Genomic DNA, 42,289 nt, shown 5'->3' with positions numbered 1-42,289 from the left:
CCACCCGGTCCAGGCGCCGCACGGCACCCGCCCGGGGCGGGCCGACGCGGACGGCGCCGGCCCCCTCCGGTGTCATGAGGCCGGGAGCGGTCATGACGGCTCGCCCTGCTCGGTCGGGTAACCGCCCCGCTTCCAGTACTCGAACCCGCCGATCATCTCCTTCACGCGGAAGCCGAGCGCCGACAGCTTGGCGGCGGCGCGGGTGCCGCCGTTGCAGGCGGGGCCCCAGCCGTAGGTGACGTAGAGCGGATCGGGGTCCAGCGTGCGCACCGTCTCGGGAGAGATGTCCTGGTGGGGGAGGCTGCGGGCGCCGCGCACGTGCTCGGTGGCGTAGGCGACGGGCCGCCGGACGTCCAGGACCACCACCTCGCGCACGCCCTCCGCCAGGTCGTGGTGGACGTCGTAGGGGTCGGTCTCGCAGGCCAGCCTCAGGTCGTGGAAGTAGCTGTAGGCGTTCTCGGGCGCGGCCGGCGCGATGCCGAGGACCCGGCTCGGGGCGGCGTACCGGATGGGCCGGTAGTCGGCGAGGCGGCGGAAGTCGCGGTAGGCGGCCTCGTAGTCCTTGTTGGAGACCAGGAAGGTGCCGCCGTTGGCGAGCAGGGAGTTGCTGCTCTCGATCTCCTCGCCGACCTCGACCTTCCAGGTCATCTCGACGTGGCTCTCCAGCTCGGGCTCGACCAGTTCCCGCACGACGCCCTGCGCCTTGGGGACCACGCCGTCGAAGCAGTAGATCTGCTCGCCGTCGTAGGGCAGGCTCTTGACGCCGGACTCGATCTCGAAGGCCAGGTTGACGAAGGCGACGCCGTAGTTGCGCTGCATGGCGGCGAGGCCCGCCATGCCCTTGAAGCGGGCGCCGACCTCCAGGAAGACGAGTTCGTCGTCCGCGGTGTGGAACAGCTCCAGGTGGGAGCCGCCGTCCGGGCGGCCGAGCGCGTCCAGGGCGCGTTCGGCGAACGCCACCATGCGGGCGACACGGGGGTCGGAGTCGATCAGGTTGATGTCGGCGTTGACCTTGCCGCCCGGCACCTCGAGCGAGTTGACCAGGTACTCGGTGACGCCGCCGAAGACCGTGCGGCCCGCGTCCGAGACGATGTTGACGCTGTACATCGTCCCGTCGACGAACTCCTCGTACTCGTAGGCCCGGCCCAGGTCGGACGGCAGGGCGACGAACTCGTCCCGGTCGGCGATCTTCAGGACGCCCTCGGAGGCGGCCGCGTCGGTCGGCTTGAGGATGAAGGGCAGGCCGACCTCGGCGACCACGGTCCGGAAGTAGGCCTCCGGGTCCGCCGCGTAGGCCTCGGCGTCGAAGTGGCCGAAGAGCGGCACACGCACACCGGCGTCCAGGAGCCGCTGCTTCATCAGGCACTTGTCGCGGAACGGCAGGATGTCGGCGACCTCGGGCCCCCGGAGGCCGAAGTGGGTGCGCAGTTCGGCGGCGACCATCATGTTCTGCTCGTCGTAGCAGTGCACGGTGAGGTCGGCCGGGGCGGTGTCGGCCAGCAGGCCGGCGACCGCCTCGCGGGCGGCCTCCAGGTCGACGAGCGAGTACAGCATCGGCGTCGGGTCGGCCAGTCCGCACGGCACGACGTGGATCCGCTCGAACCAGGCCCGCTGCTCGGCGGTGAGGTTGTCCACGTCCCGGTCGGCGAAGACGCCGACGAGGCGCACCTCGGTGGGGTCGACGAGCAGGTCGTGCCGGAACACGCCGAAGCCCCGGGTGGAGATGATGACGGCGGTCTTCATGCGGCTGCCTCGCTGACGGGGTTGGCGGTGAGCTCCGTCAGGGCGTCGACGAGCGTCTGCAGGCCCGCCGAGAGGTTGACCTGGCTGACGGTGAGCGGCGGAAGGATCTTGAGGACCTCGTCGCGGCGGCCGCAGGTCTCGACGATCAGCCCGTTGTCGAAGCAGCGCCGCGACACGGCGGCGGCCTCCACGCCGGGTACGCCGGTGAGGTCCACGGCCTGCATCAGGCCGATGCCGCGGACGCCGGCGCCGAAGGGCTGGGCGATGCGGCGCTGGAGGAAGTCGGTGACGAGGTCGGCCTTGGTGCGGATCTGCCGGACGAAGGCGTCGTCGGACCAGTAGTGGCGCAGGGCGGCGGCGGCCGCGACGAAGGCGAGCTGGTGCCCGCGGAAGGTGCCGTTGTGCTGGCCGGGCCGCCAGATGTCGTACTCCGGCTTGATCAGCACGATCGCCATGGGCAGGCCGTAGCCGCCGATGGCCTTGGAGAGGGTGACCAGGTCGGGGGTGATGCCGGCCCGCTCGAAGGAGAAGAAGGTGCCGGTGCGGCCGCAGCCGGCCTGGATGTCGTCGACGACCAGCAGGATGCCGTGCCGGTCGCACAGCTCGCGCAGTTCCTGCAGGAACGGCACCGGCGCCACCCACACACCGCCCTCGCCCTGGACCGTCTCCAGCAGCACGGCGGCCGGCTTGTCGACGCCGGAGCTCGGGTCGTCCAGCAGCCGGCGCAGCAGCCCCAGGCTGTCGAAGTCGCCCAGCGGGGAGACCGGGTAGGGGATGTGGGTGACCTGGGGGAGCGTGGCCTCCAGGCCCTCCCGGTAGTAGGTCGAGCCGGTGGCCGCGAGGGAGCCGGTGCTGACGCCGTGGAACCCGCCGCCGAAGGCGACGACGTTGGTGCGGCCGGTGGCCAGCCGGGCCACCTTCAGCGCGGCCTCGACCGCGTTGGTGCCGGACGGGCTGGTGAACTGCACCTTGTAGTCGAGGCCCCGCGGCTCGAGGACGAGCGTCCTGAGGGCCTCCAGGAAGCCGGCCTTGGCCGAGGTCGACAGGTCCAGGCCGTGCACGAGCCCGTCGGTACGCAGGTACTCGATGAGCTCGTCCTTGACCGGGTCCGGGTTGTGCCCGTAGTTGAGGGTGCCGGCTCCGGCGAGGAAGTCGATGTAGCGGGTGCCGTCCTGCCCCACGAGCACGTCGCCCTTGGCGCTGGTGAACACCGCGGGGAACGCGCGCGAGTAGGACCGTACGGCCGACTCACCGGTCTCGAAGACCGAGGGGGCCGTCGTGGTGGTGTCGAGCGTGAGCGTGGTCATGAGGGGTTACCTTCCGGTTTCCACGACGGCCGGCTCGGCGCCGGCGGGCAGCTGGGAGCCGGCCTCGAAGGCGGCCGCGATGTCGGTGCGGTGACGCATGCCGGGGAACGAGATGGCGCCGATGCGCCGGTAGGCCTGGGCCCGCGCCTCGGTGAGGGTGCGGCCGGCGCCGACCACGTGCAGCACCCGGCCGCCGCTGGTGACCGGGCGGCCGTCCGCGCCCGCGCGCAGGTTGGCGTAGAACAGGCGGGCGCTGTCCCGCGGGAACCGGGCGAGGCCGAGCACCGGCTGCCCGGTGGTGAAGGGGCCGAACGGCCAGCCGGGTGCAGCCGCCGGGTCGGTGGGGTCGACGCAGCCCTGGGTGAGGGCCACGCTGCAGCGCACCAGGCCGTCCGTGACGAGCAGGCTCTTGCCGAGGTCGCGGCGCAGCACCGCCCGGCACAGCTCGGTGAAGTCGCTGTGCACGCCGGGCAGCACGGCCTCCGCCTCCGAGTCGCCGAACCGGGTGTTGATCTCGATGACCCTGAGGCCCGTGGCCGTGATCATCGCCCCGATGTAGACGAAGCCCGTGTACGACAGCCCCTCGGCGGCGATGCCGCGCAGGAACGGCTCGACGAGGTCCCGGCGGATCTGCTCGAGCAGGGCCGGCGAGGACTCGGGGTGCGGGGCGAGGGAGCCCATGCCGTCGCAGTTCTTGCCGGCGTCCCCCTCCAGCGTCCGCTTGAAGTCCAGCGCGGTCGGGAAGAGCAGGTAGTCCTCGCCGTCCAGCAGCGCGAAGACCGAGATCTCCCGGCCGTAGAGCCGCTCCTCCACGACGAGCCGCAGGTCCTCGCCCTGTACGGCGGCGAACGCGTCCACGGCCGCCTCCGCCTCGGCCGCGGTCTCGCACACCACCGCCCCGTCCCCGTCGGGGGTGAGGCCGTCGGTCTTGACGACGCAGGCGTACGGGCGCTGCCGGACGTACGCGCGTGCCGCGGCCGCGTCGGTGAACGCGGCGTACTCGGCGGTGGGCAGCCCGTGCTGCGCGCAGAAACGCTTGCCCCGCTCCTTGCTGGCCTCCAGGGCGGCCGCCGCCCGGGACGGGCCGATCACCCGGTGGCCGTGCGCGGACAGCACGTCGGTGTAGCCGGCGCACAGCGCGTCGATGTGGGAGACGAAGACGAACTCCACCGGGTGGGTGGCGAGGAACTCCAGCGCCGTCCGCGGGTCGTCGACCCGGATCGCGGGCACCGGGACGATCCGCTCGTCCGTCAGGGCGTCGCACCCGGGGCCGTAGTAGACGGTCACCGAGGGGTCCGTGCGGACGAACAGGTCACAGATCGCGTGGCCGCGCCCCGTGCCGTCGATCACCAGTACGTGGGTCACAACTGCCCCTTCACTGTGCGGCCGTCGGGGGTCACGGCCCCGGTGACGACCGGTATGGATTGCGTCCACGGAGTGGGGGCGACGTCCTCCGGCAGCCCCGTCTGGTCGCCGCCTACCTGGCCCGCGGCCTGCAGGTGGTCGGCGAGCGAGCCCCACACCTCGGTGTAGCGCTCGGGCCGGTTGTCCTGGTCGTCCGCCCGGATCCAGGGCGAGTTGGCCCAGTCGCAGGCCGGCATGACGTGGTGCAGGTCGTGCTGCACGGTGTCGCCGACGAGCACGAACATCCGGTACGAGGAGTGCACCACCAGCATCCGGAACGTCCACCTGGCCCAGGCGGCCGCCCTGCGGGCCCCCGTGAGGGAGGCGTCCGGCACGGCCTCGCCGCAGAAGCGGCCGAAGGTGAGCAGGTCCCGCTTGTCCCGGCTGAGCCGCTCCTGGTTGCCGAACAGCCACCAGCGGTGCTCGGTCATCGTGTACAGGTACGTGCACGACTGGAAGAACACCGACGCCGGCACCAGCCACAGCACCAGCCACTCCCGCCACCAGCCGGTCAGGGCGACGAAGGCGACCGTGGCGGCCAGGTACACCAGCGACATCACCAGCCGGTAGCGCGGCTGCACCCCGACGAAGTTGGACCGCACCCGGCCGAAGAAGAACCGGCCGTGGTGGCGCGGCGAGAACAGCGTCGCCCACAGGTAGCGGCGGAACTCCGTCCGGGTCATCCCCGGGCGCATCCCCGTCGACAGCAGGTAGCGGGTGTCGCCGTCCTTCATCGAGCAGGGGTAGGCGTGGTGGGTCAGGTGCTCCTTGCGGTTCTCGTCGTACGGCGTCCGCCAGAACACCGTCGTGACGAGCTCGCCGACCAGGCGGTTGCTCCACGCCTTCTTCGTGAACATCCGGTGCAGGGTCTGGTGGACCACCACGACGTCCAGGCGCCGCATGCCGCCGCTGGTCAGCAGCCAGCAGAGCACCAGCAGCACCGGCGAGACGGCGGTGAACGGGTGCATCGCGTACGCGCCCAGCGCGATACCGCCGGCCATCTGCGCCAGGCCCAGCACACCGGCCTTGGCGGGGCTCCACGGGATCAGCTGCCGGCCGCCCTTGAGCGGGACACCGGTGATCCAGGTCAGGTACGGCTGGACGAAGCCCGGCAGGATCCGCATGGACTCCCGGGGCTCGCCCGCCGTCAGCAGGTGCTCCTCGATGTGCTGCGGGCTACTCACCGGTGCCCCCGAACAGCGCGTCGTTGGTCTCGTGGGTGATCTCGCGGTCGAGGTCCGCGCCGTTCGCCCAGGTCATGTTGACGATCGTGCGGGTCGTCTCGCCGCGGATCGGATAGACCCGGTGCATCGTGGTGTCGGTCTTCACCACGTAGGCGTCACCGGCCTCGAAGGCGTACGAGCGGACCTGGCTCTTCAGCAGCGCCCCGTGCACGTCCGGGTTCTGCTTGTCCCAGGAGGTGTGCGGCACGGCCTGCACGAAGCCGCCGTCCCGGTAGTCGGGGGCCTGCAGCACCAGGATGAAGCCGTAGGTGTAGTCGTCCCAGTGCCAGCCGTGGGTGTCGCCGCTCTTGCCGAGGCGGCTGATCACGTAGTGCTCGCCGGCGTACGGGCAGGTGAACACCTCCTCGCCGACCACCTGCGACAGCAGCCGCTTGACCGCCGGGGAGAAGTAGGTGGCGTGGATGAGCGGGCCGTGGTCCCTGATGACGGGCTGGCCGACCGTCGTCATCTGGCGGGGCGTGCCGTCGGTGATGTCGAAGCTGAACTTGCGGGCCACCCCGTGCTCGTCCATGATCTCGAACGCCTCCTGCTGGAGTGCGCCGAGCAGCTCGGGCGGGCAGAAGCCGCGCAGCGGCACGATGTGCTCGTCGCGGAAGCTCTGCTGCAGGCCGGTCAGGGTGTCCCCGGTGAAGCGGGCGGCGAAGTGCCGCTCGAAGAGGCGCTCGGGGTCGGTGCCCGTGCCGTGCTCCGGACGGGAGCCGGTCTCGGTGGTGACGGTCATGTGCGGTTGTCTCCTTGGCGGATCAGGCGGGTGTCGCGGTGAACAGGTAGTGGCGCGGCGACACGACCCGGTTGTTCGGGTGGTCGCCGAGCGGCCGGCCGTTGAAGACGGTGGTCCGGCGGACCTCCAGGGCCCGCTGGTGCAGCTCCTCGGCCGTGTCCGCGGTGACGACGGCCATGGCGACCACGTCGAGCTGGTCGGCGCGCCCGCTCAGGGGCTGCCCGAAGGGCTTGGTCGCCCGGCCGTACTCGGTCCCCGCCGGGAAGGCCAGGTCCGTCATCACGGTCGCGCCGGGCGGCGGCAGGAGCAGCAGGTCGGCCGAGTGGCGCGGGGTGCGCCCGAGGAAGGCGAGGTCCGGGCGCCGGCCGCAGGCGAGGTCGGTGAGCGGGACGGCGTACTCGACGCCGAAGGCGTTGCCGATGCAGACGGCCATCGCCACACCGGCGGTGCGCAGGTTGAAGTCGATCAGCTCCACGGGGCCCTCGTCGGGCACCATGACCTCGAGGTGGGTCGGCCCGTGCGTGATGCCGAGGCTGCGGTGGAACTCCACCGCGCGCGCCACGATCTCCTCGTGGCGCGGATGCCGGTACGGGAAGCAGACGCCCAGCTCGACGACCGGGTCGAGCGCGCAGACGTAGCGGCCGGTGAGCCCGACGACGTGCACCTCGCCCCCGTGCACCAGCGACTCCACCGACAGCAGCTCGCCCGCGGCCCGCTCCTCCAGGACGAACTCGCCGTGCGCCCGGATGTACTCCGCCATCAGCGTGTTCCCGACCGTGACGGCGGCGATCTCCCCGGCCGCCGCGCGGAGTTCGGCGAGCGAGCCGACCGTGAAGCACAGGGCGCTGCCGGTGCCGTTCGCCGGCTTGAGCACCGCCGGCCCTTCGAAGCGCCACTGCTGCCAGGTCAGCGCCTCGGCCAGGGTGGTCGAGCGGAGCGCGGTGAGGCCCGCGGCGTACAGGTCCGAGCGCACCAGGGCCTTGTCCAGGACCCGGGTGACGGTGGCGACGCCGCTGGTGGGCAGCCCGGCCAGCTCCCGCAGGCGGGCCTCGGGCCGCAGGGCGCCCTCGAAGGCGGCGTAGGTGCCGGTCACCTCGTAGCGGGTGAGCAGGTCGTCGACCAGGTCGTCGACCTCCCCGGCGGCGCTCCAGGAGGCGACCGGGACGACCTCGTCGACGACGCCGTCCGGCACGGCGAACGGGCCCTCGGTGAGCAGCGGGCCGTTGTTGAGGGCGATCACCCTCAGCCCGCGCCGCTTGGCCTCGCGGGCGATCAGGACCATGTGGTTGAGCAGTTCCAGCAGGACGAACGCCTGCGGCTTGGCCGGTTGCATGGGTGGGCGTCTCTCTTCCGGTTGCGTCAGTTGGCGGTCCGGACGTCTTCCGGCACCGGGAGGGAAGGGGCGGGGTGCGCGGAGTCGCGCCGGCGCAGGCGGCCCCGCAGCAGCAGCTCCCAGCCGCCGACGAGGAGCACGACGAGGGCGATGTCGGCGTAGACGGACGGGGCGACGCCGATGCCGTCCATGCCCCGGGCGAAGACGAAGGCGAAGACGGCCATCAGGCTGTAGCCGATCGCCGTCTGCACGCCGACCACGGAGGAGACCTGTGCGTCCGGGGTGTGGGCGATCATCAGCTTGAACTGGTGCACCCACACGACCTCGCCGCACAGCACCACGACGGAGAACAGGGCGACGCAGAGGTAGAGGTTCCCCCGCGCGGCCGGCATCGCCAGGTAGCAGAGTGTGGCGGCCGTCACGGCGCCCAGGTTCACGGCGTTCCCGTTCGCAGCCGTGATGAGTTCGCGGCGGCTGAAGAACTGGTACAGGAAAATTCCGGCCATGATGCTGACGGATTCGAAGGTGAAGAACAGGGCCGTGCCGGATTCACCCCAGTGGAACCAGACCTGGGGAATCACGGTGATGAGGGATTCGTAGGTGGCCTGGAAAGCCGTGACGGACAGCACGATGTAGAAGACGGCCGTACCGATGGTCTCTTTCCGGGCCATGAGGGCGAGCGCGTCCCGTGCCCCGGACAGACTGCCGCGCCGGCCGGCGGCCCGGGAAGCGGCCAGGGAATCCTCCAGGCGCGCCGAGTGGGGCTGCACGAAAACCGTCAGAACGGCCGCCACCACAAAGGCGGAGGCGTCGATCCACACCACCGCGGTGAAACCGACGAACTTCAGGATGAACACGCCGGCCGCCCCCGCGAGCGCCAGTGCCAGCGGCAGACTGGAGTTGAAGACCGGCGAGTACAGGTCGGTCTCCCGCTCGTCGAAGAACTGCACCAACGCCTTCACCCGGGCGTTGCTGACGGCGCTCTTGAGCAGGGAGCGCACGAAGACGAGGATCACCGCGCCGACGAACATGCCAGGGGTCAGAAAGGCCAGGAAGAGCAGCGTGATCAGGGCGGCCGCGACATTCAGCTTGATGAGCAGTGTCTTCGCGTTCTGCCGGTCGATGTACTGCGCCGCGAAGATGCCGACGAACAGGTTTGCGATCCAGTCGGCCGCGAACACGATCGCCGAAAGGGTGGCGCTGCCGCTTTCCTTGAACACGTAGGCGGCATAGGAGATCATCAGCAGTTTGGAGCCGAACAGGGAAATGAAGGATGCCAGGAAGCTGAGCAGGAAGTTTCGGCGCAGGTAGACACTCATATCAGGCTTGCTCTTTCTGGCAAGGGCTGTGGGGGCTTTACCGAGGATTGTTCGGGTGAGTGGTACCGGCCGTGTTCCGAACGGGTACCGCTGCGCCCGGCAGCCGCCTAAGATCCTTTGCGCAGGCCTCACGATCTGGGGCCGGGCGGTGACAAGGGGGAGCACAGCACGATGACGCGATCCGTCGAAGGCGCGGTGCGGTTCAACATCCTCGGCGCTCTGGAATGCTGGGAAGGGCAGCGCCGGGTGAGGCTCGGCGGGCCGATTCAGGAGCGGGTGCTGACCGTGCTCCTGCTGGAGGCCCACCACGTGGTGACGGTCTCCCGGCTGATCGAGGCGGTGTGGGGCGACGAGCCGCCCGCGACCGCGGTGCGGCAGATCCGCAAGACGGTCGCCGAGCTCAGACGGCGCATCCCGGACGGCGCCTGCCTGGTCGTCACCGAGGCCGCCGGATACCGTGCCGTCGTCGCGGACGGCCAGCTGGACCTGCACGACTTCGAGCGCGACACCCAGGCGGCCGCCGCCGAGGTGGCCGCGGGCCGGCCCGCGGACGCCGCCGGGAAGCTCGCGGCGGCACTGGCGCTGTGGCGCGGCACGGTGATGTGCGGCCAGGGCGGGCCCGTGATCGAGGCCGCCGCCACCGCGCTGGAGGAGCACCGCCTCGCCGCCGTTGAGCAGTTGTTCGAACTCCGGCTGCAGGCGGGCGAGAACGGCGAACTGGTCGGCGACCTGCGCCGGGCCGTCGACGCCCACCCGCTCCGGGAGCGGCTGCGCGGCCGGCTGATGCTCGCGCTGTACCGCTCGGGCCAGCAGGCCGAGGCCCTCGCCGAGTACGGCAGGCTGCGCGACCTGCTCGCCGAGGAGCTCGGCATCGACCCCGGCGCGGAGCTGTGCCGGCTCCACGAGGACATCCTGCGCGGCAGCCCGGAACTGGCCGCCCCGCCCCGCGAACGCCCCGCGGCCGCCCCGCCGCAGGAGCCCCCGGTGAGCTCCTGCCCGCCCGCCCGGCCGCCGTGCACCCTGCCCTACGACCTGGCGGACTTCACCGGCCGGGACCGGGAGCTGGCCCTGCTGCTGGAGATGGGCGCGGGCCCCCGGCGCACCGGGCTCGTGGGCATCGACGGCATGGGCGGCACCGGCAAGTCGACGCTCGCCGTGCACGCCGCCTACCGGCTGGCGGACGCCTACCCCGACGGCCGGCTCTACTTCGACCTGCGCGGCTTCACCCCCGGCGAACGGCCGCTCCAGCCCGACTTCGTGGCCGCCGCGCTGCTGCGCGAACTCGGCGCGCCGGACGCGCAGATCCCCGACGACCCGCAGGGACGCTTCGCGCTGCTGCGGTCCTGGACGGCGGACCGGCGCCTGCTGCTGATCCTGGACAACGCGGCCGACACCGCGCAGGTGCGGCCCCTGCTGTCCGGCATGACGAAAGGATTCGTCATCGTGACCGGCCGGGTCCGGCTGGTCGACCTCGACAGCGCCCAGTGGCTGACCCTCGGCAGCCTGCAACCCGAGCAGAGCGCGCTGATGCTGACCCGGACGCTCGGCGAACAGCGCGTGGCCGCCGAACCCAAGGCCGCCCGGGTGCTGGCCGACCTGTGCGGCCACCTGCCGCTCGCCCTGCGCATCGCCGCCGCCCGGCTGTGCAACCGCCCGCACTGGACCCTGCAGTACCTGGTGGGGCGGCTGCACGACGAGTCCCGGCTGCTCAAGGAGCTGTGCTCCAACGAGCGCAGCGTCGCCACCACCATCCAGCTCTCCTACCAGGTGCTGGACCCCGACCAGCAGCGCGCCTTCCGCCTCCTGGGCCTGCACCCCGGCACCGACATCGACGTGTACGGGGCGGCCGCCCTGCTCGGCACGTCACCGCTGGACGCCGAGGACCTGCTGGAAGGGCTGCTCGACGTCCACCTGCTGCGCCAGCCCGGCGTCGGCCTGTACTCCTTCCACGACCTCGTCCGCAGCTTCGCCCGCGGGCTCGGGGAGACGGCGAACGAGACGGAGCGGGCCGAGGGACGCGCCGCGCTCGGCGGCCTGCTCGACTACTACGTGGCGGCGACCGACGAGGCCTGCCGGGCGCTGTTCCCGGCCCGGGCCCAGTACCGGATCGCCCCCACCGGGAAGGTCCCCGAGCTGCCGCCGCTGTGCGGCAGGCCCGAGGCGCAGCGCTGGTTCGACCGGGAGCAGCGGGCGCTGCAGGCGACCGTGGCCGTCGGCCACGAGCGGGGCTTCGACCTGCAGGCCGCCTACATCGCCCGCAACACCCTGTTCCAGCTGCACCGGCGCGGGGACATCAAGGGCTACCGGGAGGTCGCCGCGGTCGGTGTCGCCGCCGCCCGGCGCGACCAGGACCCGCTCGCCCTCCAGTTCAGCCTGCGCAACATGGTCGCGGGCCACTCCATGCTGGGCGACTTCCGGGCCGCGATGGACGTCGCCGAGGAGGGGCTGCGGCTGGCCCGGTCCCAGCAGGACCGGATCAGCGAGGGCTACTACCTGGGCGAACTGGGCTGGGCCTGCTGCGCCCTGGGGCGGCTGGCCGAGGGACGCGGGCTGCTGGAGCAGGCGATCGACGCGTTCCGGGAGGCGTCGGTCGAGCAGGAGGAGAACTTCGCCCTGTGCAACCTCAGTTCGGTCTACGCCTGGCTGGGCCGGACCGAGGAGGCGGTGGCCGCCGCCCGGCGGGCCGTGCTGCTCCAGCGGCGGATCGGTGAGCACCTGCACCAGGTCGCCGCGCTGAACGACCTGGCCATCGCCCACCTGTTCGGCGGCGACCACGAACCGGCGCGCGCGGCGCTCGAGCAGGCCCTCGACCTGTGCGACGAGTTCGCGATGCCCCGGTGCGTGGCCCTCACCAACGTCCTCATGGCCGACGTCTGCCAGCGTGACGGACGCGGTGCCGAGGCCCCGGCCTTCGTGGAGCGCGCCCTCACCCTCGTCACGCCGCTCGGGGCGAAGCCGTGGCAGGCCCAGATCGAGAACATCGCCGGTCTCGTCCACCGGCGGCGCGGCGAGTACGACCGGGCGCTCGAACTGCACCGCACCGCCTTCGAGCACGCCTCCGCCAGTGAGTACCGCATCGAGACCGCCTGGGCCCTGGACGGCATGGCCCACGCGCTGGAGGGCGCCGGCGACCAGCGGGGCGCGGTGGAGTACCGCCGGGCCGCGGCCGGGCACTTCGACACCATGGGCCTGCCGGCGGCCAGCCGGCGCCGCGGCTGACACGCCGCGGCGCTCCCTGCCCGCACCGACTGCGGGAGGGAGCGCCGCGGAAGCCTCTGTGGCCGGTCAGCCGGTACGGCTCAGGTGCCGGCGAACTTCGGTCCGCGGTCGTCGGCCATGACCTGGTGCCCGGTGCTCTTGCCGGTCCCGGCGGGCCCGTGGCCCGTCACCCCGGCTCCGAGCGCCAGCGCCACCGCGAGTATCCCCACCAGGCCGGCCAGCTTGCGTCGCATTCGTTCCCCCTGTTACAGCGTGTGTCTTCTTCGGCATGCGCCTTGCGCGGAACCGATCATCGGGGAAGGAGACCCCGAATGGAATCCTTTCCGGTACCGAACGACTACCTTGAGTCAGCGATCGGCCGGTTACGGCCCCCGGGGACCGGGACCGAGTCGATCAGCACCGCCAGCCCCGCCGCTGCCGCCGGCACCGCGAAGGCGCCCGCGGGGGAGAGGTGCTCCGCCGCCCAGCCGCCCACCGCCGAGCCGCAGGCGATGCCGGTGAGCAGGCCGGTGACGACGAGGCTCATCCCCTCGTTCAGCCGGTCGGCCGGGGTGCGCCGCTGCACCAGCGTCATCGCGGTGACCATCGTCGGCGCGGTCGCCATGCCCGCGAGCAGCAGTGCCCCCGCCAGGACCGTGAGCGAACCGGCCGCGGCGGCCGCGAGCCACGGCAGGCACATCAGCGCGGCCATCGCCCGCAGGCACTGCGCCAGCCGGAGCCCGGCCGGCTTCATCGCCCCGTACAGCAGCCCCGCCGCGCACGAGCCGGCCGCCTGCAGCGCGAGGACCACGCCCGCCGCCGCGCGGTGCCCCAGGGCGTCGGCGTAGGCGATCGTGACGACCTCCATGGAGCCGAACACCGCGCCGGTCGCCACGAAGCAGGCCAGCAGCGGCGGTATCCCGGGGCTCCGCAGCGGCGACGGACCCTTCGAACGTGCCTGCACCGGCGGCTCGGTGGCACGCTGCGCGGTGAACAGCAGCACCCCGGCCAGCAGCAGGCAGGCCCCGGTGAGCGTGCCCGCCTCCGGGAAGAAGGTGCCGGTCAGGAAGGACGCCAGCACCGGTCCGAGCATGAAGCACAGCTCGTCGGCGGCCTGTTCGAAGGAGTGCGCGGTGTGCAGGGCGGCGGGGTCGTCGCGCAGCAGGTGGGCCCAGCGGGCGCGGGAGAGGCCACCGACGTTGGGCGTGGCCGCCGTGGCGGCGTACGCGGCGAACAGCGTCCAGTCCGGGGCGCCTTCGTGCACGCACAGCAGCAGCGCGAGGCTGCCGAGCACAGCCGTGAGCGTGGCCGGTACGGCCACCCGGGCCTGGCCGTACCGGTCGACGAGCCGCGCGATCCAGGGCCCGGCCACCCCGGTGGCCACGAGCCCGGTGGCGGTGACGGAACCGGCGAGGGCGTACGAACCCCGCGACCCCGCGATCATCACGACGGCGCTCACCGAGAACATGCCCATGGGCAGGCGGGCGACGAGGTTGCCGGCGGTGAAGGCGCGGGTGCCGGGCAGGGAGAAGAGACGGCGGTATGCCAGGGTCTGCTGAGCCATGGCTCCACGGTCACCTCGAGTGGATCACCGGGTCCAACACCTTCTCGGCGCCCATTCACGCACCTGTGTTGTGAGTCCGGTAGGTTCGCCGCCATGCCCGCCCCCCTCTCCCTGGACCCGCGTCTCCTGCGCGCCTTCGTCACCGTCGCCGAGGAACTGCACTTCACCCGGGCCGCGGCCCGCCTGTACGTCGCCCAGCAGGCGCTGAGCCGGGACGTGCGGCGGCTGGAGCGGGAGCTGGGCGCCGAGCTGTTCGTGCGGACCACCCGGCAGGTGACGCTGACGCCGGACGGCGAGCGGCTGCTGCCGTACGCCCGTCGCGTCCTCGCCGCCCAGGACGACCTGCTCGCCGCCTTCAGCCAGCCCCGGCCGCTCCTGGTCGACCTCAACTCGGCCGGCCTGGCCACCGCCCGGCGCGTGCTGCACCGGGCCCGGGAACTCGCCCCGGACTGCGAGCTGATGGCCCGCTACGAGAGCGGCCTGACCGGGGCCGCGGCCGAGTTGCTCGCCGGCCGGCTGGACGCCTCCTTCGGCCGCTTCGCCGGCCTGGAGCCGGCCCTGCGGTCCGGCCTGGCCCAGCAGCCCGTGCGCTGGGAGCCCATGGCCGTCGTCCTGCCCGACGACCATCCCCTGGCCGCCCTGCCCGAGGTCCCGCTGGCCGCGCTGGCCGGCGAGACGGTGTACGCCGGCGCCGGCAACCCGCGTACTCGGGAGTGGACCGACCTGGCCCTGAGCCTCTTCGAGGGCCGCGGCATAGACCCGGCGCCCCCGCTTCCGCCGGCGGTCGGGGACGAGGAGTTCCAGCGGATCATGGCCAAGACTCGTGCCCCGGTGCTGGCCGTGGTGGACTTCCCCGCCCTGCCCGGCACGGTTCTGCGCCCGCTCGTCGACCCGGTTCCGCTGTCGCCGGTCTCGCTCGTGTGGCGGAAGGGGCTGGCTCACCCCGGCCTGGACGCCCTCCGGCGGGCCGCGAGCGAGCTCGCGCGGGCCGAAGGGTGGCTCCGACAGCCCGTCAACCGTTGGATTCCGGCCAGGGATTATGATGTGATGTGCGCCCCTAACTGACACGTGACCATCACGGAACCTTCACATGCGCTACATTCGTGACCCCAGTGCGGTGGGGTGAAGTGGGAGCTCGAACCGGACGGGGGCTTGGTCCGGTCGACGGGTGCTCGGCGTCGTATCGCCTCTGGAACGGTCCCGTGGGGGGATGTGCGCGCGTGAAAGAGTGGCGAGAAGACGCCCAACCGGAGTGGTCGGGGAATGCATCCGCGACCTCGGCCGTCCCCATGCCCGGCGAACACACCCAGTGGTTCCAGGAGACCAGCACGTTTCCGGCCAACACCGGGGCCCGTGCCGCGGGTGACCCCCTCCCCGGCCGCGGAACCCTGCCGGGCGCCGGCCCGTCCCCCGCCGGACCCGGCGCCGCGGACACCGGGACACCCCGGGTCGGCCGCGCCGTCCCGGCCGGACCCGAGGACACCGTCGCCCTCCGGCGCATCCCCAGGCAGCCCGGCCCCGCCGACCTCCGCCGCTCCCCGGCGGCCCGGCCGGCACCGGACGCCCGCCCGGTGGGGCGGACCGACGCGGCCCCGGACCCCGGGCACACCGCCGTCCGCACCCCCCAGGGCGCCCCGCACACCTCCTGGAGCGCCCCGGAGACCTCCGCCGGGGACCCCAGGCACGACCCGCACGAGGTGACGGTCCAGATGGACGCCGTCCAGCTCGGCGGCATCCGGCTGAGCCCGGCCGCGGGCACCCCGCGCCCCGCCGGCCGCGACGACGGCCCGGTCTTCGTCGACGAGTCGGGCCGCCGCAGCCGCCGCTTCCGCCGCCTCGGCATGCTCCTCGGCCTCGCCTGCGCCGTCTACGCCGTCGTGATCCTGGCGACCCTGCTGTCCGGCAGCTCGGACGCGCCCTGGATCCCGGTGCCGCGGAACGAGGAGGAGCCGGCGGGGCGGGTGGACGTGCCGCCGGTGCCCGCCGAGTCCGCCCCGTCGTCGGCCGGCCCGAGCGGCTCGCCGGCCGCCCGCCCGTCCGCCGGCGGCGGCACCGCCCCGGCACCGGGCACCGGCGCCCACACCCCCGGCAGCCCGGCCGGCACCCGGCCGGCTGCCTCCGGGACCTCTTCCGGCTCGGCCGTCACCGGCGGTTCGTCCCCCGCCACCAGGCCCGCCACCCCGTCCGGCGGCACCGGCACGTCCCCGAGCAGCCCGGCCGGCGGAGCCTCCAGCCCCTCCGCGTCCCCGGTCGGCGGCCTGCACCCGTCCTTGCCGCCCATCGCGTTCGAGGCGCCCGTCAACGGCGCCCCCGCCCCCGACCCGTCCCCGGAGCCCGACCACTGATGGCATCCCGCACCCGCCGTCACGCCGCCGCACCCGCCCGTGACGGCCTCCGGCGCCGCCGCCTGCCCCTGCGCCTGACGCTGCCGCTGCTCCTCCTCGTCGCCCTCGTCGCGATGCTGATGCTGCGCGGCTACGTCCACAGCGAGATCCTCGCCGACCACCGGATCCAGCCGGAGGCCGCCACCGGCAAGGTCCCGGAGAAGATCCTCGACGGCGGCCCGGTCATCGACACCCGCGGCGGCCGCACCACCAGCCTGGGCGTCCCCGACCACCGCCTGGTCCTCACCTTCGACGACGGCCCGGACCCCACCTGGACCCCCAAGGTGCTCGACGTGCTGAAGAAACACCACGCGCACGCCGTCTTCTTCGTCACCGGCACCATGACCTCCCGCTACCCGGAACTGGTCAAGCGCATGGTCGACGAGGGCCACGAGGTCGGGCTGCACACCTTCAACCACCCCGACCTCTCCTACCAGTCCGAGAAGCGCATCGACTGGGAGCTGTCCACCAACCAGCTCGCCATCACCGGCGCCGCCGGCATCCGCACCTCCCTCTTCCGGCCGCCGTACTCCTCCTTCGCCGACGCCATGGACGACAAGTCCTGGCCGGTCACCGAGTACATCGGCACCCGCGGCTACATCACGGTCGTCAACAACACCGACAGCGAGGACTGGAAGAAGCCGGGCGTCGACGAGATCATCCGCCGGGCCACCCCGCACGGCGGCAAGGGCGCGATCGTGCTCATGCACGACTCCGGCGGCGACCGCCACCAGACCGTGCAGGCGCTCGACAGGTTCCTGCCGACGCTCCAGCGGCAGGGCTACACCTTCGACAACCTCACCGAGGCCCTGGGCGCGCCCAGCGCCTCCACCCGGGTCACCGGGGTCGAGCTGTGGAAGGGCAGGGCGTGGATCTTCCTGGTCTCCGCCTCGGACGGCATCACCGGCGCGCTGGTCGTCGGCCTCGCGGTGATCGGCGCGCTCGTCATCTCCCGCTTCGTCCTCATGCTGCTGCTCTCCGGCGCCCACGCCCGCCGCGTGCGCCGCACGGGGTTCACCTGGGGGCCGCCGGTGACCGAACCGGTGTCGGTCCTGGTCCCGGCGTACAACGAGGCCAAGTGCATCGAGAACACCGTGCGTTCCCTGACGGCGAGCGAGCACCCCATCGAGGTGATCGTCGTCGACGACGGCTCCACGGACGGCACCGCGCGCATCGTGGAGTCGCTGGGACTGCCGGGCGTCCGCGTGGTGCGCCAGCTCAACGCGGGCAAGCCCGCCGCCCTCAACCGGGGCCTGGCGAACGCCCGGTACGACCTGGTCGTGATGATGGACGGGGACACGGTCTTCGAACCGTCCACGGTCCGCGAACTGGTCCAGCCCTTCGGCGACCCCCGGGTGGGCGCCGTCGCCGGCAACGCCAAGGTCGGCAACCGCGACTCGCTCATCGGCGCCTGGCAGCACATCGAGTACGTGATGGGCTTCAACCTCGACCGCCGCATGTACGACATCCTGCGCTGCATGCCGACGATCCCCGGCGCCGTCGGGGCCTTCCGCCGCTCGGCCCTGGAACGGGTCGGCGGCATGAGCGACGACACCCTCGCCGAGGACACCGACATCACCATGGCGATCCACCGCGACGGCTGGCGCGTGGTGTACGCCGAGCGGGCCCGGGCCTGGACCGAGGCCCCGGAGTCCGTGCAGCAGCTGTGGTCCCAGCGCTACCGCTGGTCGTACGGCACCATGCAGGCGATCTGGAAGCACCGGCGCGCCGTGCTGGAGCGGGGCCCCTCGGGCCGCTTCGGCCGCGTGGGCCTGCCGCTGGTCTCCCTGTTCATGGTGCTGGCCCCGCTGCTGGCCCCGCTGATCGACGTGTTCCTGCTCTACGGCGTCGTGTTCGGCCCGACCCAGAGGACGATCGCGGCCTGGCTCGGGGTCCTCGCCCTCCAGCTGGTCTGCGCCGCCTACGCCTTCCGCCTGGACCGGGAGCGCATGACCCATCTGATCTCGCTGCCGCTGCAGCAGATCCTCTACCGCCAACTCATGTACGTCGTGCTGCTGCAGTCCTGGATCACTGCACTCACCGGCGGTCGGCTGCGCTGGCAGAAGCTGCGGCGCACGGGTGTCGTCGAGGCGCCCGGCGGCCCGGTGCCGACCCAGCGCAGCCGCCGCAGCAGCAGTGATCGGAGGCCCGTGGCATGACCCACGGATACACGGCCAGTACCCCGGAGCCGGTACCGTCGTACGGCCTGCCGCAGCAGGCGGTCGCGGAGCCCGGGCCCGGGCCCGCCCCGGCGCCGAGGAAGCCGGGCCGCGACCGCTACCTGGACCTGCTGCGCTCCATCGCCCTGGTCCGGGTCGTGGTGTACCACCTCTTCGGCTGGGCCTGGCTGACGGTGCTGTTCCCCTCGATGGGCGTCATGTTCGCGCTGGCGGGCTCGCTGATGGCGCGTTCCCTGAGCCGCCCGCCGCTGAGCGTGATCAGGAGCCGCGTCCGCCGGCTGCTGCCGCCGCTGTGGGCGTTCAGCGCGGTGGTGCTGGCGCTGATGTTCGCGGCCGGCTGGAACCCGGTGAAGGACCCGGACAACGGCGGTACGTGGGGCCTGGCCAAGCTGGTCGACTACGTCGTACCGGTCGGCGCGCCGCCGTTCCCCTGGCACCTCGGCGCCAAGTCGGGCCTGCTGGAGGACACCTGGGCGGTGCAGGCCGCCGGGCCGCTGTGGTACCTCCGCGCCTACCTCTGGTTCGTGATCGCCTCCCCGCTGCTGCTGTGGGCCTTCCGCCGCTTTCCGTGGCCGACCCTGCTCGCCCCGCTGGGCCTGACGGCGGTCGTCGGCACGGGGCTCGTGACGATCCCCGGCGAGACGGGCAACGCGGTGTCGGACTTCGCGGTCTACGGCGGCTGCTGGGTCCTGGGCTTCGCCCACCACGAGGGCATGCTGGCGAGGATCCCCCGCTACGCCGCCATCTCCGCCTCGGCCCTGCTGATGGCCTTCGGCCTGTGGTGGGCCTCGGGCCACCTCGGCCCCGACGGCTGGGACCTCAACGACATCCCGCTGGCCCAGGCCTGCTGGTCCTTCGGGTTCGTCGTCATCCTGCTCCAGTACTCCCCGTCCTGGCAGGAACTGCCCGGCCGGCTGGCCCGCTGGGACAAGCTGGTCACGCTGTCCAACAACCGCGCCGTGACGATCTACCTGTGGCACAACATGCTGATCATGGCCACCGTTCCGATCATCGACCAGGCGTACGACCTGCCCTTCATGCAGAGCCCCGGTGCGGAGGCGGCGCTCGACTCCAGCTACATGCTGTGGATGTTCCTCCTGGTCTGGCCGCTGATCGGCCTGACGATCCTGGCCTTCGGCTGGATCGAGGACATCGCCGCCAGGCGCCGCCCCCGGCTGTGGCCGAACGGGGCGAACCGGGGTGGGGCGCGGCGCGGGGCCTGAGACGGCCGGGTCGCCGAAGGCCTCACCGCCGCCGGGGACGCCGCGTGAGAGCAACGTTCCCTTCCGGTCACCCACAGCCACAGCACGGAAACCCGGCCTCCCTACCTTCGGGCTCAGTCCCCGTTGGAAGACCGAGCCCGGAGCACCGTGGAGGCGTCATGACAGCCCCAGCCCCAACCCGACGCAGTGGCCGCTGGATCGAGCGCTGGGATCCCGAGGACGAGCGGTTCTGGGAGGAGACCGGACGGCGGACCGCCAACCGGAACCTCTGGTTCTCCGTCCTCTCCGAGCACATCGGGTTCTCGGTGTGGACCCTGTGGTCCGTCCTGGTCCTGTTCATGGGCCCCGAGTACGGGCTCACCCCGGCCGACAAGTTCCTGCTGACCTCCGTGGTCACGCTCGTCGGGGCCGTCGCCCGGGTGCCGTACACCTTCGCCGTGGCCGTCTTCGGCGGGCGGAACTGGACGGTCGTCTCGGCGAGCCTGCTGCTCGTCCCGACGACCGCCGCCTTCGTGGTGATGGAGCCGGGGACCTCCTTCTCCACCTTCCTGCTGGTGGGCCTGCTGGCCGGCATCGGCGGCGGCAACTTCGCCTCGTCCATGACCAACATCAACGCCTTCTTCCCGCTCAGGAAGAAGGGGTGGGCCCTCGGGCTGAACGCCGGCGGCGGCAACGTCGGCGTGGCGGCGATCCAGCTGGTGGCGCTCGCCGTCATCGGTGCCGGCGGCGGGCCCCGGGTGCTGCTCGGGATCTACATCCCGCTCATCGTCGTCGCCGCGGTCCTCGCCGCGTTCTTCATGGACAACATCGAGAACGTCAGGAACGACACCGGCGCCGCCAAGGACGCCGCGAAGGACGTCCACACCTGGATCATGTCCGTGCTCTACATCGGCACGTTCGGGTCCTTCATCGGCTACAGCTTCGCCTTCGGGCAGGTGCTGACCAACCAGTTCGGCCGCACCCCGCTGCAGGCCACCTACCTCACCTTCATGGGCCCGCTGCTCGGCTCCCTGATCCGGCCCGTCGGCGGCCGGCTCGCCGACCGGTACGGCGGCGCGCGGATCACCCTCTGCACCTACGTCGCCATGGCCGCCGCCACCGCCGTCCTGGTCGTCGCCGGCATGCAGAAGTCGCTGCCCCTGTTCGTGGCCGCCTTCGTCGTCCTGTTCTCGCTGACCGGCATCGGCAACGGCTCCACGTTCAAGATGATCCCCGGCATCTTCCAGGCCAGGGCCCTGGCCGAGGGACTGGAGGGCGAGGAGGCGGTCCGGTACGGGCGCCGGCTCTCCGGTGCCTCCATGGGCCTCATCGGCGCGGTCGGCGCGCTCGGCGGTGTCGGCATCAACCTCGCCTTCCGCCAGTCCTTCCTGTCCTACGGCTCCGGCACCGGCGCCTTCGTCGCCTTCCTCGCCTACTACGCCGTCTGCTTCGCGCTCACCTGGGCCGTATACCTTCGCCGTACGGCCCCCGCGACCCGGGCCACGGCCTCCGCCGAGGCAAAGCCCCAGCTCAGCTACGTTGAGGTGTGACGTAACACCGCGGACATCGCGCCGAACCGAGCCTGTCACGCGCCGTTGACAGGCTCGTTCGGCATGCGGGTCAGCTAGGAGAGCCATGTACGACGAACAGCAGCACCCCGAACAAGGACCCCTCGCCGGGTTCACCGTGGGCGTCACCGCCGCGCGCCGTGCCGAGGAACTGGGCGCGCTGCTGCAGCGGCGCGGTGCCGCCGTCCTGCACGCACCCACCCTGCGCATCGTCCCGCTCGCCGACGACGGCGAACTGCTCGTCGCCACCAAGGAGCTCATCGACCAGGTGCCGGACGTGGTGGTGGCCACCACCGCCATCGGGTTCCGGGGCTGGATCGAGGCCGCCGAGGGCTGGGGCCTGGGGGAACCGCTCCTCGCCCGCCTGCGCGGGGTGGAACTGCTGGCCCGCGGCCCCAAGGTCAAGGGCGCCATCCGCGCCGCCGGCCTCACCGAGGAGTGGTCGCCGTCCAGCGAGTCCATGGCCGAGGTGCTGGACCGGCTGCTGGAGGAGGGCGTGGACGGGCGCCGGGTCGCCGTCCAGCTGCACGGCGAGCCCCTGCCCGGCTTCGTCGAGTCGCTCAGGGCCGGGGGAGCGGAGGTCGTCCCGGTGCCGGTCTACCGCTGGATGCCGCCGGAGGACCTCGGCCCCGTGGACCGGCTGCTGGAAGCCGTCGTCTCCCGCGGGCTGGACGCGCTCACCTTCACCAGCGCACCGGCCGCCGCCTCCCTGCTCTCCCGCGCCGAGGACCGGGGCCTGCTGGCCGAGGTCCTGTCCGCCCTCGGCCACGACGTCCTGCCCGCCTGCGTGGGCCCGGTGACGGCGCTGCCGCTCCAGGTCCGGGGCGTCGACACCGTCCAGCCCGAGCGCTACCGCCTCGGCCCCCTCGTCCAGCTCCTGTGCCAGGAACTGCCCGGCCGCGCCCGGGCGTTGCCCGTCGCCGGGCACCGGATGGAGATCCGCGGCCACGCGGTCCTGATCGACGGGGAGCTGAAGCCCGTGCCGCCCGCCGGCATGTCGCTGCTGAGGGCGCTGGCGCGCCGCCCGGGCTGGGTGGTGGCCCGGGCCGACCTGCTGCGCGCACTGCCGGGCGCGGGCCGCGACGAGCACGCGGTGGAGACGGCGATGGCCCGCCTCCGCACGGCACTCGGCGCCCCGAAGCTGATCCAGACGGTGGTGAAACGGGGGTACCGGCTGGCGTTGGACCCGGCGGCGGACGCGAAGTACGCGGACGCGTGAACGGGGGAGGTGCTCAGAGGTACGTCGCCTGGTGGACGTAGAGACACTCGTGCCGCGGGACGATCAAGTAGAGGAAGAATCCACCCGGTACGTGCGCGACGTTCCCCTTCGGGCCCGCCTCCTGGTACGAGGCGCCGTCGAGATGGAACGCGGCCGCCGCGCGGACCAACTCGTCCGCCTGCTTCTCGACCTCGGCGACGAAGGCGGGCGGAGCGCCGCCGATGACGTAAGCCTCGTCCGGGTCGTACTCCCATCGCCAGGTCACGCGGACACCGCCTGCCGGGCCTCGGCCTCGATGGCGCGCAGTACTGACATCGCCTCGCGGAACTCGGGGTCGTCCCTGCTGTCGGTGTTGTGTACGGACACGAGTGCGGCCTGGTAACGGGAGCGGAGGTCGGGACGCCGCTCGATCTCAACCTGCGCCTGCCAGTACGTGAGCCAGTACTGCAAGTGGCCGATCTTGCCGTCCTGGAGCGCAGCCCCGAGCGCCTGCTCCTTGTGCTGTTCCATTTCGCCCAGACGGTGGGGGGCGACACGCGCCAGCGCGACACGAACGGCCGCCGGCGTGCGCTCGGGGCGTGGAATCAGTTCATGACCGTGGTCCGGTTGCGTCGTCACGCGCAGCACCTCCGTACTCGGCTTCCTGTGCCCACCGTACTGGGAACGACCGACAGCCACGTGTGTGGCAGCGTCCCCGGCAGCTGCTCGGTTCACGGCCGCCGCGCGCTGGCCGAGGCGGCCACGATAAATCGCTGTCCGGTCGCCGGAGCGCGGCGATAGACACCCGGAGTGCAAGAAACTTTGGAATTCCTCGATCTGCTGCGACTGAACGACGAACGGTCGGCCGCCTTCCGTGACGCGGTCGCCTCCGCTCCCAGCCTCGACGCGCAGGTGCCGTCCTGTCCCGGGTGGACCCTGTTCGATCTGCTGCGGCATCTGGGCGAGGGGCGCCGCACGTGGGCCGCCATCGTCGCCGCGGGGCCCGCCGACGCTCCCCCCGCCAAGTCCGTGTGGGACACCCCGGCCGCGCCCCGGGAGCGCGAGGCCCTGCTGGACCGGTGGTCGGCATCGGCGCAGCAACTCCTGTACACCCTGCGGGAGTCCGGCCCGGACCGCGGCTGCTGGACCTGGTGGGGCGCCTCGCAGTCACCGCAGACCGCCGGTGCCGTCGCCAGGCACCAGCTCCAGGAGATCACCGTCCACACCTACGACGCCCAGCTCACCGCGGGCGCCGCACAGCCGCTGCCGGACGAGGTGGCGCTCGACGGTGTCGACGAGTTCCTGCACACCTGCTGCGTGACGACGGCCGCCTGGCCGCACGAGCCCGCCACCGTCGACTACCACGCCACCGAGGGCCACTCCTGGCGCCTCACCCTGTCCGCCGACGGCGCACGCACGACCCGCCTGCCGGACGCCGGTGCCGGCCTGCCCACGGCCGACGCCTCCCTGCGGGCCACGGCCGACGAACTGGTCCTGGCCCTGTACGGCCGCGTCCCGGTGGACCCCCTGAAGGTCGAGGGCGACCCGCGCCTCTTCGACCAGCTTCTGGCCTGGGAGCCGGAGGAGTAGCCGTTTCGCAGGCCCCGCATGACGTCAGGCGACGATTCCCCTCTTCCCCGCACCCCGCCCGCCCACCTCGAACCACAGCAGCTTCCCCGCTCCCCGATCCAGCGGACTGTCACCGAGGGGCCAGCCGTCCCAGGAATCGGCGTACTGCTGTACGAGGTGCAGGCCGCGTCCCCCTTCGGCCTCCGTCGGGGCGCCCGGGACGCGGTCCCAGGGCGGGTCGCCGAAGGGCGCCGGGATGCGCGGGTGGCTGTCCCACACCCCGACCCGCAACCGACCGTCGGCCAGGGCGGTCAGCCGCAGGGAGGCGGGGCCGCTGGTGTGCCGGTAGGCGTTGGTGACCAGTTCGGACGTCAGCAACTCGACCGCCTCCAGTACCTCTTGTCTCCCGTGACTTTGCAGCGCCGCCCGTACGGTCACACGTGCGACGCGTGCCGCGCGCGGATCATGGGGCAGGCGAAGGGCGTACGCCCAGGTGTGGGGCAGGGATACGGTGCCCATGGAAACCTCCGGCAAGAGAAGGGACTCGGGCTCGCTCAACATCCGCACCCGGCGGTGGCTCTGCCTGGCGAGGTGCGCTTCCGACTTATGGATGCGAGGAGTTGGGCGGGCTGACGCGGACAACGTAGCGACAGTGATGGTAGGTATTCCATTGGATCGTCGAATACCTTCTAGTAGTCACCTGTGTGAGTGACTCAGCAAGCCCACGTCCAGGAGAGAAGCTTCGTCATGCCACCTGCGTCCTCCGTGACCCTGCGGCAGCAGCGTCTTGGCGCCGAGCTGCGCAAGCTCCGCGAGCGCGCCGGGCTGACATCGACCGCGGCCGCCGCGCTCCTCGGCGCTCCGCAGGCCCGAGTCAGCAACATCGAAGCCGGGCGGTACGCCGTGAGCGCCGATCGCGTGCGCACCCTGGCCCGCAACTACAGTGCAGCCGACGAGGCGTACGTCGATGCGCTCGCCGGCATGACGGGTGCGCGGCAGCGCGGCTGGTGGGAGGAGTACCGCGACAAGCTACCGACCGGCCTCCTGGACCTCGCCGAACTCGAGCACCATGCCACCGCGATGCGCGTGGCCGTCACCGTCCACATGCCAGGTCTGCTCCAGACACCGGAGCATGCTCGGGCCACCATGCGGGAAGCGGTGCCGCCTCTGCGCCCGTACGAGATCGAGCACCGCGTCTCCTACCGGGTGAAGCGTCAGGCCGTTCTCTTCGAGGGCACTCCGACGTCCTACACTGCCATCGTCCACGAGGCGGCCCTGCGCATGGGATTCGGTGGCCCGGACGTCGCCCGCGCACAGCTTCACCACCTCCTGGAGATGAGTGAGGAGCCCACGGTGACCGTGCTGGTGCTGCCGTTCGGCCAGACCGGCTTTCCCGCCGCGGGGCAGCCGATCACCTACGCTGCCGGACCAGTTCCTCAGCTCGACACGGTCGTCCTGGACACTGACCATGGCTGCGAGTTTCTGGATGCGGAAGCGCAGCTACAGCGGTATCGCTCTGTGCTGGACCGGATGGAGTCACGCGCCCGACCCGAACCCGAGTCCCGGGATCTCATTCACCGCATCGCCGCAGAACTCTGAGGAGCCAACATGTCCGGACTGACGTGGCAGAAGTCCACCCACAGCGCCGAAGCCGCCAACTGCGTCGAGATAGCCAGAACACCCTCGGTCATACACATCCGCGACTCCAAGACCCCCACGGCCCCGCACCTTTCGTTCCCGCCCACCACTTGGACGGCGTTTCTCTCCTGCGCACTGGACGCCAGAAGCCCATCCGCTCCGTGCTGATGGTCAGTGGGACTCGGAGGGTGAAGCCGGTCCGTCGATGGCGAGGAAGCGCAGCTCGGGGACTTCGACGAGCTCCCGGTCGGTGTTCTTTGGGGCGTAACACCTCTTGAGCTCGCGCTTGACGTCGTACCTGGTGTCCATGCCGGGGAACCCTCCTGTGCTCCACCGCGATCACGCAAGAAGCCGACAACCGGTCGTCGTGGTCATCGAGCATGTGTGAGCAGGGCCGGTTCAGGCCGGGCAGCGTGTCCACAGGGACAGGTCGCTGCTCGTGGCGACGTCGATGGTCTGACCGGAGGGGGAGAAGCCGGCGGCTCGGAACTCGGAGTGGTCGGCGTGGAAGATGTGCCACCACCCCTCTCCGTGCGGACCGGCGTGAGGCAGCCCCCCGTCCCGGGACAGCAGGACCCGATCGTTCGGCCAGGACGGAGCGACGACCTCCAGGATCCAGCCGTCAGCCGTGACGGTGTGGAATCCTCCCCCGAAAAGCCCGGCTGTCCGGACCCTGCTGCCGGCGATCGGGCCCAAGCCAGGGCACGACAGGTCGGCGGACGTGTCGGGAGTGCGCCCGTCCGGGTCGGGGTCGCGGTCCCGGGCGATCTTCTCCCCCGTGACGGCGTCGAAGAGCCCGTGGCCGTCGTGCGAAACGACCATCACCAGGTCGTGGCCGCTGTCGGGGTGCGAGGCGAAGCCGATCCCGAGAAGTCCCCCGACAGGGACGCCGTGCTCGTACGCGAAGACGGGCCGCCACGGTTCGGGCGCGGGTACCACCGGGGCCGCGAGGAGCCGATCCCGCATGGCTCGCTGGTAGGTGGAAAGCGCCGGTTCGGGCCCCGGTTGCCCCACCGGAGCCGCCTTCTTGGTCCACTTCGTCACCGCCTCATGATCCGCGCTCCCGGCCGCGACGTGCCAGTCGATCACCAAGCGGACCCGGTCGTGACTCCCGTACCCTTGACCTGGGGCTCAGCCCAACCTCGCCGGGGTGATGGAGATGCTCGACCTTTCCTCCGCGCTGTCCGATGCCACGCCCGTACGGGGCCGGGCGCCATGGCCCGGTCACGAATACGTCAAGGGCTGGGGTGTCTTCGGGCTCCCCTTCGATTCGGGTCACGTACTGGCCCTCCGGGTCTTTCCGGAGAACTGCTTCGGCCCCTACCGCACCTTGTGGCATCGCGACCCGAGCGGCAGCTGGTCGATCCACGTCGACGGGCCACGACTGGACACCGCGTGCCCCAGGTACTACGGCGCTGCCTGCGACTACACCGGGCATGCCCGGATCGGGCTCACGTGGACGGGCCCGGCCACCCTGCGGGTGACGATGGACTCCCCCTCCCTGGACTGGACCCTCACCGCCTCCGCGACCCGACTCCTCGGTCTCCTCAACGGCATCGGCGGGGCGCTCCCGCTCGCCACCTGGCGCCCTCGGCTCCTGGTGCGGGCTCGCGAGCGGCTGGCCCGTGCGCTGGGCATGGGGGACCTCCGGTTGTCCGGCACGATGCCGAGCGGTCACACCGGAACGCTCATGCCGCAGCGGATGTACTTCGTCGACGACTCGCACGCCACGTTCGACGGCGCCGACCTCGGGCGTCCGGTCCGGCTGAGGGAGAACCCACGCATCGGTGACGTGCCCCTGCCTGCTCGCGGCACGCTCGCCATCGGCCAGGCGGTGTGGGAGATCCTCGACCCGGCGGAGTACGAGCGCACTCGCACCGAGACCGCCCGGAGACGCTGATCGCGGAGTCCGGGTGCGCTCACCACCGGTCCAAGGGGTTCCGGCCGCGCCCGCCTGCGGGCACTGTGGGGGAGGGAAGTCCCCACTCTGAAATCCCGTCCGCTTCTCCGGTTCTCCGTTCTCCGTCCTAGGCGGTGACAGGCACATGGCACTGGGTACGGCCACGTCCCCGTACGAGCCGCGGTTCGACGCGGGGCGGATCTGTCTGGATCTGCTCGCCACCACGCATCCCGTCGAACGGCTGGACGCCGTCGAGCCGTTGTGCGCGTGGATCACCGGGTCCGGGCTGGTGCCGCCCGGTACCGCGCTGGCGCACGCCGACGCCGAGTGGGCGGCCGCGTTCCGGGAACTGCGGGGGTGTGTCGACCAGTTGGTGCGCGGCTCGCACACGCTGCTGCCGGCGTCGTACGACCTCGCGCTGCGCCGGCTCAACGAGGCCGCCCGCGCCGCGCCCCCCGCGCCGTGCGCCGTACGCCGTGCGGACGGCACGCTGGTGCGGGAGTCGGCCGTGGTGCCCGAGTGCGCGGGGCTGCTCGCGGTCGTCGCGCGGGACGCCGTCGAGCTGCTGACCGATCCCGTCGCGCGGGCCGCGGTGCGGGAGTGCGAGGGGGACAACTGCCCCGTCGTGTACCTGGACACCTCGCGCGGCCGGCGCCGCCGCTGGTGCTCCAGCGAGATCTGCGGCAACCGTGAGCGGGTGGCCCGGCACCGGCGGCGGGCGGCCCTCGCGCGGGCCTGAGTGTCCGGTTCGGGCCGTCTGCCGGATTCCGCCTTCGAAAGTGCCCAAGTGATTTGTGCAACACCGGGTTTGGCTGCCCGTCAGTACGGGCAGCCCGGAGCCCGCCCGTGCTGTGCCGGAAATGTAAAGAACATGCGGTGGGAATGTGCGCGCATGTCCCGCTCGTCACGCCAGTGCAGGGAAAACCGTCCCCTCCCGTTGAACATCACGCGGCTCCCGTCCGTACGGGTGGGCGAGCGACCGACTGGGGGAACCCCCGGACACCGGAGGTGGGCGTGCGCAAGGATGCGGCCGTGGCCAATGAACGTGGAGCGAGGGCCCGACATCGCATGTCCTCACAGCCCTCGGAACCGGATGAGGAGTTGATGCGTGCGCTGTACCGCGAGCACGCCGGACCTCTGCTCGCGTATGTCCTCAGGCTGGTCGCCGGAGACCGGCAGCGCGCCGAGGACGTCGTGCAGGAAACGCTCATCCGTGCCTGGAAGAACGCCGGTCAGCTCAATCGGGCGACCGGCTCGGTACGCCCCTGGCTGGTGACGGTCGCGCGACGCATCGTCATCGACGGCCACCGCAGCCGGCAGGCCCGGCCGCAGGAGGTCGATCCGTCGCCGCTGGAGGTCATCCCCGCGGAGGACGAGATCGACAAGGCGCTGTGGCTGATGACGCTGTCGGACGCGCTCGACGACCTGACCCCGGCCCACCGGGAGGTTCTCGTCGAGACGTACTTCAAGGGGCGTACCGTCAATGAGGCGGCCCAGACCCTGGGCATACCCAGCGGCACGGTCCGTTCCCGGGTGTTCTACGCCCTGCGGTCGATGAAGCTGGCACTGGAGGAGCGGGGGGTGACGGCGTGATGAGTGTGTACGGGGGATTCGGAGCGAGCGGTACGGGTATGTCTGGCCCCATGCAGGGATCTCCGGTGCCGAACGAGCACGAAACCGTCGGCGCTTACGCCCTCGGGATCCTGGACGACGCCGAGGCAACCGCTTTCGAGGCCCACCTGGCCGGGTGCGAGTGGTGCGCCCAGCAGCTCGACGAGCTGGCCGGGATGGAGCCGATGCTGGCCGCCCTCGCGGACCTGCCGGACTCCGGCAGTACGCCCTCGATCGGCGAGTCGCTGTCCGCCAAGCCCAGCCCGCGGCTGGTGGAGAAGCTGGTCGACGAGGTCGCCGACCGCCGGGCGCAGAAGCGGCGCAAGGGCTTCTACCTGGTCGCGGCCGCGGCCGTGCTGATCGTCGGCGGCCCGGTGGGCGTCATGGCGGCGAGCGGCGGTGACTCGGGGCAGACGGCCACACCGCTGGCGGCCTCCGCCCAGCAGACCTTCGACCAGCTGCCCGACAAGGTCAGCGGCAAGGACGCCGGGACGGGCGCCACGGCGACGGTCGCCATGGGCGAGAAGGACTGGGGCACCTCCGCGGTCCTCGAGCTCAAGGGCGTCAAGGGCCCGCTGAAGTGCTCCCTGGTCGCCGTCGGCACCGACGGCGAGCGCCAGACCCTGGGTTCCTGGTCCGTCCCCAAGTGGGGCTACGGCATCCCCGCCGGCAAGACCGAGGAGTCCAGGAAACCGCTGTACATCGGCGGCGGCACGGCCCTGAAGCCGAACGAGATCGACCACTTCGAGGTGACGACCTTCGACGGCAAGAAGCTCGTTCAGGTGGACGCGTAGCCGCCGTAGCTTTGCCGGGTCCCCTTCGCGTACGGTTGACGGCTGCCCAGCACGTCAGAAGGGGGCCCGGTGGCCGCTCAGGTTCAGCAGTCCGCGGTCGGATCGGTACAGGCGCACGACTCCGTGCGCGACCGAGAGATCAGCGTCGAACAGGAACACCTGGACCGGGTGTACCGGCGGCTCGAGGAGAAGATCCACGAGGCCGAGTTCCTGATGAACGACGCGGCCCAGCGCGGCCAGGTGGGCACCCCCGGCGCGCTGGCCGAACGGGACGCCCAGGTCTTCCGGGCCGGCATCCACCTGAACCGGCTGAACAACGAGTTCGAGGACTTCCTGTTCGGCCGGATCGACCTGCTGCTCGGCAAGGACGGGAAGAAGGGACCCGACGGCGCCTACACGGCGGTGGAGCCGGCGGAGGGGGCGGTGCGCCCCGACAGCACCGCCGACATCGCCGAGACCCTGCACATCGGGCGCATCGGCGTCCTCGACGAGGAGTACGCCCCCCTCGTCATCGACTGGCGGGCGCCGGCCGCCGCGCCCTTCTACCGGTCCACGCCCCGCGACCCCGGGCGGGTCGTGCGGCGCCGGGTCATCCGCTCCAAGGGCCGCCGGGTCCTCGGCGTCGAGGACGACCTGATGCGGCCCGAGCTGACGGCGTTCCTCGACGGCCGCGAGCTGCCGGTCATCGGCGACGGCGCCCTGATGGCCGCGCTCGGCCAGGCCCGCGGCCACACGATGCGGGACATCGTCGCCTCCATCCAGGCCGAGCAGGACCTGGTCATCCGCGCCCCCGCCGCCTCCGTCACGTACGTGGAGGGCGGCCCGGGCACGGGCAAGACGGCGGTCGCCCTGCACCGCGCCGCCTACCTGCTCTACCAGGACCGCAGACGCTACGCGGGCGGCATCCTGATCGTCTCGCCGACCCCGCTGCTGGTGGCCTACACCGAGGGCGTGCTGCCCTCGCTCGGCGAGGAGGGCCAGGTCGCGATCCGCGCGATCGGCTCCCTGGTCGACGGCGTGGCGGCCACGCTGTACGACTCCCCGGCCGTGGCCCGCGCCAAGGGCTCGTACCGGATGCTGAAGGTGCTGCGCAAGGCGGCCCGGGGCGCGCTGGAACTCGGGGCGGCCGCCCCGCCCGCCGGGGACGAGGACACCGCACGGGCGGCCCCCGCCGGGCCGCCCACCCGGCTCCGGGTGGTCGCCTTCGGGCGCCGGCTGGAACTGGAGGCCGAGGAACTGGAGCGCGTGCGCCGCACCGCACTCGGCGGCACCGCCCCGGTCAACCTGCTGCGCCCGCGTGCCCGCAAGCTGCTGCTGGACGCCCTGTGGGCGAAGTCCGGCGCGGCCTCCCGGCACACCGACCCGGAGCTGGCCGCCGAGCTGCGCGGCTCCTTCGACGAGGACGTCGCCGGCGAGGACTCCTTCCTCGCGTTCCTCGACGCCTGGTGGCCCGAGCTGACCCCGAAGGCCGTCCTCGCCGCGATGGCCGACGAGCGGCGGCTCGGCCGCTGGGCGCGCCGGATCCTCAACCCCGGTGAGGTCCGCAAGGTGGCCCGCTCGCTGAAGCGGGACGGCTTCTCCGTGCACGACATCGCGATGCTGGACGAGCTGCAGGCGATCCTCGGCACGCCGGCCCGTCCGCGCAGGAAGCGCGAGCTCGACCCGCTGGACCAGCTCACCGGTCTGGAGGAGCTGATGCCGGTGCGCGAGGAGACCCAGCGCGAGCGGGCCGAGCGCCTCGCGCAGGAGCGCACCGAGTACGCGCACGTCATCGTGGACGAGGCGCAGGACCTGACCCCGATGCAGTGGCGCATGGTCGGCCGCCGCGGCCGGCACGCCACCTGGACGGTCGTCGGCGACCCCGCCCAGTCCTCCTGGTCCGACCCGGACGAGGCGGCCGAGGCCCGCGACGAGGCCCTGGGCACCCGGCCCCGGCGCCGCTTCCAGCTCACCGTCAACTACCGCAACCCGGCGGAGATCGCCGAGCTGGCCTCCCGGGTGCTGGCGCTCGCCATGCCCGGCGCCGAGGCGCCGTCCGCCGTGCGGTCCACCGGGGTCGAGCCGCGCTTCAGCGTCCTGCGGGGCTCCCTGGAGCAGTCGGTGCGCGCCGAGGCCGAGCGGCTGCTGGAGCTGGTCGACGGCACGGTCGGCGTGGTCGTGGCGATGAACCGGCGCGAGGAGGCCCGGCGCTGGCTGGCCGGGCTCGGTGACCGGGTGGTGGCGCTCGGCAGCCTGGAGGCCAAGGGCCTCGAGTACGACGCGACGATCGTCGTGTCGCCCGCGGAGATCGCCGACGAGTCCCCGGCCGGGCTGCGCGTGCTGTACGTGGCGCTGACCCGGGCCACGCAGCAGCTCACGGTGGTCTCCGGGGAGCGGGACGAACCGGACGCGGCGGGGGTGCCGGACCTGCTGCGCGAGTGAGAACCCCATGAACTCACGGCGCGGGAATGGCCTTACGGGATCCGTTTGTTAGCCTGGGTGTGGCACCGGCCCGATCCAAGCCCCCGGGCCCAACCATAGTCGCTGCGAGCGACCACTTGCCGCGAGGCGAGCATGGCGGGTCGGTGTCATGAACGTGTGGGAGGCCCACGTCACTTCTGTGACGTGGGCCTCCCGCTTTTGGGCTTACGCCCGGTGATCGTCTCTCGTATGGTGGAAGTAGAATTCCGAAAGTGCGCGCCTGTGGTGAACACAACGTCCGCAATCCAGGGCGGCTACCACGTACTCAGGGGTAGGTGCGACGATCGGACGGCACAACACGCGACACGGTGAAAGCAGAGGAAGTCGGCCATGGCAACGGCGCCCAGCGTCTCCTACTCGATGACCATCCGGCTGGAGGTGCCCGCGAGCGGAACCGCCGTCTCGCAGCTCACCACCGCCGTGGAGTCCTCCGGAGGCTCGGTCACCGGCCTCGACGTCACCGCGTCCGGTCACGAGAAGCTCCGCATCGACGTCACCATCGCGGCGTCCTCCACGGCGCACGCCGAGGAGATCGTCGGCAAGCTGCGCACCATCGAGGGCGTCACCCTCGGCAAGGTCTCCGACCGTACGTTCCTGATGCACCTCGGCGGCAAGATCGAGATGGCGTCGAAGCACCCCATCCGCAACCGCGACGACCTCTCGATGATCTACACCCCGGGTGTGGCCCGCGTCTGCATGGCCATCGCGCAGAACCCCGAGGACGCCCGCCGCCTGACCATCAAGCGCAACTCCGTTGCTGTCGTGACGGACGGCTCCGCCGTGCTGGGCCTGGGCAACATCGGCCCGAAGGCCGCGCTGCCGGTCATGGAGGGCAAGGCGGCCCTGTTCAAGCGCTTCGCCGGCATCGACGCCTGGCCGATCTGCCTGGACACCCAGGACACCGACGCCATCGTCGAGATCGTCAAGGCGATCGCCCCGGGGTTCGCCGGCATCAACCTCGAGGACATCTCCGCCCCCCGCTGCTTCGAGATCGAGGCGCGGCTGCGCGAGGCCCTGGACATCCCCGTCTTCCACGACGACCAGCACGGCACCGCCATCGTCGTCCTCGCCGCCCTGACCAACGCGCTGCGCTGCACCGGGAAGGCGATCGAGAACATCCGCGTCGTCATGTCCGGCGCGGGCGCGGCCGGCACGGCCATCCTCAAGCTGCTGATCGCCGCCGGTGTGAAGAACGCCGTCGTCGCGGACATCAACGGCGTCGTGCACGCCGGCCGCGCGGACCTGGTGGACGCCCCGGCCGGCTCGGCGCTGCGCTGGATCGCCGACAACACCAACCCCGAGAACCTCACCGGCACCCTGAAGGAGGCCGTGCACGGCGCCGACGTGTTCATCGGCGTCTCCGCCCCGAACGTCCTGGACGGCGACGACGTGGCCGCCATGGCCGACGGCGCCATCGTGTTCGCGCTCGCGAACCCCGACCCGGAGGTCGACCCGGCGGTCGCCCGCCAGACCGCGGCCGTCGTGGCCACCGGCCGCTCCGACTTCCCCAACCAGATCAACAACGTGCTGGTCTTTCCGGGTGTCTTCCGCGGCCTGCTGGACGCCCAGTCCCGCACCGTCAACACCGAGATGATGCTCGCCGCCGCGAAGGCCCTCGCCGACGTGGTCACCGAGGACGAGCTGAACCCGAACTACATCGTCCCGAGCGTCTTCAACGAGAAGGTCGCGGGCGCCGTGGCCGGAGCGGTCCGCGAGGCCGCCAAGGCGGCCGGGGCAACGGTCTGACACGGTCGTACCGTAGGGTGCAGGGGCTGTGAGGATCGACACGGCAGCCCCCCGCACGGCGCGTCGTGGAACCACCCGTCGGCGGGCGCCCTCTAGGGTGACGGCCGGGCAAGGGGCCTTTCTGTGACTCCCTAGGGTGTTCTCACGACTCCTACGAGTGCCGGATTGGCTTTCCCGCCGCAGGTAGGGGCAGGATGCGTCCCTGGGCGCGAGCGCATCGGCATCGATCTCACCTCACGCCTCAATGGCAAGAAGAACACGGGAGTAACAACATGAACCGCAGTGAGCTGGTGGCCGCGCTGGCCGACCGCGCCGAGGTGACCCGCAAGGACGCCGACGCCGTTCTGGCCGCGTTCGCCGAGGTCGTCGGCGACATCGTCGCCAAGGGCGACGAGAAGGTCACCATCCCCGGCTTCCTGACCTTCGAGCGCACCCACCGTGCCGCTCGCACCGCGCGCAACCCGCAGACCGGTGAGCCCATCAACATCCCGGCCGGCTACAGCGTGAAGGTCTCCGCGGGCAGCAAGCTCAAGGAAGCGGCCAAGGGCAAGTAAGCGCTCCGCTCTGTGGCGCCGGTCCACCGGGGCGCCGCCGGGCTTCGGCGCCGTGGGTGGCTGCCGGCCTGATGTGGCTGGTCGCGCAGTTCCCCGCGCCCCTTTCGGGGCGCCACGGCTGGAGAAGTCGAAAGGGCGGCCCCCCTCATGTCGAGGGGGGCCGCCCTTTCGCCGTTTCGTCTAGCCGAGCGCCTTGCCCGGGAGCTCGACCTTGGCTCCCAGTTCGACGAGCTTCTCCATGAAGTTCTCGTAGCCGCGGTTGATCAGGTCGATGCCGTGCACGCGGGACGTCCCCTCGGCCGCGAGGGCGGCGATGAGGTACGAGAAGCCGCCGCGCAGGTCGGGGATGACCAGGTCGGCGCCCTGCAGCTTGGTGGGGCCGGAGACGACCGCGGAGTGCAGGAAGTTGCGCTGGCCGAAGCGGCAGTCGGAGCCGCCCAGGCACTCGCGGTAGAGCTGGATGTGGGCGCCCATCTGGTTCAGGGCGGAGGTGAAGCCCAGCCGGGACTCGTAGACCGTCTCGTGGATGATGGACAGCCCCGTGGCCTGCGTCAGGGCCACCACCAGCGGCTGCTGCCAGTCGGTCTGGAAGCCCGGGTGCACGTCCGTCTCCAGCGCGATGGACTTCAGCCGGCCGCCCGGGTGCCAGAAGCGGATGCCCTCGTCGTCGATCTCGAAGGCACCGCCCACCTTCCGGTAGGTGTTCAGGAACGTCATCATCGAGCGCTGCTGGGCGCCGCGGACGTAGATGTTGCCGTTGGTCGCCAGCGCCGCCGACGCCCAGGACGCGGCCTCCAGGCGGTCCGACAGGGCGCGGTGGGTGTAGCCGCCGAGCTGGTCCACACCGGTGATGCGGATCGTGCGGTCGGTGTCCATCGCGATGATCGCGCCCATCTTCTGCAGCACGCAGATGAGGTCCTCGATCTCCGGCTCGACGGCCGCGTTGGACAGCTCGGTGACGCCCTCGGCGAGCACGGCCGTCAGCAGCACCTGCTCGGTCGCGCCGACCGACGGGTACGGCAGCCGGATCTTCGTGCCCCTGAGGCCCTTCGGGGCCTCCAGGTACTGGCCGTCCGCGCGCTTCTCGATCGTCGCGCCGAACTGGCGCAGCACGTCGAAGTGGAAGTCGATGGGCCGGCCGCCGATGTCGCAGCCGCCGAGGCCGGGGATGAAGGCGTGGCCGAGCCGGTGCAGCAGCGGGCCGCAGAACAGGATCGGGATGCGGCTGGAACCGGCGTGGGCATCGATGTCAGCGACGTTCGCGCTCTCCACGTGCGTGGGGTCCATCACCAGCTCACCGGGTTCCTCACCCGGCCGGACCGTCACCCCGTGCAGCTGGAGCAGGCCGCGCACGACGCGCACGTCACGGATGTCCGGAACGTTGCGCAGCCGGCTCGGCGCACTGCCCAGCAGGGCGGCGACCATGGCCTTCGGTACGAGGTTCTTCGCACCGCGGACCCGGATCTCGCCCTCCAGCGGGGTGCCGCCGTGGACAAGCAGGACATCGTCGTTGACGGTCATGTATCTCGCGTTCCGATGAGTCGGGCAGGGGCCGGCCGGTCAACTTTGCGCAGGGGCCGGAGAGACAGGGTAATCGCCGATCACCCCCCTGCCGTAAGCCCGAGCACCACCCAGTCGCGTCATGGCTGTGTCACAACACGAACCGTTCCCCGGCGGCCACGGGCCGTCACCGGGCGGGTCGTGCGCCGGGCCCGCTTCCGTGCTCCCTGGCCTGCGTTCACTCCCGGACCCCGATTGGCTCCCCACGCCGGGGGAAGATGCGGGATCATGTCTGGCATGACCGAGGTGTCCTCGCTCACAGGGCGGCTGCTCGTGGCCACCCCCGCCCTGGCGGACCCGAACTTCGACCGCGCGGTGGTGCTCCTCCTCGACCACGACGAGGAGGGCTCGCTCGGTGTCGTCCTCAACCGCCCCACCCCCGTGGACGTCGGCGACATCCTGGAGGGCTGGGCCGACCTCGCCGGCGAGCCCGGCGTGGTCTTCCAGGGCGGCCCGGTGTCGCTGGACTCGGCGCTCGGCGTCGCGGTCATCCCGGGCGGCTCGAACGGCGACCTGGCCCCGCTCGGCTGGCGCCGGGTGCACGGCGCGATCGGTCTGGTCGACCTGGAGGCGCCGCCGGAGCTGCTCGCCTCCGCCCTCGGATCGCTGAGGATCTTCGCCGGGTACGCCGGCTGGGGCCCCGGTCAGCTGGAGGACGAGCTGGTGGAGGGCGCCTGGTACGTCGTCGAGTCCGAGCCCGGGGACGTGTCCTCCCCGGCGCCCGAGAGACTGTGGCGCGAGGTGCTGCGGCGCCAGCGCAACGAGCTGGCGATGGTGGCCACGTATCCGGACGACCCGTCGCTCAACTGAAGCGGTGGGGCTTCAGTACTCTGGGGCGTATGAGCACTCTCGAGCCCGAGCGCGGGACTGGTACGGGGACCCTCGTAGAGCCGACGCCACAGGTGTCCCACGGCGACGGCGACCACGAGCGCTTCGCCCACTACGTCCAGAAGGACAAGATCATGGCGAGCGCCCTCGACGGCACCCCCGTCGTGGCGCTGTGCGGCAAGGTGTGGGTGCCGGGCCGCGACCCGAAGAAGTACCCCGTCTGCCCCATGTGCAAGGAGATCTACGACTCCATGGGCAGCGGCGGCGACGGTGACGGCAAGGACGGCGACAAGTAGGGCTCGTCCGCCCGCCCGAACGCCCGCGGGCCCCCGGGGTGCGCCGATGTGCGCCCGGGGGCCCGCCCGTGCCGGTGGCGCCGAGAGGTACAGACCTCTTGTCGGTGCCCCGGCGGATCCGTAGGCTCGCCGGCCAGTACGCAGCGGAAGCAGCCGTCGCACGCGGTGCGACGCATGACGCGGAGGTGCGGCGGGCGGCATGAGCGACACCAAACACTTCCCGGACCTCGACGGAGCGCTGATCCCCGCGCCGGTCCGCGTCACGCCCGCTCCGCCCGGTGACGGCGCCCCGCACGTCATCGACGCGGACACCGGGATCGACGCCACCGGGGGCACCGAGCGCGTCGCGCGCTGGCTGCGGACGACCGTGGGCGCGGCGACCGGGCTGCCGCTCGCCCCGCACCGCGACAGCGGCTCGCGCGTCCTGCTGCGCGTCGTGCCCGCGCTGGCCGGTGAGCTCGGCAGCGACGAGGGCTACCGGCTGACCGCCGACGGCCGTCTCCTCACGATCGACGGCGCGAGCGAGACCGGCCTGTTCTGGGGGGCCCAGACCCTGCGTCAGCTGCTCGGCCCCGACGCCTTCCGGCGCGCCCCGGTCACCGGCCGGACCGCGTGGGAGATCCCGGCCGTCACCGTCCAGGACGCCCCCCGGTTCCGCTGGCGCGGCCTCCTGCTCGACGTCGCCCGGCACTTCATGCCCAAGGACGGCGTGCTGCGCTACCTCGACCTGATGGCCGCGCACAAACTCAACGTCCTGCACCTGCACCTGACGGACGACCAGGGCTGGCGCGTCGAGATCCGGCGCCATCCCCGGCTGACCGAGGCCGGCTCCTGGCGGGCACGGACGAGATTCGGCCACCGCGCCTCGCCGCTGTGGGAGCACAGGCCGCACGGGGGCCACTACACCCAGGACGACGTCCGCGAGATCGTCGCCTACGCCGCCGAGCGGCACATCACCGTCGTCCCGGAGATCGACGTACCGGGCCACTCGCAGGCCGCCATCGCCGCCTATCCGGAACTCGGCAACACCGACGTCGTCGACACCACCGCCCTCTCCGTCTGGGACGACTGGGGGATCAACCCCAACGTACTGGCCCCCACCGACACCACCCTGCGGTTCTACGAGGGGGTGTTCGAGGAGGTTCTGGAACTCTTCCCGTCGCAGTTCGTCCACATCGGCGGCGACGAGTGCCCCAAGGACCAGTGGCGCGCCTCGCCGGCGGCCCAGGCCCGCATCGCCGAACTCGGGCTGGCCGGCGAGGAGGAGCTGCAGGCGTGGTTCGTCGGCCACTTCGGCCGGTGGCTCTCCGCGCGCGGGCGCCGGCTCATCGGCTGGGACGAGATCATGGAGGGCGGCCTCGCCGAGGGCGCCGCGGTCTCCTCCTGGCGGGGGTACGAGGGCGGGGTCGCCGCGGCGCGCGCGGGGCACGACGTGGTCATGTGCCCGGAGCAGTACGTGTACCTGGACCACCGTCAGGCGCCGGGCGAGGACGAGCCGGTGCCGATCGGCTGGGTGCGCACCCTGGAGGACGTCTACCGGTTCGAGCCCGTTCCGCCCCAACTCACCGACGGCGAGGCCCGGCACGTCCTGGGCACGCAGGCCAACCTGTGGACCGAGGTGATGGAGGACGCCGCGCGCGTGGACTACCAGGCCTTCCCCCGGCTCGCCGCCCTGGCCGAGGTCGCCTGGAGCCGGCTGCCCGCCCCGGCGGAGCGGGACTTCGCGGACTTCGAGCGCCGGATGGCCGCCCACTACCGGCGACTTGACGCCCTCGGTGTCGCCTACCGGCCGCCCGCCGGTCCCCGGCCGTGGCAGCGGCGGCCCGGTGTGCCCGGCCGCCCGATCGAGGGGCCACCCCCGAACCGGTAGGGAAGGACCGGTGGAAAAAGGCCGGTAAGAAAAGCTGAAAAATGCCTCCAATGGTCACTGGGGAGGGTTAATCGGATGCATCGGCTGGGGCGCACAAAATAGGACCATCTCCCCGATGAGGTGGACGAATGCCTCCTAGCGGACCCCCGCGTCCGCCCCTTGCGAAGATGTGCCAGAGTTGCCACGTCCGCCCTGTGAGCACGTACCGTACGGCCACACAGGTGGGACCAGGTGGGGCAGCGGGAAGGGGCAGCCGGTTTGACCACGCACGCACCGCAGGCGGCGCAGGCCGTCACGCTGCCCACGACACTGGACGAGGCCGTGGCGGCCCTCACCGCCATGCCGGCCGCCGTCCCGGTGGCGGGCGGCACCGACCTCATGGCCGCCGTCAACTCCGGCCAGCTCAGGCCCGCCGCCCTGGTCGGCCTCGGGCGGATCAGCGAGATCCGCGGCTGGCAGTACCAGGACGGCCACGCGCTGCTCGGCGCGGGCCTCACGCACGCGCGCATGGGCCGCCCCGACTTCGCGGCCCTGATCCCGGCGCTGGCCGCCGCCGCGCGCGCCGCGGGCCCGCCGCACATCCGCAACGCGGGCACCCTGGGCGGCAACATCGCCTCCGCCGCCCCCACCGGGGACGCGCTGCCGGTGCTGGCCGCCCTGGAGGCGACGCTGATCATCGCGGGCCAGGGCGGAGCCCGCCGGGAGATCCCGGTCTCCCACCTGCTGGCCGGCGTGGAGATGCTGCGCGGCGGCGAACTCATCGGCTTCGTGCGCGTGCCGCTGCTGCACGCCCCGCAGGTCTTCCTGAAGGCGACCGGCCGCACCGGCCCGGGCCGCGCGGCGGCCTCCGTGGCCGTCGTCCTCGACCCGGCCCGGCGCGGGGTGCGGTGCGCCGTCGGCGCCATAGCGCCGATGCCGCTGCGCCCGCTGGACGCCGAGCAGTGGGTCGCGCAGCTCATCGACTGGGACAACGACCGCGCGCTGGTCCCGGAGGCCCTGCAGGCCTTCGGTGAGTACGTGGCCGCGGCCTGCATCCCCGACCCGGTACCCGAGCCGGACGGCTCCGTCGTCCCGCTCCCGCCCGCCGTACTGCACCTGCGGCGCACCGTCGCCGCGCTGGCCCGACGAGCACTGGGGAGGGCGCTGTCGTGACCGACGACCAGCACGGAGAGGGCACCCCCCAGGGCGGCGGCCGCTGGGACCCGCTGCCCCAGGGCGACTACGACGACGGCGCCACCGCCTTCGTCAAGCTCCCCGAGGGGGGCATCGACGCCCTGCTCTCCGGTGACAGCCCCCTGGCCGCGCCCGGCCACGGCTACGTGCCGCCGCGGATAACGCCGGCCCCCGGCGCGGGCGAACCCGACGGCGGCGGCGCCTGGGCGGCGCCGGGCGGCGGCGAGCAGTGGCCCGACCCCAACGCCGTGCCCCCGGGCCCGGCGGGCGGCGACCGGTTCACGTACCAGCCCGCGGCCACGCAGCAGTGGACCTTCGAGGAGCCCGCGGCCCCGCCCGCCCCCGGACACGACGTCACCGGCCAGTGGTCGATCCCGGTCGCCGGCGGCGACCTGCCGGACGAGTCGGGCGAGTTCACGACGTCGGCGCTGGTCGAGCAGTGGGGCGGCACCCCGCCCGCCACGCTCCCCGGCGGCGCCTCCGCCCCGTGGGCGACGGAGCCGCCGGGACAGCCCTGGGGCCGGCCGGAGCAGGAGCCGGCGCGGCCGGAACCGCGGCGGGACCACCCCTTCGCGGCGGCCCCGCCCGGCCACCCCGCCGACCCGGCCGGCACAGCACCCGGCGCCCCCGACGGCCTGTACGCCGGGAGCCCCGCGGACGGCGCGGGTCCGGCGGATCCGGCCGAGGACGGCGCCACCGCCTCCGGACGCGGCCCCGAGGAGGCCGGACCCGAGACGGGAGGTACCCCCGCGGGTACCGCCGACGACAGCGACCCCGCGCAGGCCGCCGAGGGCCCCGCCGGCGGCCCGGCGGACCACGGCCCGGCCACCGGGACCGGCCCGGCGCACGAGGCCGCGCAGCCGCCCGTCACGGCCGACGCACCCCCCACCGCCGACCCGGCGGCCACCGACGGCCCGGCGGAACCGGCGGGATCCGAGGACGCGCCCGACGCCGCGGATCCCGAGGACCCCGCGACCCGCGCCGGCGAGGACCACGCGACGGCGGCCCACGAGACGCCGGCCGACGCACCGGACCCCGAGGACCCCGCCCCGCTCCCCCCTCACGACGAACACCCCCTCGCCTCCTACGTGCTGCGCGTCAACGGCGCCGACCGCCCCGTCACCGACGCCTGGATCGGCGAGTCCCTGCTGTACGTCCTGCGGGAGCGGCTCGGGCTCGCGGGCGCCAAGGACGGCTGCTCGCAGGGCGAGTGCGGCGCCTGCAACGTCCAGGTCGACGGCCGCCTCGTCGCCTCCTGCCTGGTCCCGGCGGTCACCGCGGCCGGCAGCGAGGTCCGCACCGTCGAGGGCCTGGCCGTCGACGGGCAGCCCTCCGACGTGCAGCGCGCCCTCGCCCGGTGCGGCGCCGTGCAGTGCGGCTTCTGCGTGCCCGGCATGGCGATGACCCTGCACGACCTGCTGGAGGGCAACCCCGCGCCGACCGAGCTGGAGACCCGCCAGGCCCTGTGCGGCAACCTGTGCCGCTGCTCCGGCTACCGGGGCGTCCTGCGGGCCGTCCAGGAGGTCGTCGCCGAACGCGAGGCGCACACCGGCGCCGACGCCGGGACGGACACCGACGAGCCGCGCATCCCGCACCAGGCGGGCCCGGGCGCCGGCGGCGTCAACCCGTCGGCGTTCGACACCCACGCGACCCACGGACACGGGGTCTTCGACAGTCCCCACACCTTCGGGACACCGGGACCGCACGACCAGCACCACGGCCAGGACGGAGGCCAGGCGTGAGCAACGAAGCCGCCACCGCGACCACCGCGGACGCCACCGAGACGGCCGCCGAGCAGGTGCCGCACGGTCTCGGCGCCTCCCTCCCGCACGCCGACGCCCGCGCCAAGACCGAGGGCACCTTCCCGTACGCCGCCGACCTGTGGGCCGAGGGCCTGCTGTGGGCGGCCGTCCTGCGCTCCCCGC

The 42,289-nt window shown here is 72.4% G+C and carries 38 protein-coding genes (1 of these 38 running past the window's edge); 23 read left to right on the top strand and 15 right to left on the bottom strand.

The genetic code is table 11. From position 1 onward, the window contains the following. Positions 1-90: 90 nt before the first annotated feature. From AQJ66_RS37400 to AQJ66_RS20300, 7 genes are read right to left on the bottom strand one after another with little or no spacing between them, the layout of a single operon-like run. A complete protein-coding gene (locus tag AQJ66_RS37400; RefSeq protein ID WP_079060298.1) occupies positions 91-1,743 on the bottom strand; it encodes a rhodanese-like domain-containing protein in 1,653 nt (550 codons plus the stop codon). Next, positions 1,740-3,050 carry a diaminobutyrate--2-oxoglutarate transaminase gene (gene ectB, locus AQJ66_RS20325; protein ID WP_061924014.1) on the bottom strand — a complete coding sequence of 437 codons (1,311 nt, stop codon included), beginning with the start codon at positions 3,048-3,050 and terminating at the stop codon, positions 1,740-1,742. Before ectB ends, AQJ66_RS37400 begins: the two co-directional genes overlap by 4 nt. A gap of 6 nt (positions 3,051-3,056) precedes the next feature. Then, positions 3,057-4,415 carry a phosphoribosylamine--glycine ligase gene (gene purD, locus AQJ66_RS20320; protein WP_061924012.1) on the bottom strand — a complete coding sequence of 453 codons (1,359 nt, stop codon included), beginning with the start codon at positions 4,413-4,415 and terminating at the stop codon, positions 3,057-3,059. Continuing rightward, entirely contained in the window at positions 4,412-5,638 is a 1,227-nt protein-coding gene (locus AQJ66_RS20315) for a fatty acid desaturase family protein (protein ID WP_061924009.1), read from the bottom strand. Before AQJ66_RS20315 ends, purD begins: the two co-directional genes overlap by 4 nt. Continuing rightward, the gene (locus AQJ66_RS20310) at positions 5,631-6,419 is read right to left on the bottom strand and encodes a HalD/BesD family halogenase (protein WP_061924006.1); all 789 of its coding nucleotides are present in this window, start codon (positions 6,417-6,419) and stop codon (positions 5,631-5,633) included. Before AQJ66_RS20310 ends, AQJ66_RS20315 begins: the two co-directional genes overlap by 8 nt. Positions 6,420-6,441: 22 nt before the next feature. After that, positions 6,442-7,752, bottom strand: coding sequence for an ATP-grasp domain-containing protein (locus AQJ66_RS20305; protein ID WP_061924003.1), 1,311 nt, complete (start codon positions 7,750-7,752; stop codon positions 6,442-6,444). Positions 7,753-7,778: 26 nt separating this feature from the next. Beyond that, entirely contained in the window at positions 7,779-9,236 is a 1,458-nt protein-coding gene (locus tag AQJ66_RS20300) for an MFS transporter (protein ID WP_159052590.1), read from the bottom strand. A 6-nt stretch (positions 9,237-9,242) separates the two neighbouring features. On the opposite strand from AQJ66_RS20300, the gene AQJ66_RS20295 reads away from it, so the two are divergent. Continuing rightward, the gene (locus AQJ66_RS20295; RefSeq protein WP_061923998.1) at positions 9,243-12,290 is read left to right on the top strand and encodes an AfsR/SARP family transcriptional regulator; all 3,048 of its coding nucleotides are present in this window, start codon (positions 9,243-9,245) and stop codon (positions 12,288-12,290) included. Between the two features lie 80 nt (positions 12,291-12,370). Here AQJ66_RS20295 and AQJ66_RS38895 read toward each other — a convergent pair whose 3' ends face one another. Both AQJ66_RS38895 and AQJ66_RS20290 read right to left on the bottom strand, forming a co-directional pair. Continuing rightward, positions 12,371-12,523, bottom strand: coding sequence for a hypothetical protein (locus AQJ66_RS38895; protein WP_159052589.1), 153 nt, complete (start codon positions 12,521-12,523; stop codon positions 12,371-12,373). 104 nt (positions 12,524-12,627) lie between these two features. Next, on the bottom strand, positions 12,628-13,833 hold the full coding sequence (locus AQJ66_RS20290; protein ID WP_061923995.1) for an MFS transporter: 1,206 nt from the start codon (positions 13,831-13,833) through the stop codon (positions 12,628-12,630). 93 nt (positions 13,834-13,926) lie between these two features. Between AQJ66_RS20290 and AQJ66_RS20285 the strand changes: the two genes are divergently transcribed. The 6 genes from AQJ66_RS20285 to AQJ66_RS20260 all read left to right on the top strand — a co-directional run bounded on the left by AQJ66_RS20285 (position 13,927) and on the right by AQJ66_RS20260 (position 22,386). Then, complete coding sequence (locus AQJ66_RS20285) at positions 13,927-14,898, top strand: LysR family transcriptional regulator (RefSeq protein ID WP_061923992.1); 972 nt, start codon at positions 13,927-13,929, stop codon at positions 14,896-14,898. Between the two features lie 224 nt (positions 14,899-15,122). Next, complete coding sequence (locus AQJ66_RS20280; protein WP_061923988.1) at positions 15,123-16,178, top strand: hypothetical protein; 1,056 nt, start codon at positions 15,123-15,125, stop codon at positions 16,176-16,178. Next, positions 16,178-18,376, top strand: a complete 2,199-nt coding sequence (locus tag AQJ66_RS20275; protein WP_061923986.1) for a bifunctional polysaccharide deacetylase/glycosyltransferase family 2 protein — start codon at positions 16,178-16,180, stop codon at positions 18,374-18,376. Before AQJ66_RS20280 ends, AQJ66_RS20275 begins: the two co-directional genes overlap by 1 nt. Next, positions 18,373-19,620, top strand: a complete 1,248-nt coding sequence (locus AQJ66_RS20270) for an acyltransferase family protein (protein WP_061923983.1) — start codon at positions 18,373-18,375, stop codon at positions 19,618-19,620. Before AQJ66_RS20275 ends, AQJ66_RS20270 begins: the two co-directional genes overlap by 4 nt. Before the next feature lie 158 nt (positions 19,621-19,778). Beyond that, complete coding sequence (locus AQJ66_RS20265) at positions 19,779-21,149, top strand: nitrate/nitrite transporter (protein WP_061923980.1); 1,371 nt, start codon at positions 19,779-19,781, stop codon at positions 21,147-21,149. Between the two features lie 85 nt (positions 21,150-21,234). Further along, positions 21,235-22,386 (top strand): uroporphyrinogen-III synthase, encoded by a 1,152-nt coding sequence (locus tag AQJ66_RS20260; protein WP_061923977.1) that lies wholly within the window; start codon positions 21,235-21,237, stop codon positions 22,384-22,386. Between the two features lie 13 nt (positions 22,387-22,399). Here AQJ66_RS20260 and AQJ66_RS20255 read toward each other — a convergent pair whose 3' ends face one another. Both AQJ66_RS20255 and AQJ66_RS20250 read right to left on the bottom strand, forming a co-directional pair. Beyond that, complete coding sequence (locus tag AQJ66_RS20255; protein WP_061923974.1) at positions 22,400-22,651, bottom strand: hypothetical protein; 252 nt, start codon at positions 22,649-22,651, stop codon at positions 22,400-22,402. Beyond that, positions 22,648-23,004, bottom strand: coding sequence for a hypothetical protein (locus AQJ66_RS20250; RefSeq protein WP_063804058.1), 357 nt, complete (start codon positions 23,002-23,004; stop codon positions 22,648-22,650). The genes AQJ66_RS20255 and AQJ66_RS20250 overlap by 4 nt, the downstream gene beginning before the upstream one ends. Before the next feature lie 171 nt (positions 23,005-23,175). On the opposite strand from AQJ66_RS20250, the gene AQJ66_RS20245 reads away from it, so the two are divergent. Next, the gene (locus AQJ66_RS20245) at positions 23,176-23,955 is read left to right on the top strand and encodes a maleylpyruvate isomerase family mycothiol-dependent enzyme (RefSeq protein WP_061923968.1); all 780 of its coding nucleotides are present in this window, start codon (positions 23,176-23,178) and stop codon (positions 23,953-23,955) included. Positions 23,956-23,979: 24 nt separating this feature from the next. Here the strand turns inward: AQJ66_RS20245 and AQJ66_RS20240 are convergent, their stop codons facing one another. Next, positions 23,980-24,453, bottom strand: a complete 474-nt coding sequence (locus AQJ66_RS20240; RefSeq protein ID WP_061924064.1) for an ATP-binding protein — start codon at positions 24,451-24,453, stop codon at positions 23,980-23,982. Between the two features lie 228 nt (positions 24,454-24,681). Here AQJ66_RS20240 and AQJ66_RS20235 point away from each other — a divergent pair, with 228 nt between their 5' ends. After that, on the top strand, positions 24,682-25,533 hold the full coding sequence (locus AQJ66_RS20235) for a helix-turn-helix domain-containing protein (protein ID WP_061923965.1): 852 nt from the start codon (positions 24,682-24,684) through the stop codon (positions 25,531-25,533). Between the two features lie 9 nt (positions 25,534-25,542). Beyond that, positions 25,543-25,740 carry a DUF397 domain-containing protein gene (locus AQJ66_RS37395; protein WP_079060296.1) on the top strand — a complete coding sequence of 66 codons (198 nt, stop codon included), beginning with the start codon at positions 25,543-25,545 and terminating at the stop codon, positions 25,738-25,740. A 3-nt stretch (positions 25,741-25,743) separates the two neighbouring features. On the opposite strand, the gene AQJ66_RS38890 is transcribed toward AQJ66_RS37395, so the two are convergent. Together AQJ66_RS38890 and AQJ66_RS20230 are read right to left on the bottom strand one after the other, a co-directional pair. Then, positions 25,744-25,881, bottom strand: a complete 138-nt coding sequence (locus AQJ66_RS38890; RefSeq protein ID WP_159052588.1) for a hypothetical protein — start codon at positions 25,879-25,881, stop codon at positions 25,744-25,746. Positions 25,882-25,971: 90 nt separating this feature from the next. Then, on the bottom strand, positions 25,972-26,538 hold the full coding sequence (locus AQJ66_RS20230; RefSeq protein WP_244162872.1) for a hypothetical protein: 567 nt from the start codon (positions 26,536-26,538) through the stop codon (positions 25,972-25,974). 193 nt (positions 26,539-26,731) lie between these two features. Between AQJ66_RS20230 and AQJ66_RS20225 the strand changes: the two genes are divergently transcribed. The 7 genes from AQJ66_RS20225 (at position 26,732) to AQJ66_RS20195 (ending at position 34,637) form a co-directional block, all read left to right on the top strand. Then, complete coding sequence (locus AQJ66_RS20225) at positions 26,732-27,472, top strand: hypothetical protein (RefSeq protein ID WP_208611400.1); 741 nt, start codon at positions 26,732-26,734, stop codon at positions 27,470-27,472. Between the two features lie 145 nt (positions 27,473-27,617). Beyond that, complete coding sequence (locus tag AQJ66_RS20220) at positions 27,618-28,211, top strand: CGNR zinc finger domain-containing protein (protein ID WP_061923963.1); 594 nt, start codon at positions 27,618-27,620, stop codon at positions 28,209-28,211. A gap of 269 nt (positions 28,212-28,480) precedes the next feature. Then, positions 28,481-29,065: a sigma-70 family RNA polymerase sigma factor gene (locus AQJ66_RS20215; RefSeq protein WP_004930798.1), complete on the top strand. Its 585-nt coding sequence runs from the start codon at positions 28,481-28,483 to the stop codon at positions 29,063-29,065. Beyond that, positions 29,065-29,877, top strand: a complete 813-nt coding sequence (locus AQJ66_RS20210) for an anti-sigma factor family protein (protein ID WP_425264293.1) — start codon at positions 29,065-29,067, stop codon at positions 29,875-29,877. The genes AQJ66_RS20215 and AQJ66_RS20210 overlap by 1 nt, the downstream gene beginning before the upstream one ends. A 69-nt stretch (positions 29,878-29,946) precedes the next feature. Continuing rightward, entirely contained in the window at positions 29,947-32,298 is a 2,352-nt protein-coding gene (locus tag AQJ66_RS20205) for a HelD family protein (protein ID WP_061923958.1), read from the top strand. 369 nt (positions 32,299-32,667) lie between these two features. Then, complete coding sequence (locus tag AQJ66_RS20200) at positions 32,668-34,083, top strand: NAD-dependent malic enzyme (RefSeq protein WP_061923956.1); 1,416 nt, start codon at positions 32,668-32,670, stop codon at positions 34,081-34,083. Between the two features lie 272 nt (positions 34,084-34,355). Continuing rightward, complete coding sequence (locus AQJ66_RS20195) at positions 34,356-34,637, top strand: HU family DNA-binding protein (protein WP_061923952.1); 282 nt, start codon at positions 34,356-34,358, stop codon at positions 34,635-34,637. Between the two features lie 180 nt (positions 34,638-34,817). Here the strand turns inward: AQJ66_RS20195 and murA are convergent, their stop codons facing one another. After that, positions 34,818-36,158, bottom strand: coding sequence for a UDP-N-acetylglucosamine 1-carboxyvinyltransferase (gene murA / locus AQJ66_RS20190; RefSeq protein ID WP_061923949.1), 1,341 nt, complete (start codon positions 36,156-36,158; stop codon positions 34,818-34,820). 276 nt (positions 36,159-36,434) lie between these two features. Between murA and AQJ66_RS20185 the strand changes: the two genes are divergently transcribed. The 6 genes from AQJ66_RS20185 to AQJ66_RS20160 form a co-directional block, all read left to right on the top strand. Further along, positions 36,435-37,007 carry a YqgE/AlgH family protein gene (locus AQJ66_RS20185; RefSeq protein WP_061923946.1) on the top strand — a complete coding sequence of 191 codons (573 nt, stop codon included), beginning with the start codon at positions 36,435-36,437 and terminating at the stop codon, positions 37,005-37,007. Between the two features lie 29 nt (positions 37,008-37,036). Next, a complete protein-coding gene (locus AQJ66_RS20180) occupies positions 37,037-37,321 on the top strand; it encodes a DUF3039 domain-containing protein (protein WP_079060295.1) in 285 nt (94 codons plus the stop codon). 199 nt (positions 37,322-37,520) lie between these two features. Continuing rightward, complete coding sequence (locus tag AQJ66_RS20175) at positions 37,521-39,191, top strand: beta-N-acetylhexosaminidase (protein WP_079060294.1); 1,671 nt, start codon at positions 37,521-37,523, stop codon at positions 39,189-39,191. A gap of 258 nt (positions 39,192-39,449) precedes the next feature. Continuing rightward, the gene (locus tag AQJ66_RS20170) at positions 39,450-40,343 is read left to right on the top strand and encodes an FAD binding domain-containing protein (RefSeq protein ID WP_061923940.1); all 894 of its coding nucleotides are present in this window, start codon (positions 39,450-39,452) and stop codon (positions 40,341-40,343) included. Then, positions 40,340-42,106 (top strand): 2Fe-2S iron-sulfur cluster-binding protein, encoded by a 1,767-nt coding sequence (locus AQJ66_RS20165; protein ID WP_061923937.1) that lies wholly within the window; start codon positions 40,340-40,342, stop codon positions 42,104-42,106. The genes AQJ66_RS20170 and AQJ66_RS20165 overlap by 4 nt, the downstream gene beginning before the upstream one ends. Continuing rightward, a protein-coding gene (locus AQJ66_RS20160) for a xanthine dehydrogenase family protein molybdopterin-binding subunit (RefSeq protein ID WP_061923935.1) crosses the window boundary here: on the top strand, positions 42,103-42,289 show its 5' end (the start). Its footprint extends 2,123 nt past the window's final position; 187 of the gene's 2,310 nt are visible here — the first part of the coding sequence; the start codon lies at positions 42,103-42,105; its stop codon lies off the right edge, out of view. The genes AQJ66_RS20165 and AQJ66_RS20160 overlap by 4 nt, the downstream gene beginning before the upstream one ends.

Source organism: Streptomyces bungoensis, assembly GCF_001514215.1.
Taxonomy (GTDB): Bacteria; Actinomycetota; Actinomycetes; order Streptomycetales; family Streptomycetaceae; genus Streptomyces; species Streptomyces bungoensis.
The sequence above is the reverse complement of the archived record's forward strand: the minus strand, read 5'-3'. Positions and strand labels throughout refer to the sequence as shown.

Bases quoted from the DNA above. Each gene is read 5' to 3' on its own strand.
- AQJ66_RS37400 (WP_079060298.1), bottom strand. From the start codon at position 1,743: ATGAAGACCGCCGTCATCATCTCCACCCGGGGCTTCGGCGTGTTCCGG.
- ectB (WP_061924014.1), bottom strand. From the start codon at position 3,050: ATGACCACGCTCACGCTCGACACCACCACGACGGCCCCCTCGGTCTTC.
- AQJ66_RS20310 (WP_061924006.1), bottom strand. From the start codon at position 6,419: ATGACCGTCACCACCGAGACCGGCTCCCGTCCGGAGCACGGCACGGGC.
- AQJ66_RS20305 (WP_061924003.1), bottom strand. From the start codon at position 7,752: ATGCAACCGGCCAAGCCGCAGGCGTTCGTCCTGCTGGAACTGCTCAAC.
- AQJ66_RS20295 (WP_061923998.1), top strand. From the start codon at position 9,243: ATGACGCGATCCGTCGAAGGCGCGGTGCGGTTCAACATCCTCGGCGCT.
- AQJ66_RS38895 (WP_159052589.1), bottom strand. From the start codon at position 12,523: ATGCGACGCAAGCTGGCCGGCCTGGTGGGGATACTCGCGGTGGCGCTG.
- AQJ66_RS20290 (WP_061923995.1), bottom strand. From the start codon at position 13,833: ATGGCTCAGCAGACCCTGGCATACCGCCGTCTCTTCTCCCTGCCCGGC.
- AQJ66_RS20285 (WP_061923992.1), top strand. From the start codon at position 13,927: ATGCCCGCCCCCCTCTCCCTGGACCCGCGTCTCCTGCGCGCCTTCGTC.
- AQJ66_RS20280 (WP_061923988.1), top strand. From the start codon at position 15,123: ATGCCCGGCGAACACACCCAGTGGTTCCAGGAGACCAGCACGTTTCCG.
- AQJ66_RS20275 (WP_061923986.1), top strand. From the start codon at position 16,178: ATGGCATCCCGCACCCGCCGTCACGCCGCCGCACCCGCCCGTGACGGC.
- AQJ66_RS20270 (WP_061923983.1), top strand. From the start codon at position 18,373: ATGACCCACGGATACACGGCCAGTACCCCGGAGCCGGTACCGTCGTAC.
- AQJ66_RS20265 (WP_061923980.1), top strand. From the start codon at position 19,779: ATGACAGCCCCAGCCCCAACCCGACGCAGTGGCCGCTGGATCGAGCGC.
- AQJ66_RS20260 (WP_061923977.1), top strand. From the start codon at position 21,235: ATGTACGACGAACAGCAGCACCCCGAACAAGGACCCCTCGCCGGGTTC.
- AQJ66_RS20240 (WP_061924064.1), bottom strand. From the start codon at position 24,453: ATGGGCACCGTATCCCTGCCCCACACCTGGGCGTACGCCCTTCGCCTG.
- AQJ66_RS20235 (WP_061923965.1), top strand. From the start codon at position 24,682: ATGCCACCTGCGTCCTCCGTGACCCTGCGGCAGCAGCGTCTTGGCGCC.
- AQJ66_RS37395 (WP_079060296.1), top strand. From the start codon at position 25,543: ATGTCCGGACTGACGTGGCAGAAGTCCACCCACAGCGCCGAAGCCGCC.
- AQJ66_RS38890 (WP_159052588.1), bottom strand. From the start codon at position 25,881: ATGGACACCAGGTACGACGTCAAGCGCGAGCTCAAGAGGTGTTACGCC.
- AQJ66_RS20230 (WP_244162872.1), bottom strand. From the start codon at position 26,538: ATGCGGGATCGGCTCCTCGCGGCCCCGGTGGTACCCGCGCCCGAACCG.
- AQJ66_RS20225 (WP_208611400.1), top strand. From the start codon at position 26,732: ATGCTCGACCTTTCCTCCGCGCTGTCCGATGCCACGCCCGTACGGGGC.
- AQJ66_RS20220 (WP_061923963.1), top strand. From the start codon at position 27,618: ATGGCACTGGGTACGGCCACGTCCCCGTACGAGCCGCGGTTCGACGCG.
- AQJ66_RS20210 (WP_425264293.1), top strand. From the start codon at position 29,065: ATGAGTGTGTACGGGGGATTCGGAGCGAGCGGTACGGGTATGTCTGGC.
- AQJ66_RS20200 (WP_061923956.1), top strand. From the start codon at position 32,668: ATGGCAACGGCGCCCAGCGTCTCCTACTCGATGACCATCCGGCTGGAG.
- AQJ66_RS20195 (WP_061923952.1), top strand. From the start codon at position 34,356: ATGAACCGCAGTGAGCTGGTGGCCGCGCTGGCCGACCGCGCCGAGGTG.
- murA (WP_061923949.1), bottom strand. From the start codon at position 36,158: ATGACCGTCAACGACGATGTCCTGCTTGTCCACGGCGGCACCCCGCTG.
- AQJ66_RS20185 (WP_061923946.1), top strand. From the start codon at position 36,435: ATGACCGAGGTGTCCTCGCTCACAGGGCGGCTGCTCGTGGCCACCCCC.
- AQJ66_RS20180 (WP_079060295.1), top strand. From the start codon at position 37,037: ATGAGCACTCTCGAGCCCGAGCGCGGGACTGGTACGGGGACCCTCGTA.
- AQJ66_RS20175 (WP_079060294.1), top strand. From the start codon at position 37,521: ATGAGCGACACCAAACACTTCCCGGACCTCGACGGAGCGCTGATCCCC.